Origin of the sequence: Streptomyces sp. NPDC051684, from assembly GCF_044453445.1 — a bacterium.
In the GTDB taxonomy this organism is placed as follows: Bacteria; Actinomycetota; Actinomycetes; order Streptomycetales; family Streptomycetaceae; genus Streptomyces.
On the sequence record NZ_JBITCS010000006.1, the window covers coordinates 187,927 to 245,597 of the forward strand.

The window sequence follows — 57,671 nt, forward strand, 5'->3', positions numbered from 1 at the left end:
CTTCCGCTGACGCCCCACCCGTTCCGCGAGCAGGGGTCGGGCCCCGAAGAGACGTCTCTTCGGGGCCCGACCCCTGCTCGCGTCGAAGGAACCGATTTCCGTCAAGGGCTTGACGGCGGAGACACCTTCAGCGGAGCTTGGAGTTCATAACTTGTACAAGGTCTGGTCACGTAGGGTGACGTGGGCCAAGGGACTAAGGGTGGGTCAATGGAGACTCCGGGGTCGCAGTCCTCGCTGCACCGGGCCAATCTCGAGCGGGTCGTGCGTGCCGTACGCCTCGCCGGGTCGCTCACGCAGGCGGAGATCGCGAGGGCGACGGGCCTGTCGGCCGCGACGGTCTCCAACATCGTCCGCGAACTGAAGGACGGCGGAACCGTCGAGGTCACGCCCACGTCGGCCGGTGGCCGCAGGGCCCGCAGCGTCTCGCTCAGCGGCGACGCCGGCATCGTGATCGGCGTCGACTTCGGCCACACCCACCTGCGCGTCGCCGTCGGCAACCTCGCCCACCAGGTGCTCGCCGAGGAGTCCGAGCCGCTCGACGTGGACGCCTCCGCCGCGCAGGGCTTCGACCGGGCCGAAGAGCTGGTCGAGCGCCTGATCGTGGCCACCGGCGTGGACCGGGCGAAGGTCGCGGGCGTCGGGCTCGGCGTGCCGGGCCCCATCGACGTGGAGAGCGGCACGCTCGGCTCCACCTCGATCCTGCCGGGCTGGTCGGGCACCAAGCCCGCCGAGGAGCTGGCCCGCCGCCTGGGCGTCCCCGTGCACGTCGACAACGACGCCAACCTCGGCGCGCTCGGCGAGCTGGTGTGGGGCAGCGGCCGGGGCGTGAAGGACCTCGCGTACATCAAGGTGGCCAGCGGTGTCGGCGCGGGCCTCGTGATCAGCGGGAAGATCTACCGCGGCCCGGGCGGCACGGCGGGGGAGATCGGGCACATCACGCTCGACGAGTCGGGGCCCGTGTGCCGCTGCGGCAACCGCGGCTGCCTGGAGACCTTCACCGCCGCCCGCTACGTGCTGCCGCTGCTCCAGTCCAGCCACGGCACCGACCTCACCATGGAGAAGGTCGTCCGGCTCGCGCGCGACGGGGACCCCGGCTGCCGCCGCGTCGTCGCGGACGTGGGCCGGCACATCGGCTCCGGCGTCGCGAACCTGTGCAACCTGCTCAACCCCAGCCGGGTCGTCCTCGGCGGCGATCTGGCGGAGGCCGGTGAGCTGGTCCTGGGGCCCATCAGGGAGTCCGTGGGGCGCTACGCGATCCCCAGCGCCGGACGCCAACTCTCGGTCCTCCCAGGGGCCTTGGGCGGCCGCGCCGAGGTGCTCGGGGCGCTGGCCCTCGCACTCAGCGAGATGGGCGATTCGATGCTTTTGGACGGGTCCGGTGCGGGGGCTGTGCCCGCAGCCACACCTGCCTTCACTTAGAGAACGCATGACACCGTTGCCAACCCGTTAAGGATTTACTCCTTGACGCTGCGGTTGCGGCCGAGTTGACTTCCAGCCACCTCGGCCGCAACGACGCGGCCTCGTCAGGGAGGTTTCTGAAGTGAACACGCGTATGCGTCGTGCCGCCGTTGCTGTCTGTGCCACCGCCATGGCCGTGTCCCTCGCCGCCTGTGGCAGCGCCAAGGAGTCCAAGGACGAGGGCGACAAGACCGCCGGGAAGAAGACCGACGCGCTGAAGATAGGGCTGCTCCTTCCGGAGAACCAGACGGCGCGTTACGAGAAGTTCGACAAGCCCATCATCGAGCAGCAGGTCAAGAAGCTGACGAATGGCAAGGGCAAGGTCCAGTACCTCAACGCCAAGCAGGACGCGTCCGTCCAGTCGCAGCAGATCGACACGATGATCACCAACAAGGTGGACGTGCTGATCCTCGACGCGGTCGACTCCAAGGCAGTCGCCAACGGCGTGAAGAAGGCCAAGGACGCGGACATCCCCGTCGTCGCCTACGACCGCCTGGCCGAGGGCCCGATCTCCGCCTACACCTCGTTCGACAACGAGGAGGTCGGCAAGGAGCAGGGCAAGGCGCTGCTGAAGGCCCTGGGCGACAAGGCCAAGCCGAGCAACGAGATCGTCATGATGAACGGGGCCGCCACGGACCCGAACGCCGGCGACTTCAAGAAGGGCGCCCACTCCGTCCTCGACGGCAAGGTGAAGGTCGGCAAGGAGTACGACACCAAGGAGTGGAAGCCGGAGAACGCCAACACCAACATGGAGGGCGCCATCTCCGCCCTCGGCAAGGACAAGATCGTCGGCGTCTACTCCGCCAACGACGGCCTCGCGGGCGGCATCATCACCGCGCTCAAGGGTGCGGGCGTCTCCAAGCTTCCCCCGGTCACCGGCCAGGACGCCGAACTCGCGGGCGTGCAGCGGATCGTGACCGGCGACCAGTACATGTCGGTCTTCAAGTCCTACCCGCAGGAGGCCGAGACCGTCGCCAAGATGGCCGTCTCCATCGCCAAGGACGGCAAGCTCGACAGCTCGCTGCAGACCACCAAGGTCGACAGCGGCACCGAGAAGGGCATCCCCTCCGTGATCGTCCCGATCGTCTCCCTGACGCAGGACAACATCAAGGACACGGTCATCAAGGAGGGTTACTACACGGTCAACGACATCTGCACGGCCAAGTACAAGAAGGCCTGCGACAAGATCGGCCTGAAGTAACCCGAGTGATCCGGGAGCGCGCTCAGCAGCCTCCCCCGCGGCCCTGACGGGCCCCTGATGCACGTCCGGCGCCCCGCCGCCAACAGCCCCGCAAGCTCAACGGCGCGGCGCCGGACGGAACACCAACACCCCCCTCATTCTTCTGAGTTCAACCTCCCGCCGGGCCAGACCCTTGGCGGTGAAGGAGATGGTTCACGTGTCCGCTACGCCCGTGCTGGCGTTGCGCGGGGTCTCCAAGCGATTCGGTGCCGTGCAGGCGCTCACCGACGTAGAGCTTGAAGTCCACGCCGGTGAGGTGGTCGCCCTGGTCGGCGACAACGGTGCCGGAAAGTCCACCCTGGTCAAGACGATCGCCGGCGTGCACCCCATCGATGACGGTGTCATCGAGTGGGACGGCAAGGCCGTCACGGTCAACCGGCCGCACGATGCCCAGGACCTGGGCATCGCGACCGTCTACCAGGACCTCTCGCTGTGCGACAACATCGATGTCGTCGGCAACCTGTTCCTGGGCCGCGAGATCAAGAAGCGCGGCATCCTCGACGAGGTCGAGATGGAGCGCCGCTCCCGCGAGCTCCTGGAGACCCTGTCGATCCGGATACCCAGCGTGCGGATCCCGATCGCCTCGCTCTCCGGCGGTCAGCGCCAGGTTGTGGCCATCGCTCGCTCCATGCTCGGCGAGCCCAAGCTGGTGATCCTCGACGAGCCGACCGCCGCCCTCGGCGTCGAGCAGACCGCGCAGGTCCTGGACCTCGTCGAGCGGCTGCGCGAGCGCGGTCACGCGGTCATCCTCATCAGCCACAACATGGCCGATGTGAAGGCCGTCGCCGACAAGGTCGCGGTCCTGCGGCTCGGCCGCAACAACGGCGTGTTCACGGTCAAGGACACGTCCCAGGAAGAGATCATCTCCGCCATCACCGGCGCCACGGACAACGCCGTGACCCGTCGTGCGGCTCGCGCGAATGGGGAGGCCCAGAAGTGAGCATCGACAAGACCCCAGAAGTGAGCGTCGAGAAGACCACGGCGCCCGTGGACGAGCCCGGCGTGGCGGCGGGCGCCGCCGTGACCGGCGTCGACCCCCGCCTCCTCGTGCGCGAGCAGGGCTTCGCGGGCTACCTCGGCGAGTTCAAGCGCAAGATCAAGGGCGGTGACCTGGGCGCCATCCCGGTCGTCATCGGCCTGATCATCATCGGCGCGATCTTCCAGAGCCTGAACTCCGCGTTCCTGGGCGCGGAGAACATCAACAACATCCTCGTGGCGATGGTCGCCACCGGCATGATGTCCGTCGGCATCGTCTTCGTGCTGATGCTCGGCGAGATCGACCTGTCGGTCGGCTCCGTCTCCGGCGTCTCATCGGCGATCACCGCGGTGCTCAGCGTCACGCACGGGATGAACGAGTGGCTCGCCGTCCTCATCTCGCTCGCCGCGGGCGCGCTCATCGGTGCCCTGCACGGCTTCTTCTTCGCCCGGCTCGGCGCCCCCGCGTTCGCCGTCACCCTGGCGGGCCTGCTGTTCTGGAACGGCTTCATGCTCCAGATCCTGGGCTCCAACGGCACCATCAACATCGACGGAGACGGCGTGGTGGGCAAGCTCACCACGTACTACTTCTCCGACGTCGCCGCCGCCTACGGGCTCGCCGTCATCGCGATCCTCGGCTACTTCGTGCCGACCTTCCTCGGCAACCGGCGCCGCGAGGCCGCGGGCATCCCGTCCCGGCCGCTCAGCGACATCGTGCTGCGCACGGTGCTGCTCGCGATCGCCCTCTTCGCCGTCGCGGTCATCTTCAACCAGTACAAGGGCCTGCCGCTCGCGGTGCTGCTGTTCGGCATCGTCCTCGTGGGCACCGACTTCCTGCTGCGCCGCACCTCGTACGGCCGCAAGGTCAACGCGCTCGGCGGCAGCGTCGAGGCCTCCCGGCGTGCCGGTATCAACGTCACGGCGATCCGGATCTCGGTCTTCTCCCTCGCGGGCCTGTTCGCGGCGGTCGGCGGCCTCTTCTGGGCCTCCAAGATCGCGGCGGCCAACCAGAGCGCCGGCGCCGGCGACCTCCTGATGAACGTCATCGCCGCGGCCGTCATCGGCGGCACCAGCCTCTTCGGCGGCCGGGGCCGCACCTGGAACGCGCTGCTCGGTGTGCTGGTGATCACGTCGATCCAGTACGGTCTCGCGCTCCAGGGCATCGCCACCCCGATCCAGTACATGATCACCGGTGGTGTGCTTCTCGCCACGGTCGTCATCGACTCGATCACCCGTAAGACCCAGAAGACGGCCGGCCGCGCCTGACGGCTGCCGACCCCTTCCGGCCAGGACCGACTGTGCCCGGCGTCAATGGTGACGCCGGGCACAGTCCTGCGTACGGGCCGTGCGGACGGTTCTGTTTCGTGACGAGGGCGTGACGAGGAACGCACAGCCCGCACGCCGCTTTCAGTGACGGAACATTAGACTCGACAGGCCCGACAAGCTCGACAGCTCAACCAGCTACTCACAGCTCTATCGCAAGGAGGCACGGGTGCCGCTGCTGACCCGCATCACGGGACCGCGCGATCTGGACCGGCTCAGCCTGGAGCAGCTGGACCAGCTGGCAGGCGAGATTCGGACCTTCCTCGTCGACGCGGTCTCCAAGACCGGCGGCCACCTCGGCCCGAACCTGGGCGTCGTCGAGCTGACGATCGCCCTGCACCGCGTCTTCGAGTCCCCCCAGGACAAGGTCCTGTGGGACACCGGCCACCAGTCCTACGTGCACAAGCTGCTCACCGGCCGCCAGGACTTCGCCAAGCTGAAGCAGAAGGGCGGCCTCTCCGGCTACCCCTCGCAGGCCGAGTCCGAGCACGACGTGATCGAGAACAGCCACGCCTCCACCGTCCTCGGCTGGGCCGACGGCCTGGCGAAGGCGAACGAGATCCAGGACCGCGGCGACCACGTGGTCGCGGTCATCGGCGACGGCGCGCTGACCGGCGGCATGGCCTGGGAGGCGCTGAACAACATCGCCGCGGCCAAGGACCGCCCGCTGGTGATCGTCGTGAACGACAACGAGCGCTCCTACGCGCCCACCATCGGCGGCCTCGCGAACCACCTCGCGACCCTGCGCACCACGGACGGCTACGAGCGCTTCCTGGCCCGCGGCAAGGACCTCCTGGAGCGCACCCCGGTCGTCGGCAAGCCCCTCTACGAGACGCTGCACGGCGCCAAGAAGGGCCTCAAGGACTTCATCGCCCCGCAGGGCATGTTCGAGGACCTCGGCCTGAAGTACGTCGGCCCGATCGACGGCCACGACATCGAGGCCCTGGAGTCCGCGCTCACCCGCGCCAAGCGCTTCGGCGGCCCGGTCATCGTGCACTGCCTCACCGAGAAGGGCCGCGGCTACAAGCCCGCCCTCCAGGACGAGGCCGACCGCTTCCACGGCATCGGCCCCATCCACCCCGACACCGGCCTGCCGATCAAGGCCTCCGGCGCCGACTGGACCTCCGTCTTCGGCGACGAGATGGTCAAGCTCGGCCGCGAGCGCGAGGACATCGTCGCGATCACCGCCGCGATGCTCCAGCCGGTCGGCCTGAAGAAGTTCGCCGACGAATTCCCCGAGCGGGTCTACGACGTCGGCATCGCCGAGCAGCACGCGGCGACCAGCGCGGCGGGCCTCGCCCAGGGCGGCCTGCACCCGGTCTTCGCGGTCTACGCGACGTTCCTCAACCGCGCCTTCGACCAGCTCCTCATGGACGTCGCCCTGCACAAGTGCGGGGTCACCTTCGTCCTGGACCGGGCCGGCATCACCGGCACCGACGGCGCCTCGCACAACGGCATGTGGGACATGTCCCTCCTCCAGGTCGTCCCCGGCGTCCGGATCGCCGCGCCGCGCGACGCCGACCAGGTCCGCGCCCAGCTGCGCGAGGCGGTCCAGGTCGAGGACGCCCCCACCGTCGTCCGCTACTCCAAGGGCGCGGTCGGCCCGGCCGTCGAGGCGGTCGGCAAGATCGGCGGCATGGACGTGCTGCGCGAGGCGGGGGCGGACAAGCCGGACGTCCTCCTGGTCTCGGTCGGCGCCCTCGCCCCGATGTGCCTGGAGATCGCCGGCCTCCTCGACAAGCAGGGCATCACGACGACCGTCGTCGACCCCCGCTGGGTCAAGCCGGTCGACGAGGCGATGGCCCCGCTCGCCGAGCGCCACCGCGTCGTCGTCACGGTCGAGGACAACTCCCGCGTGGGCGGCGTCGGTTCGTCCATCGCCCAGGCCCTGCGCGACGCGGGCGTCGACGTCCCGCTGCGCGACTTCGGCATCCCGCCGCGCTTCCTGGAGCACGCCTCCCGCAAGGAGATCATGGCGGAGATCGGCCTCACGGCCCCGGACATCGCCCGCCAGGTGACGGGTCTGGTCTCCAAGCTGGACGGCCGTCGCGAAGCCGCCGCGGTGGACGAGATGGAGCCCGCCCGCGACTGATCGCCTGCGACAGGTCGACCGGGGCCGGCCGATCCCCCATAAGGGGGCTCGACCGGCCCCATTCGCATGAATACGGTTGACTCACCCGCGCGCCGAAGCCAAGTCCTCTCGATCATGTCCGGGAGACGATGCCTACGGAGGTAGCCGGTGAGCACCACGCCAGACACGGGCCCGGAGCGGAGCCGCAACGGCCTGTTCCGGACCAAGTCCATCGAGCAGTCCATCCAGGACACCGAGGAACCCGAGCACAAGCTCAAGAAGACCCTCTCCGCCCTCGACCTCACCGTCTTCGGCGTCGGAGTCGTCATCGGCTCCGGCATCTTCGTCATCACCGGCACGGCCGCCACCGACTACGCGGGCCCCGCCGTGACCATCTCCTTCGTCGTCGCCGCCGTGGTCTGCGCCCTCGCCGCGCTCTGCTACGCGGAGTTCGCCTCGACGGTCCCGGTCGCCGGATCGGCGTACACCTTCGCCTTCGCCTCGCTCGGCGAGTTCCCCGCCTGGATCATCGGCTGGGACCTGATCCTCGAACTGGCCCTGGGCTGCGCGACGGTCGCGGTCGGCTGGTCGGGCTACGTACAGTCCCTCCTCGACAGCTGGGGCATCCCGCTCCCGACGGGGCTCCAGGGCCCCGGCTCGGGGCACGGCTTCAGCTTCAACATCGCCGCGTTCCTGCTGGTCGTCGCCGTGATGACGGTCGTCGTCGTCGGCATGAAGCTGTCGGCCTGGGTGACCTCGGTGGTCGTCGCCATCAAGGTCACGGTCGTCCTGATCGTGATCGCGGTCGGCGCCTTCTTCATCAAGTCCAGCAACTACACCCCGTACATCCCGCCGGCCCAGGACAACAAGAGCGGCTCGGGACTGAGCGCGACACTCCTCGAAGGCATCGCCGGCTTCACCCCGTCCAGCTTCGGCGTGATGGGCATCTTCACCGCCGCGGCCGTCGTCTTCTTCGCGTTCATCGGCTTCGACGTGGTGGCGACCGCGGCCGAGGAGACCCGCAACCCGCAGAAGGACGTCCCGCGCGGCATCCTCGGCTCCCTCGCCATCTGCACCGTCCTGTACGTGGCCGTGGCCGCGGTCGTCACCGGCATGCAGAACTACAAGGACCTGGACCCGGGCGCACCGCTCGCGGAGGCGTTCAAGTCGGTCGGCCACCCGTTCTGGGCGGGCCTGATCTCCTTCGGCGCGGTCATCGGCCTGACGACCGTCTGCATGATCCTGCTGCTCGGCCAGAGCCGCGTCTTCTTCGCGATGAGCCGTGACGGGCTGCTGCCCCCGGTGTTCAGCGCGGTCCACCCCAAGTTCCGCACGCCGTACCGATCGACGATCATCCTGGGCCTCCTGACGGCACTGGTGGCAGGCTTCATCTCCCTCGAAGAGCTCTCCAAGCTCGTCAACATCGGCACGCTCTTCGCCTTCGTCGTCGTGGCACTCGGCGTCCTCATCCTGCGCCGCACCCGCCCCGACCTGCCGCGCGCCTTCAAGGCCCCGTGGGTGCCGTTCCTGCCGATCGCCTCGGTGGCGTGCTCGGTGTGGCTGATGCTGAACCTGTCGGTGGAGACATGGCTGCGGTTCGCCGTGTGGATGGTGGTGGGCGTGGTGATCTACTTCGTGTACGGCCGCGGGCACAGCCGTGCGGCGCGGGGCGCCGCGGGGCGGAGCAACGCACAGTAACGGCGACTTGAACCCTCACCTCCATCTGCCCGCCCCCGTATGTCCCTCCTAAATGGGACATACGGGGGCGGATAGTTTGGCGCCCATGCTCACCGAGGCGCCTTCGTCCCGACCATCCGCATCCGAAGCCGACGAAGCCCCCTCACGACTCCCAAGACGCGCGAACTCCCGCCCCCGCCGCTACTGGCCCCGCCTGCTCCTCACCCTCATGGCCCTGGCCTGCGTGACCCGCGCCCCGTCCTTCACGCGCCCGCTGTGGAACCCGGACGAGGGCTATCTCGCGGTCCAGGCAAGGATGCTGGCGCACGGCGGCACGCTGTACGAAACCGTTGTCGACCGCAAACCCCCGCTGGTCCCCTGGCTCTACGAGGCGGTGTTCGCGCTCTTCGGCTCGGACTCGCTCACGCCGGTGCGGGTGTGCGCGGTGGCGGCGCACGTGGTGACGGCGGTGTTCCTGGCGTCCCTGGCGCGCGGCCGCTGGGGCGACACGGCGGGCTGGACGGCAGGCGTCCTGTACGTCGTGTTGTCCATCGGCCTCAACCCGGAGGACACGCAGGCCGCGACGTTCGAGGTGTTCATGCTGCCGTGGACGGCAGCGGCGCTGTGGTGCGCGGACCGCCGCAGGTGGGGCTGGTGCGGGGCGGCGCTCGCGGGGGCGTTCCTGGCGAAGCAGACCGGGGGAGCGGTGGTGGTGCCGGTGGTGTGGATGTTGTGGCGGGGGGCGGGGAGGCCGAGAGGTGGGTCGCGGCGGGGTGGGCTGTGGCGGTTTGGGCTGCTGCGGTGTGCCATTGGCCTCGCCGCACCGATCGCGGCCGCCGCACTGGCGACCAACCCCGCGGGCTTCCTCTTCTGGACGGTGACGGGGTCGGGCGCGTACGCCTCGATCACCGGCTCCGAACTCCACGTCCTGGTCCGGGGATTGACGAACGCGGCGATCCTTTCGGTGGCGTGCGCGGGCGTGCTGCCGCCGATCGCCCGGGTGCTGCGCATCGCGCGGACGGGCTGCGCAGACCTGTGGCTGTGGCTCGCGTCATCGTCGGTGGCGGTCGCGGCCGGCTTCCACTTCTTCGGCCACTACTACCTCCAACTGGTGCCACCCCTGGCCCTGTTGGGCACGCTGGCGCTGCACATTCTTCCCCGCGACAACCTGCGTCGCTCCTTGGTGGTCACGACATGCTGCGCCGCCCTGTTCCTGTCCTGGGGCCTGCTGGCCCCCCGCGCCGAACTGACCCACGCGGAACGGGTGGCCGCGGCTCTGCGCGACCACTCGTCCCCGGCCGACCGGGTCCTGATCTGGGGCATGCACCCGGAAACGTACTGGCTTGCCGACCGCACCCCGGCAAGCCGCTTCCTGACGGCGGGCCTCCTGACGAACTTCAGCGGGGGGCGGGACGGGGGGAAGGTGGGGGAGCGGCACGGGGTGGCGGGGGGTTGGGGGACGTTCCGGGCGGAACTGCGGAGGAGGCCGCCGGGGGTGGTCGTGGACGATTCGCGGGGGGAGGCGTACGGGCCGGGACGGGTGGGGGGCGGTGGGCCGGCTGCTGCGCGGGTATCGCGAAGTGGCCCGCGTGGACGGAGCCGTGGTGTACGAACGCGTCCAGGCGGGCGGGGAGGCCGCGGGCCGGAGCGGTTAGGAGCCGCCCTTCGCGGGCGACTTCTTCGCCGACTCGGGGATCTCCCGGTCGCTGCGGAGCGCCTTCCACAGGGTGTCGGCCTGCGGCTGCGCGGCCACGACCCGGTTGGGGTCCGCCTTGTCGTGCGCGACCGGCAGCATGATCGTCTCCATGCTCGCCGGGTCGACGCCCTGCATGCTGCGCCCGAACGTGGCGAGCTTCTTGAGCGAGGCGAGTCCGTCGTCGGTCGTGAGCGAAGCGGTCAGACTGTTCGCGATCTTGTACGTCTTGGTCGGGCTGTCCAGTAGATCCTGCTGCTTGATCTCGCTCAACAGGGCGATCATGAACTGCTGCTGGAGCCCGATGCGCCCGAGGTCGGAACCGTCCCCGACGCCGTGCCGGGTCCGCACGAAGGCCAACGACTGCGTGCCGTCCAGCTTGTGCGTGCCCGCGGCGAGGTCGAGCCCGCTGGACTTGTCGTGGATGGGCTTGTCGACGGTGACGCTCACTCCACCGATGGCGTCGACCAGGCCCTTGAACCCGGCGAAGTCGATCTCCACGAAGTGGTCCATGCGCACGCCGGACATCGCCTCGACGGTCTTCACGACACAGGCCGGACCGGCGAGCGAGTACACGGAGTTGAACATCACGCGGTCCGCCGACGGCGTCTTCGTACCGTCGTCCTTGGTGCACCCGGGGCGGGTCACGAGGGTGTCGCGGGGGATGCTCACGGCGGTCGCCCGTGACCGTCCCTCGGGAATGTGCAGCACCATCGCGGTGTCGGACCGGGCCCCGGCGGCCTTGCCGGTCCCGAGCGAGGCGTTCTTGCCCGACCGGGAGTCGGACCCGAGCACCAGGATGTTCTGCCCCGACGCGACGTCGGGAGCTTCTCGGGCCGGTCCCTGCCGATCGCCTTGTCGAGGTCGACGCCGTCGATGTTGCTGTTGAGATTGTTGTAGAGCCGGTAGCCGGTGCCGCCCGCGGCGAGGACGAGGACCAACAGGGTCCACAGAATGATCCGGCGCACGCGTCTGCCGCGGGTCTTCTGCTTGCGACGGCCACGCTGTGCGGAGGGGTCGAACGACGGCGCGAGGTGGTGGAGGTGTGGCTCATCGTGCCTGAGTCCTTGTGAGTCGTGCCCGTGGGGCGGGCGTTCGGTGTGAGGACTCGGGTGGGGGGGAGAGAGAGCCGGTCCGCGAGGTGCTGGGGGCTGCCGCGTACGGCACTCCCGACGTGGCGCTCGTCCGAGACGGCGCTCCTGATGCGCCCATCCACACCTGCGGCGAGACTCAGGAAGGTACGCCAAGCCATGCGGAGAAGGTCGCCAGAACTCCGGGATCCCGCCCGGCCATGGGTGGAGAGCGAGTGCGTGTCGCATCCGCCGCCGCGCACGGGCAGTGGCTCACGACCGGAAAGGGCGGGTCGGCTGAGCCTGTACGCCCCCGCCGAGGGTGGCCTGTTGAGGTGGACCGAGAGCGCCGTTGGTGGGAGGACCTGGGAGGGGCGGGGCTCCACGCGCGGTCGGTGCCGATCGCGCTGAGCGACGGCCGGATCGAGGTCGTCTCCGCCGCCGAGACCGGAGTGTTCGTCTGGGGGGCAGGTGCGGCCCGGTGAGGCCTTCACTGGGCCCCGCGGCTTCGGCCTCCACCCGGTGCCCGGAACGCTCGCGGTTGTCCAAAGCACCCGTGAGCGGGCGGAAGTTGCTCAACGGAATAGAGGCCTCGGGGTCCTGTCCCGTCGAGTACCGGTTCGCGCATGCCAAGAACGGCAACCGGCATCTGGTCGTCGTCTTCGCAAACTTCTCCGCGCCCGACGAATACGGCTGGTCGAACGGCGTCTTCGACAATCTGCGGGCGAACATCCTCTGGATCCGCGACAAGTTCGACGGCAAGAACACCTACTACTGGTGCAAGGGAATGGACTTCTCCCTGGAGCAGTCCGTCATCAGGCTGATCTCCAACGTCATGAAGTCCCTCGGTCTCACACCCGACCAGGTCACCATGTGGGGCGGATCCAAGGGCGGCAGCGCGGCCCTGTACTTCGGTCTGCGCTACGGATTCCGCAACATCGTCTCCATCGTGCCCCAGTTCCTCGTGGGCACGTACGTCGAGGGCAAGCACCCCACCGTGGCCCAGTACATGACGGGCGACGGCAACCGGCAGGAGAACGTAAGGGCCCTGGACGCGATCATCCCCGATCTGGTGCGGTCCGAGACGCACACCGACGCCAACATCTACCTGCTGTCGTCACCGCAGGACGAACAGTTCCCCGTCCAGGTCGAGCCGTTCCTGGGGCTGTTCCAGAGATACCGCAACTTCAACTTCGTCTTCAGCGAGTCCCCCTTCATCACCAACCACACCGACGTGACACGACGGAACGTGCCGGTGCTGATGGGGCTCATCAACTTCCTCATCGACGGAATGGCCCCGCACATCGGGTTCGTGCGCAATGGCAATGAGCAGCCGGAACCTCCACAGTGCTCGGCGTCCCGGTCGGCGTGCCGGCCAACGGCTACTACGGAGGTACCTACTGACCGTCCTGCGTCGGCCGGTCCCCCCGTTCCCGGCCGACGTCGCGGACCGCGCGCGGTCCCACCGTGCTCGCACCCAGTTCCGCCACCCGCCTCCGCAGCTCCCGGTCCGCCGTCACCACCACACACGCCCCCTCGGCCCTCGCCGCCACCGCCACGATGTGGTCGTCGCCCTCGCCGGAGGCGTTCTCCACCCGTACGCCGGGCACGGGCTCGACGCCGCGGGCCCGGCCCTCCAGGACCAGCACCACGTCCTCGTCGGGGTGCTCCCGCGCGTACTCGGCCAACCGGTCGCGCAGCCGCTCCGCCGCCGCGCGCCGATCCCGCCACCACCCGTCAGGCACGGATCCGACCACGTTCGCGCCGTCCACCACCAGGAGCGTCGTCATGGTCGCTCGCCCTTCTGCCACAGGTTCGTGACCCGGCCGAGCGCCGCGACGGCGTCTGCCGTGCGCTGTCCGTCCGTACGGATCCGGTTGCTGAACTCGATGTGCAGGAACGCTACGTGTTCCGCCGCCGCCTTGCGGCCCTGCACGTTCGTGCGGCCCTCCAGGGGGCAGGAGGCGGACCAGGCGCGGCACACGGGGAAGCCCCGGTCGTGCAGGGCGTCGGCGAGGAGCCGGCCCTCGGGGCGGGCGACCGTGCCGCGGCCCGTGGAGACGACTGCGTCGCGGCCCGGTGCGGAGGAGTCGGCGAAACCGTGGACCTGCACGGCGGGCAGACCGCGTTCGGCCAGCGCGGCGCAGACGGCGTCGAACACGGTGTCCTTGCGGTGTGCGACGTCCGCCGCGTCGCCCTCACCGGCCGCGCGGTGCGCGCCCGCAAGGACCATGAGGCCTCCGGGCGCACCACGCAGGACGCCGACACCGAGGCGTTCCGTGTTCCGGTCCGCGACCGGGTGCGGCACCTGGACCGTCCAGCGGTCGCTCGCGGGTGTGGCGTCCTGTGCGAGGTAGACCCGGCCCCAGCCGCGAGGCGCGGGTCCGGCGTCGCTGCGATCGGCGACTTCCGTATAACGGCGCCCCGTCGCGCTGTCGGTCAGCATGCGGACGGTGAAGTCGATGTCGGCGAGGGCGCGTCGAGCCGCGGTACGGTCCCCGTCGAGCAGCAGCCGCACGCCCCGCGCCACCGTGTCGCGGTCGCGGCGGGACGGTTCCTGGTACCCGGAGCCGGGTCGGAAGCGCGCCGTGTAGTCGTCGACGCGGGCCATCAGGTCGACGCCCGAGCGGCTGTCGGGTCGGGCGCGGGTGTCCGGCTCCCGGTCGCCGCCACAGGCCGTCAGCAGGCCGGTGGCGGTGGTGACAACGACAAGGATTGTTGCAATTGTGACCGTCTTCAGCTGGTTGGGCGTCATAGTTGTATAAAACTATCCCGGTGAACAGATGCCTCTCCCGTGTTCCCGGCCGGACCGGTTCGGCCCGCCGGACCCGCTCGCCCCGTCTCGTGATATCCGGTGCCTCCCTGTCCGTCCTTCTCGCGGGTGCCACCGCCTGCGGGCCGTTCGGACAGGATGACGACAAGGCCGCCCCCACCGGCCCCTCGTTCACCGTCGCCGCGGCCGGCGACATCCTCATCCACCCGGAACTCACCGATCAGGCCCGCAAGGACGCGAAGACCACGGGCAAGGGCGAGAAGGGCATCGACTTCGGTCCGATGCTGGCCGCGGTCGAACCGGTCATCGGCAAGGCCGACCTGGCCATCTGCCACTTCGAGCCGGTCGCGGGCAAGCCCGGCGGGCCCTTCGAGGGCTTCCCCGCCTTCCGGGTGCCGCCGCAGATCGCCACGACGATCAAGGATGTCGGCTACGACACCTGCTCCACCGCCTCCAACCACACCCTCGACCACGGCTCCGCCGGCGTCACCGACACGCTGAACGTGCTCGACAAGGCGGGCCTCAAGCACACGGGTTCGGCCCGCAGCGCCGCCGAGGCCGCCAAGCCGCTGATCATGGACGTCAACGGCGTCAAGGTCGCCCAGCTCTCCTACGCCTTCGGGTTCAACGGCAACGAGTTGCCCAAGAGCAAGCCCTGGCTGGCGAACGAGACCGATTTCGACGCCATCGCCGCCGCGGAGAAGCGGGCCCGTGAGGCCGGTGCCGACGTGGTGATCCTCTCCATCCACTGGGGCCGCGAGTATCACTCCGACCCGAGCCGCTCCCAGCTCGCCCTCGGCCGCAGAATCGCCGAGAAGACCGGCATCAACCTGGTGATCGGCCACCACGCGCATGTCGTGCAGCCGATGGAGAAGGTGGACGGCACCTGGATCGCGTACGGGCTCGGGAACCAGGTCGCACGGCACGAGGTGCCCACGGGGCTGACCGAGGAGGGTGTCGTCGGCTGGTTCGAGTTCAGCAAGCGGGGCGGTGACTGGGACGTGCGGGCCAAGTACGTGCCCACCCTCACCGAGATCCCGCCGGACCCCGACGCCTCGGGCGCGGTGCCGGACGGCGCGGTCAAGGACCACCGGCTCGTCGACGTGGCCGCGGCCCTCAAGGGAGGCGAGGTGGCCGGGCAGGAGCGCGCCCGCTACCGGCTGGCGTTCCGGCGCACCGAGGGTACGTTGCTCAATCGCGGCGCCACCGAGGACGGCCTGGAGGCGCTGGAGCCGCTGCCGAACTGAGCGCTCCCCGTGGCCTCTTCGAGGGGCCCGGTGGGACATCTGAGGCTCGTGTGAGGCATGGGTCACACTTCCCCCTCATTCGTACAACCATTTGAGTCCCGGTCGGGTCAGAAGCATCCGGATCGCCGGAATCTGCCCACGGTCCCGCGCCCATGCGCGCCCTGACCCGCCCGAGAGGAGCCCTCCCTTGGCCGCTTCGCGTACGAAGCGGCGGCACAAGGTCCGCCGACGATCCGACATGTCCCTTCTGGGAGGCATTCGCCCGCCCATCGCGGTGCTGTCGGTTCTGCTTCTCGTCCTCGCGGGGGTCACCGCCCTCACCCTCGGACGTCTCGACAACGCGGGCCTGCCGAAGGCGGTGATGACGTCACAGCAGCACTTCGCGGAGGACGGTGCGATCGCGCTGCGCGCCTCCGTCGACGAGGGCGTCACCGACCTGACGCGGACGGCCGCGCTGTTCAACGCCGGAGACCCGGTGCCCGCCGACGCCGTCCTCGACAAGATCGGCAACGTCTACCAGAAGTGGAACGGCAGCGCCGTCGTCGAGATCAAGACCGGCAAGCTGCTCGCCGCCCGCGGCGAGAACGTCCCGCTGACCGCGATCGACCGCAGCAAGCTCGGCGCCGAGGACGGACTCGCCCCGCGCATGGTGCGCCTGGAGAACGGCGAGAGCCGGCTGCTCTCTTTCGGGCTGCTCGCTTGGAAGGGGCGGCCGCAGCAACTGATCGTCACCTCGGCGAGCCTCAAGTTCCCCGGCATCAGCCTCGGAAAGTTCCGTTCCATCGCCGTCGTCGACTCCGCCGGCACCGTGCTCAGCAGCGACGGAGTCCCCGAGCCGGAGCAGGTCCGCACCGATACTCAGCGCGAAGAGGCCAAGGAGTCCGACCGCCGGCTCAAGGCGTTCGCCAAGACCGCCGCGCGCAAGGCCGAACAGAACCCCCTCCAGTCGAAGGAGCCCGGCTCCGGTGGCTTCACCGGCGTCAGCGGCAGTCTCACCGGCGACCGCTACCTGGGTGAGCGGCAGATCGCCGGATACGCCGCGCTGGCCGCGCCCGAGGCCGGCGAGACCACCGTCGCCACCTCGCTCGGCCTCAGCGTCGTCGCCATGACGAAGGTCGCCGAGGACCCGCTGACCACGAGCAGTCCCGTGTTCGGCCTGCTCGCCGCGGCCGCCCTCCTCGTCATCGGCGGCCTCACCGTCGCCTTCCTGCTCGGTACGGTGCAACGCCCGCTCATCCGGCTGTTCCTGGAGAGCCGCCGCCTCACTCGCGGCGACCTCGCCCGCCCGGTCGCCGTGCCGCGGCGCGGCGAGGCCGCCCGGATCGGCGTTGCCCTGGAGCGGCTGCGCCGACAGCTTCTCGACCAGAGCCCCGAGGACAGTGCGCACGACGCCCCGGCGGTACGCCGCCGCCGCGGAGCCCGCGCCCTCGTGGCGGTCGCGGCCGTGCTGCTGCTCGTGTGGTGCGCCCCGCTGTTGCTCCTGCTCAACCGGGCGGGTGACACCGTCGTCGTGCCGCAGCAGATGGTCAACGACCAGCGCGAACGCACCGACACCCTCAGCGACCGGGTGCGTCGCGCCCTCAACGAGGGGCAGGCGGACCTCGCCTCCGTCGCCTCGCTGATCGGCGACGGCACCAGCCCCGCGGACATGACCGAGGTGCTGGAACGCACCATGAGCGAGCACACCCGCTACCAGTCGATCTACGTCCTGGACGCCAAGGGCGGCGTCCTCGCCAAGGCAGGCGGCGACGTGCACAGCCCAAAGGGCGAGGCCCCTTCGACGAAGGCCGTCCGGGTCCTCGACGACGAGGGCAAGACACCCGTCATCCTCGGCACCGCCGAACTGCCCGGACGCGGCGGCGCCGCGGTGGTCGGCGAGATCCGCGTCGATTTCCTCAACTCCGTGCTGAAGCGGCCCGGACTCGGTGACGTCAGGGTCGTCGACGCGAAGCACCGCATCATCGGCGGCAACACCGGCTACCTCGCCTTCCACGGCCTGCCCGGCAGCCGCCTCGACGAACTGGTCGACGGCAGCAACCAGAAGGTGGGCCTGGCGCCGCGCCCCAGCGGCGTGATGTTCCGCGACGGCGGCGACATCCGGATCGCGGCGGCGGCGCCCTTCGTGGGCGGCGGAGCCGCGAAGTCCCTCGGCTGGACCGTGGTGAGCTGGCAGCCCGCGTCCGGCCTCGCCATCCCCGCGTACACGTACCAGGACCGCACCGTGCTCGCGGGCCTGCTCGGTGCCACGGCAGCCGCCGCGTGCCTGGGCTGGCTGCACATCGTCGTCGTGCGGCCGCTGCGCGAACTGGCCCGCCAGGCCGAGCGCCTGGCGGACGGCGACCGCAAGACGGTGCTCTTCCCGCGCCACCACGACGAGGTCGGCGCCGTCGCCCGCAGCCTCGAACTCGTACGCCAGCAGTTGCAGGGACAGCGGCAACAGCAGCGACGGCAGGGCGCGCACCCGCGCACGCCTGCCGGAGCCCGTAGGAACTAGGAATCATCGTGCTCTTCCTCTACACCGTGCTCGTGGTGTGCGGAGCCGTCCTGCTGATCGCCGGTGTGATCGAACAGCGACGACACTTCGTCAACCTCGAACACATACCGACCCGCGTGCTCGTCAACGGCATCCGCGGCAAGTCGTCCATCACCCGCCTGTGCGCGGGCGCCCTGCGCGGCGGCGACCTGACCACGGTCGCCAAGACCACCGGCACCGCCGCCCGCTTCATCCACCCGGACGCCACCGAGGAGCCGGTCTATCGCAAGTTCGGCATCGCCAACGTCGTCGAGCAGATCGGCATCGTGCGCCGCGCCGCCGCGTACCACCCGGACGCCCTGGTCATCGAGTGCATGGCCGTCATGCCCGCACTTCAGGAGATCAACCAGTCCAAGCTGATCCGCTCCACGATCGGCGTGCTCTGCAACGTCCGCGAGGACCACCTCGCAGAGATGGGCCCCACCCTCGACGACGTCGCCCGGTCGCTGTGCCGCTCCATGCCCGAGAACGGCATCTGCGTCACCGCCGAGGTGGACCGCTTCCACATCCTCCAGGAGGAGGCGGACGCCCGGAACTGCGAGCTGGTCTACGCCGACCCCGAGATGGTCACCGACGAGGAACTGCGCGGCTTCAGCTGGTTCACGTTCAAGGAGAACGTGGCCATCGCCCTCGTCGTCGCCGGCCTCCTCGGCGTCGAGCGGCAGACCGCGCTCCAGGGCATGTACGACGCGCCGCCGGACCCGGGCGTCCTGTCCGTCGAGCGCTACATCGCTCCCGAGGACAAAAAGCTCCGCTTCGCCAATGTCTTCGCGGCGAACGACCCCGAGTCAACGCTGATGAACATCAACCAGCTGCTCGACCTGGGCGCCATCCACCGCCCCCTCAACGTCGTCATCAACTGCCGCCCCGACCGCGTCGAACGCAACGGGCAGATGGGCGAGATCATCCCCGACCTCGACCCCGAGCACGTCTTCGTCATCGGCCACCCCGCCAAGTCCGCGATCGATGCGATCCCCGCGGCCTACCGCGACCGCGCCGTCGACCTCGGGGGCGACCGCCGCGACCCCGGCGAGTTCATGGGCCGGTTGCTGGACCGTCTCGGCCGCGACTCCTCGCTCGTGGCGATCGGCAACATCCACGGCCAGGGCGAGCACCTCCTGGATTACCTCGCCGAACTCCCGGCGGACGAGACCCCGGACGAGGCCGACCTGGACATCGCGGCCGAGATGCCGCAGCACGTCGAGACGGTCCAGCTGTACGCGCCGCGCATCGATCCGTACCAGCAGTACTCGCCCGCGTACGAGGAGCGGTACGCCGCGCCGCCCGCCGTGCCCGTGCAACGGACCGACAGCCAGTACCAGTACCCCGTACCGCAGCTCGAACCGGTTCGCCCGCGCGGCATGTTCGACCCCGTCGTACCCCCCGCCCCGCCCGCCGACGACTTCGAGCAGTGGCACAACTCAGCAGGAGAGCAGCACCGTTGATTCCCTCCGTCCTCACGCCCGAGATCGCCGCGGTCGGCATCGCCATCGGGCTGCTGTTCTCCCTGATCTGCTACCTGACCACGAACCTGTCGCCCGGCGGCATGATCACGCCCGGCTGGCTGGCCCTCACGCTCGTCGAGGACCTCCAGCGCGCGGCGATGGTGCTCGGTGTCACCGTCCTGACGTACGTCGGCACCCTGCTGATGCAGAAGTTCGTGATCCTCTACGGCAAGCGGCTGTTCGCGGCCGTCGTGCTGCTCGGCGTCACGCTCCAGGCGACGGTCATGATCGTCCTCTCCCTGGAATTCCCTCTGATGTACGCGAACCAGACTCTCGGCTTCATCGTGCCCGGCCTGATCGCCTACCAGCTGGTCCGCCAGCCCAAGGGCCCCACTCTCCTCGCGACCGGCTCGGTGACGCTGATGGCCTACGTCGTCCTGACCGCGGGCATCCTCCTCGGCTTCATGCCGTCCGCCTGACCCCACCTGTTCCCAGACCGGAGCCGAACTCCCATGCCCCCCAAGAAGAAGCGCCCCGTCCTGCACACCGTCACCGTCCTCGCCCTGCTTGGCGCGAGCGGCTACCTCACGGTCGAACTGAAGAAGGACACGGACGCCAAGGCCCCCACGGTGCAGGCGGTCACCGACTCCCCGCTCCTGGAGACCAGCGGTGGTGAGAAGGGTGGCAAGCAGACCTGGGAGCGCCTGAAGAACCCCGAGCGCTCCGTGCTGCGCGGCGAGGGCGGCCAGGTACTCGCCACGTTCACCGACGGCGCCCGTACCGCGACTCTCAAGGGCCCCTCCCGCACCTTCAGTGAGCCCACGAACACCAAGTCCAAGGTCGTGACCGAGGACTGGGTACGGCTCATGCCGGAGGCCTGGCGCAAGGGCGCCGAGAAGCAGCAATGGTTCAAGGACTGGTTCAAGCAGTACTACGGCAGCGAAGAGGGCGACCTTTTCTCCTACGCCTTCCAGTACGTGGAAGGAGCACCCGTCAAGAAGGACGACGAGGGACTTCAGTACGCGGGCGACGCCTTCTTCGGCCCGTTCAAGAAGGACGGCGTGGACCGCCTCGAACAGAACGATTTCTACGACTACTTGGGCATCCCCTACACCTTCCGCAATGGAACGACCCTGCAGCCGCACGCGGACCGCCTGCATTCCCTGGACTGCTCCGGATTCATGCGCATGGTGTTCGGTTACCGGGCCCGCTTCCCGCTGGCGGCCACCAACAAGGTGGGCGACGGCCTGCCACGCACCGCGGACGGCATGGCCCGCTCCAAGGTGGGCGTCGACATCGTCAAGCTTCGGGGCCCGGCGCCCTGGTACACCCGCCCCACCAACATCGACGTGCTCCAACCCGGCGACCTGCTCTTCTTCAAGATGGACCACCGTACGAGCAACCACATGGACCACGTCGCCCTCTACCTCGGCCTGGACACCAATGGCCACCGCGTCTTCGTCTCCAGCCGCAAGGAGGTCAACGGACCGACCATGGGCGACCAGGGCGGCACCTCACGGGTCGACGGCAACGGCTTCTACGCAGGGCTGTTCCGCAGTGCCAAGCGCCTGTGACGCCCGGGCCGCCGAGGGCCCGAGCGCCCCGCCTAGGGCCTGTCGTTTGGATCAGGCCGGATCAGGGAGCGGGGCCTGGTGCGTGCGATCGCAAGGCGGAGGAGGGAGGCGACGCGGAGCGTCGTCGACCGACGACAACGCCGCGAGCGTGCGTGCCAGGCCCCGCGAGCCCGGCCTGATCCAAACGACAAGCCCTAAGCTGGGCCCTGTGAACGGCGACTGGCTGATCGTTGGGCGCGACGGCGCCCTCTGTGCGTACGCGTACGCCCCCGAAGACAACGCGGTCGTCTGCCGCGTCGAGCAGCACCCCGAAGCCCCCTGGTCACCACCCCGCACGGTGGGCGGTGACCAGCGCGTGCGCCCGGACCTCGCCGTCGCCCGCAGCGCCGAGGGATACGCCCACCTCGCCACCTGGCGCCCCACCCTCCCCGGCGAGTCCGGACTCGTGCACTCGACGCACTTCCAGTCGCACCTCGCCGCGCTCGACTGGAACCCCATCGGTCACCCGAACAAGAAGGGCGACCGCACCGGGCCGCCCGCCGTCGCCGTCGACGCGCAGGGGCGCGCCCACGTGTTCGTGGGCAACAAGGGTGGTGGCGTCAGCATGCGCGCGCAGTTGGAGAAGGGCGGCTGGGGGCCGTGGACCGACCTCAAGGGGACGGACGTCCGCGGTGAACTCGCCGCCGTGGCAGGGGAGTCGGGGCTGATCACGCTGTACGCTGCGACCTTGGACGGGATCCTGCGCTGGCGTCAGGAGAAGCCGGGCGCGACACCGGTCCAGGACGAGAAGCCGCAACCGGCGTCGCCCCGCCCGCACACCCTGCGGGCGCTGGCCACGTCCTCGGCACACACCACCCTCTTCTACGCAGACGACGACGGCGGGTTGTACGCCTGGCGCGGCGAGAGCGACCCGGTCCGTCTGGTGGCGGCCGCCGGGGACGGGCCATTGACGGCGATGCGCTGCCAACTGGACGACGTCGACTGCACGTTGCTGGCCCAGCGTGCGAGTGGCGGGCGGGTCGAGTTCGCCGCGTACCCCACGGAGCTGGAGAGCGCGGGCGCCTGGTGGACGGAGTCCGGGGACCCGGTTCCGTCCGACGCCCGCATCGCCCTGGCCGACGACGCCGGCCGTGTCGTCGCGGCGGTGTACGTTCCCGGCAGCCCGGACCGCATGCTCCTCACACGCCGGAAGGACGAGCCCGGCCTGGCCCTCGAGGCGTGGCGGCAGGTGGTCTGACCGCGCCGCACACGCGGACGGCCGCCCCCGCACAGCGGGAGCGGCCGTCGCGAAACGGGGTCGGGCTACGCGGGGACCGAAGCCACCCCGGCCGCCAGGAACTTCTTCCCGGTGACCCGCTCGGAGACGCCCGCCCGGTCCAGGTACGGCGTGATGCCGCCCAGGTGGAAGGGCCAGCCCGCGCCGGTGATCAGGCAGAGGTCGATGTCCTGGGCCTCGGCGACGACGTTCTCGTCGAGCATCAGGCCGATCTCCTGGGCCACCGCGTCGAGGACGCGGTCGCGGGTCTGCTCCTCGGAGAGGACCACGTCGCCCTGCTTCAGCAGCGCCGCGACCTCCGGGTCCAGCTCCGGCTTGCCGGAGTCGTAGACGTAGAAGCCGCGCTTGCCGGCCTTGACCACGGCCGCCAGGTTCGGGGACACCGTGAAGCGGTCCGGGAAGGCGCGGTTCAGGGTCTCCGAGACGTGCAGGCCGATGGCCGGGCCGACCAGCTCCAGGAGGACCAGCGGGGACATCGGGAGGCCGAGCGGCTCGACGGCCTTCTCGGCGACCGCGACCGGCGTGCCCTCGTCGATGACGTTCTGGATCTCGCCCATGAAGCGGGTCAGGATGCGGTTGACCACGAACGCCGGGGCGTCCTTGACCAGTACCGCGGTCTTCTTCAGCTTCTTGGCGACGCCGAACGCCGTCGCCAGCGCCGCGTCGTCCGTCTGCTCGCCGCGGACGATCTCCAGGAGCGGGAGGATCGCGACCGGATTGAAGAAGTGGAAGCCGACCACGCGCTCGGGGTGCTTCAGCTTCGACGCCATCTCCGAGATGGAGAGGGACGAGGTGTTGGTCGCCAGGATGGCGTGGGCCGGGGCGACCGCCTCGACCTCCGCGAACACCTGCTGCTTGACGCCGATCTCCTCGAAGACGGCCTCGATGATGAAGTCGGCGTCCGCGAAGCCCTCGGCCTTGTCGAGGACGCCCGACACCAGGCCCTTGAGGCGGTTCGCCTTGTCCTGGTTGATGCGGCCCTTGCCGAGCAGCTTCTCGATCTCGGCGTGGACGTAGCCCACACCCTTGTCCACGCGCTCCTGGTCGATGTCCGTGAGGACGACCGGGACCTCCAGGCGACGCAGGAAGAGGAGGGCCAGCTGCGAAGCCATCAGGCCCGCGCCGACCACGCCGACCTTCGTCACCGGGCGCGCCAGGTTCTTGTCCGGGGCGCCGGCGGGACGCTTGGCGCGCTTCTGGACGAGGTTGAACGCGTAGATGCCGGAGCGGAGTTCGCCGCCCATGATCAGGTCCGCGAGGGCCTGGTCCTCGGCGTCGAAACCGGCCTGGAGATCGCCGGACTTCGCGTTCGCGATGATGTCGAGCGCGCGGTACGCGGCCGGGGCGGCGCCGTGCACCTTGGAGTCGGCGATGAACTTGCCGCGCGCCACGGCCTGGTCCCAGGCCTCGCCGCGGTCGACGTCCGGGCGCTCGACCTTGACGTCGCCCTTGAGGACCTGAGCGGTCCAGATGAGGGACTGCTCCAGGAAGTCCGCGCCCTCGAACAGCGCGTCGGCGATGCCCAGCTCGTAGACCTGCACGCCCTTGAGCTGCTTGTTCTGGTTGAGGCTGTTCTCGATGATGACCGAGACGGCCCTGTCCGCGCCGATCAGGTTCGGGAGCAGGGCGCAGCCGCCCCAGCCCGGAACCAGGCCGAGGAAGACCTCGGGCAGCGAGAAGGCCGGGAGGGCCTTCGAGACGGTGCGGTAGCTGCAGTGCAGGCCGACCTCGACGCCGCCGCCCATCGCCGCGCCGTTGTAGTACGCGAACGTGGGGACCGCGAGGGCGGACAGGCGCTTGAAGACCTCGTGGCCGCCCTTGCCGATGGCGAGCGCGTCGTCGTGCTTCTTCAGCAGCTCGACGCCCTTGAGGTCGGCCCCGACCGCGAAGATGAACGGCTTGCCGGTGACGCCGACACCGACGATGTCGCCCTCGGCGGCCTCCTTCTCGACCTGGTCGATCGCCGCGTTCAGGTTGGCGAGGGACGCCGGGCCGAACGTGGTCGGCTTGGTGTGGTCCAGGCCGTTGTCCAGCGTGATGAGGGCGAACTTGCCCGCGCCGTACGGGAGGTCGAGGTGGCGTACGTGCGCCGACGTGACGACCTCGTCCTCGAAGAGGGCGGATGCGCCCTTCAGGAGCTCAGCGGTGGTGGTGCTCACTTGTCGCCTCCGGCGTCCTTGTGGTGCGGGTTCTCCCAGATGACCGTGGCGCCCATGCCGAAGCCGACGCACATGGTCGTGAGGCCGTAACGGACCTCCGGCTGCTCCTCGAACTGGCGGGCCAGCTGCGTCATCAGGCGGACGCCGGAGGAGGCGAGCGGGTGGCCGTACGCGATGGCGCCGCCGTACTGGTTGACGCGCGCGTCGTCGTCGGCGATGCCGTAGTGGTCGAGGAAGGCCAGGACCTGGACGGCGAAGGCCTCGTTGATCTCGAAGAGGTTGATGTCCTCGATGCCGAGGCCCGCCTTGGCGAGGGCCTTCTCCGTGGCCGGGATCGGGCCGTAGCCCATGACCTCCGGCTCCACGCCCGCGAAGGCGTAGGAGACGAGGCGCATCTTGACCGGGAGGTTGTTCTCGCGGGCGAAGTCCTCGGAGGCGATGATCGAGGCCGTCGCGCCGTCGTTGAGACCGGCCGCGTTGCCGGCCGTGACACGGCCGTGCGTACGGAACGGGGTCTTGAGGCCCGAGAGGCTCTCCAGGGTGGTGCCCGGGCGCATCGGCTCGTCGGCCGTGACCAGGCCCCAGCCGGTCTCGCCGACCTCGGCGTTGGTGTTGCGCACGGAGATCGGGACGAGGTCCTGCTGGATCTTGCCGTTCGCGTACGCCTTCGCCGCCTTCTCCTGCGAGCGCACGGCGTATTCGTCGGAGCGCTGCTTGGTGATGTGCGGGTAGCGGTCGTGCAGGTTCTCGGCGGTCATGCCCATGAACAGGGCCGACTCGTCCACGAGCTTCTCGCTCACGAACCGCGGGTTCGGGTCGACGCCCTCGCCCATGGGGTGGCGGCCCATGTGCTCGACGCCGCCCGCGATGACGGCGTCGTACGCGCCGAAGGCGATGGAGCCGGCCGTCGTCGTCACGGCGGTGAGCGCGCCCGCGCACATGCGGTCGATGGAGTAGCCGGGGACCGACTGCGGCAGGCCCGCGAGGATGCCCGCGGTGCGGCCGATGGTCAGGCCCTGGTCACCGATCTGCGTGGTCGCGGCGACGGCGACCTCGTCGATCTGGGCGGGGTCCAGGTTCGGGTTGCGGCGCAGCAGCTCCCGGATGGACTTGACGACCAGGTCGTCGGCGCGGGTCTCGTGGTAGATGCCCTTCGGGCCCGCCTTGCCGAACGGGGTGCGGACGCCGTCGACGAAGACGACGTCCCTGACGGTACGAGGCACGATGGCTCTCCTCCAGGTGCGGGAATGCGCTGCCGCGCGGCGCGGTCGTCCCGTACGGATCCGTTTCCGGGTACGCGGACGGCGCGCTGCGAATACCGTCATGCTACTTGCGAGTAACCAAGTCTTGAAGCCCCCTCGGCCGGAGCGGCGAAGGTCACATTTGCGGCGGGGCTTGCGCGGCACCGGGCGCCGCCTTGCCCACCCTGCCGCCCAAGGCTCGGTCGGCATGAGCAAGCCCCGCCGGCGATCGAGGCGCGGGGTCCGGGGCGGAGCCCCGTGGCATAGGGGCGGGTGGGCGGTGCGGACGCACGAACGCCCCCCGGCCCAAGGCCGAGGGGCGTACACGGGGGCCCGGTCAGACGCGGGACGCGAGCGCCGGGAGGAGGACCGGGGTGACCTGCTCGACCTGCCAGTGCCGGGCACCGTGGGAGGTCAGAGCGGCCGACACGGACTCCGCGTCCAGCTCCGCCGGAGGCTCCCAGCACACCCGCCGCACGGTGTCCGGCGTGATCAGGTTCTCCTGCGGCATGGAGAGCGTCTCGGCGAGGGCCGTGACCGCCGCCCGCGCCGCGGAGAGGCGGGCCGCAGCGGCGGGGTCCTTGTCGGCCCAGGCGCGCGGCGGGGGCGGCCCCGTCGTGGGCTGGCCCGGCTGTGGCAGCTCGGACTCCGCCAGCCCCCGCGCCCGGTCGACCGCGGCCTGCCACTGCTCCAGCTGCCGCCGGCCCATGCGGTGGCCGAAGCCGGGCAGCGCGGACAGCGCGTGCACGTTCACCGGCACCGCGAGTGCCGCCTCGACGATCGCCGAGTCACCGAGCACCTTGCCCGGCGAGACGTCCCGCCGCTGCGCGACCTGATCGCGCGCCGTCCACAGCTCGCGGACGATCGCCATCTGACGCCGGCGCCGCACCTTGTGCATGCCGGACGTCCGCCGCCACGGATCCTTGCGCGGCGGCGCGGGCGGGGCCGAGGCGATGGCGTCGAACTCCTCGCGGGCCCACTCCAGCTTGCCCTGCCGGTCGAGCTCCTTCTCCAGCGCGTCACGCAGGTCGACGAGGAGTTCCACGTCGAGCGCGGCATAGCGCAGCCAGGGCTCGGGCAGCGGGCGCGTCGACCAGTCGACGGCGGAGTGGCCCTTCTCCAGTACGTAGCCGAGCACGTTCTCGACCATCGCGCCGAGGCCGACCCGCGGGAACCCGGCGAGCCGTCCGGCCAGCTCGGTGTCGAAGAGCTGCGTGGGTCGCATGCCTATGTCGCGCAGGCACGGCAGGTCCTGCGTCGCGGCGTGCAGGTCCCACTCGGCGTCGCCGATGGCGGTGCCGAGCGAGGAGAGGTCGGGGCAGGCGACCGGATCGATGAGCGCGGTGCCCGCGCCCTCGCGGCGCAGCTGCACCAGATAGGCGCGCTGCCCGTACCGGTAGCCGGACGCGCGCTCGGCGTCGACGGCGACGGGCCCGGTGCCGGCGGCGAAGGCCGCGACGACATCGGCGAGCGAGGCCTCGTCGGCGATCACCGGCGGGATGCCCTCGCGGGGTTCGAGGAGGGGGGTGGGCGCACCGTCGACTGAACCAACAGATCCTTCAGCAGAAGATCCGCCGTCGTCCAGAGGGGCGCCTCCGGTGGTGCGCAGTGAACTGTCTGCTGCGGTCTCTTGGGCGTCGGTCACCTGTCAAGAGTATCTGTGAACGCACGACGCCCGTCGACGGAACGTTACGTCGACGGGCGCGGTGGTGCAGTAAACCGGACGAATCCGGCCACGGGTCGATCAGTGGATGATGCCGGTGCGCAGCGCCACGGCCACCATCCCGGCCCGGTCACCCGTGCCGAGCTTGCGCGCGATGCGGGCGAGGTGGCTCTTGACGGTCAGCGCGGACAGGCCCATGGAGACCCCGATGGCCTTGTTCGACTGGCCCTCGGCGACGAGCCGGAGCACCTCCACTTCGCGTCCGGACAGTTCGCGGTAGCCGCCCGGGTGGCTCGGGGCACCCGGGGGGCGACGGTGCATACGGGCGGCCGCGGCGCCGATGGGGGCGGCGCCTGGCCGGGTGGGCAGGCCGATGTTCGTACGGGTGCCGGTGACGACATAGCCCTTGACGCCGCCCGCGAGGGCGTTGCGCACGGCACCGATGTCGTCGGCGGCGGAGAGGGCGAGGCCGTTGGGCCAGCCCGCGGCTCGGGTTTCGGAGAGGAGCGTCAGGCCGGATCCATCGGGGAGGTGGACGTCGGCGACGCAGATGTCGCGAGGGTTGCCGATGCGGGGACGAGCCTCCGCGACGGACGAGGCCTCGATCACGTCACGAACACCGAGCGCCCACAGGTGGCGGGTCACGGTGGAACGGACGCGGGGGTCGGCCACGACCACCATCGCGGTCGGCTTGTTCGGGCGGTAGGCGACCAGGCTTGAGGGCTGCTCGAGGAGAACGGACACCAGGCCTCCTGGGGTGCGGGACGGAGCCGGCTCGGGGATGAAGCCGGGGGATGAACCGTGCTTTCAAGGTCACAGCAACCTTCGGCAGCAAACCCGCCCGCCTTTAGACAATGATCACGATTTGGTGAGTAACAATGCGAGCAATTCGGACACAGTAGCGATCATTCGAAAGGGTGGCGAATAGTCACGAGTCGCAACCAATCGAACCAAATCAGACCGCCCGGGGCCATTTCGAAAGGACCCGAAACATGAGTCGGCCGCGTCGGAGCTGCTCCGACGCGGCCGAAAAGTGACCCCTGCGAATCGGGGTCAGGAAGGTCGCGGCCCCCGCCGCTGCGGCAGCGTCACCACCGCGCCGTCCGGGCCCTGCGGGCCCGCCGCCACCGGCGGAAGCCCCGCGATCTGGCACAGCACCTCGCACCACGCCGCGAGATGCGCCGCCGTGTCCGGTACGCCGCCCGGGCCCTCGCGCGGCGTCCACGACGCCCGGATCTCGATCTGTGAGGCGGGCGCCCGGTCGCCGAGCCCGCCGAAGTAGTGCGAACTCGCACGGGTGACCGTGCCCGAGGGCTCCCCGTACGACAGCCCGCGGGCCTGCAGCGCGCCCGTCAGCCAGGACCAGGAGACGTCGGGCAGGAGCGGGTCGGCAGCCATCTCGGGTTCGAGTTCGGCCCGGACCAGGGTCACGAGCCGGAAGGTGCCGTGCCAGGCGTCGTGCCCCGCCGGATCGTGCAGCAGGACGAGCCGGCCGTCGGCCAGGTCCTCCTCGCCGTCGACGACCGCGGCCTCGAGCGCGTACGAAAAGGGGGCCAGGCGCTGCGGCGGCCGCGTCGGATCGATCTCGATCTCCGGGCGGAGCCGCGCGGACCGCAGGGCGTCGACCGCCGTACGGAAGGCGGGCGGGGTGGGGTCGTGCTCCTGTGCAGCGTTCATGTCCCGAGCGTTCTGCCCCTCCCGCACCGATTCACTCATCCCGCCTGTCCCGTTGTGGTCGTCGCGCTCGTCGTCCGACCGTCGTCCCTGAGCCGAAGCCATGCCGGGAAGGTTAAGGGGAGCGGGCCCCGCGCGCGGGGAGGGACACCCCTGTGCGAGCCCCCTTCCCCATGTCCTTCACAGGCTGCTGCGCGGGCGTGCGAAACTTTCGGGTGTGAGTGCCAATACCGAGGCCACGGGCCAGCAGCCGTCAGCGACGTACGAACCCACGAAGGCCACCCAGAACTCGGCCTTCCTCAAGGCGTGCAGGCGCGAGCCCGTGCCGCACACGCCGGTGTGGTTCATGCGCCAGGCCGGCCGATCGCTGCCCGAGTACCACAAGGTGCGCGAGGGCATCGCGATGCTGGACTCCTGCATGCGGCCCGACCTGGTCGCCGAGATCACGATGCAGCCGGTGCGCCGGCACGACGTCGACGCGGCGATCTACTTCAGCGACATCGTCGTGCCGCTCAAGGCCATCGGCATCGACCTCGACATTAAGCCCGGCGTCGGCCCGGTCATCGCCAACCCGATCCGCTCGCGCGCCGACCTGGCCCAGCTGCGGGACCTCACCCCCGAGGACGTCTGGTACGTCACCGAGGCCATGGGGCTGCTCACCGCCGAGCTCGGCGAGAAGCCGCTGATCGGCTTCGCGGGCGCCCCGTTCACGCTCGCCAGCTACCTCGTGGAGGGCGGCCCGTCCCGCAACCACGAGCACACCAAGGCGCTCATGTACGGCGACCCGCAGCTCTGGGCCGACCTGGTCGACCGGCTCGCCGAGATCACCTCCGCGTTCCTGAAGGTGCAGATCGAGGCCGGCGCCAGCGCCGTGCAGCTCTTCGACTCGTGGGTGGGCGCACTGGCCCCCGCCGACTACCGGCGCTCCGTGCTGCCCGCGTCGGCCAAGGTCTTCGACGCCGTCGCCTCCTACGGCGTGCCGCGCATCCACTTCGGCGTCGGCACCGGTGAGCTGCTCGGGCTCATGGGCGAGGCCGGCGCGGACGTCGTCGGTGTCGACTGGCGCGTCCCGCTCGACGAGGCCGCGCGCCGCGTCGGCCCCGGCAAGGCGCTCCAGGGCAACTTCGACCCGGCCATCCTGTTCTCCACCCGCGAGGCCGTCGAGACCAGGGCCGACGAGGTCCTCGACGCCGCCGCGGGCCTGGAGGGCCACGTGTTCAACCTCGGCCACGGCGTGCCGCCGAACACCGACCCGGACGCGCTGACCCGGCTCGTCGAGTACGTGCACACGCAGACCGCCAAGTAGTTCCCGCCGTCCGCAGGTCCCTTCGGAATTGCCGAAGGGCCCCTGCGGGGAACGGCCATTGTTCGCGCCCGTCACCTCCGATTGCCTGTGCGGTGCGCCACCCCTCCGGTGGCGCGGGACCGTGGAGGTGGACGTGACCGCGCATGCAGCGTCGCAGGCGGCGGCCGGGCCGGCGAAGGCGCCCGGGGTTCGTCGAGGGGTGTCCTCGAGGGACTGGTGGATCATCGGCCTGCTGCTGGCCTTCTTCACCCTGAACTTCGCCGACAAGGCCGCCGTCGGGCTCGCCGCGCCCGACCTGGAGAAGGACCTCGGGCTCACCGCCGCTCAGTACGGCCTGATGTCGAGCGCCTTCTTCTGGCTGTTCGCGGCGGGCGCCGTCGTCCTCGCGTTGTTCTTCCGGCGGATCGGCTGGCGCTGGTCCGCGGCCGGGCTGATGATCGCGTGGGTGGCGAGCATGGCGCCGCTGACCGTGCCCACGACGGTCGGCGTCGTGATCGCCTCGCGGATGGTGCTCGGCTTCTTCGAGGGCCCGGCGCACGCGCTGTGCCAGTCCGTCGTCGCGGACCGCTTCCCGTCCGAGCGGCGGGCGTTCGCGGGCGCGGTCGTCAACGCGGGCTCCTCCGTCGGGCCGTTGGTCGCCACGCCGCTGCTCACGTGGGTCATCATCACCTGGACCTGGCACGCGGCGTTCATCGTGCTCGTCGTGATCGGGGCGGTGTGGGCGGTGCTGTGGTTGCTCGTGACGCGGAGGGAGCCGGGGATGGGGCCGCGGGGCTCCGCCCCGGCCCCCGCGCCTCAGACGCCGGCGGGGCTTGAGGACGGTGACATCGACGTACCGCTGACCTCGCTGCTGCGCACCGGCAGCTTCTGGGGACTCGCCCTGCTCTCCTTCGCCGGGTACCTCATCTCCTCGCTCAAGGTGTCCTGGCTGCCCTCCTTCCTGCACGACGGGATGGGCTACTCGCGCGGCACGGTGGGGCTGCTCGCCACCCTCCCGTACGGGCTCGCGATCGTCGTGCTGCTCACCGCCGGGCTGATCTCGGGGCGGATGCTGAAGGCCGGGCGTTCGGCGCGGGCCGCGCGCGGGTTCCTGACCATGGGCTATCTCTGCTTCGCGGGCGTCGCCATGATCGCCTTCACGCAGGTGCCGCCGGGCGGGCTCCAACTGGCCCTGGTGGTCGCCGCGTTCTCCATCAACAGCGTGGCGTTCTCGGTGGCCTTCGCGGGCGCCGCCGACTTCCTGCCCCGCAGGCACCGGCCCGGCTTCTTCGGCTGCATCATCGCCGCCTACAGCGTCGCGGGGATCGTCGCGCCGTGGCTGCTCGGCGTCATCGTGGACGCCGCCGACACCGTTTCGCAGGGATACGCCGACGGGTTCCTCGTCGTCGGCATCACCATCTGCGTCTTCGCCGTCGCCGGCGGACTGCTGCTGAACCCGGAGCGCTCGCGCGAGATCCTGCTCGCCGAGACGGCGCGGCGCAGGGCCACGGCGGGTGAGGCCCGATGAACCGGCCCCTGGACGGGCTCCGGGTCCTCGACTTCGGGCAGTACATCGCCGCCCCCGGAGCCGGGCAGAACCTCGCCGACCTCGGCGCCGACGTCATCAAGGTGGAACCCCTCGCGGGCGACCAGGCGCGCGGCATCGGCCCCTTCGGCACCGCCATGGTCCGCGCCAACAACCGCGGCAAGCGCAGCATCGCCGTCGACCTACGAGCGCCCGAGGGCGAGGCAGTGGTCCGCGAGCTGCTCGCCACGGCGGACGTGCTGCTGCACAACTTCCGGCACGGCGTCAGCGAGCGGCTCGGTCTCGGCCCGGACGCGCTGCTCGCCCGCCACCCACGGCTCGTCTACGGCTTCGTCACCGGATTCGGCACGCGCGGCCCGTCCGCGTACCGGGTCGGCCTCGACATCGCGGCGCAGGCCGAGTTCGCCGTCATGGACCTCACCGGGGCGGCGGACGGGGATCCGCAGCGGGTGGGCTTCGCGGTGGCGGACGTGCTGGCGGCGCAGGCCCTTACGTCGGGTGTCCTCGCCGCGTTGTTGCAGCGCGCGGGCACGGGCCGGGGCGACGTCGTGGAGACCTCGCTCATGGAGGCCGTCGTGCACGCGCAGGCGTCCACCTGGGCCGAGCACGAGCTGAGCGGCAACGTGCCGACGCGGCGCGGGAACGGGCAGGCGCTCGCGGCGCCCGCCGCGGACCTCGTGCGGACCCGGGACGGCGGGGCGCTGGTCCTCTCCGCGTACACGGGGGAGAAGTTCGCGGCGTTGTGCGAGGTGATCGGGCGGCCGGAACTGGCCGGCGATGCCCGGTTCGCCTCGAACCCCGCGCGGGTCGAGCACCGGCCGGAGCTTCTCGATCTGCTGCACGACACGCTCGGGCGGCTCGGCCGGGACGAGGCCCTGGAGCGGCTGCGCGGTGCCGGGATCGTGTGCGGGGCCGTGCGGCGCTTCGACGAGCTCGCCGACGACCCCGATGTACGGGCCTCCGGGCTGATCGCGGACATCGGTGACGGGTGCACGGCGCCGACGACCGCGTTCTCGGTGGGCGGGCGGCGTCCTGCGGGTACGCCGCCGGCGCCGCGGGTCGGTGAGCACACGCGGCGGATCCTCGCCGAACTCGGGCTCGGCGAACGGGAGATCGGGGCGCTGGTCGACGGCGGTGTCGTGGTGGCGGCGCCGGACCTCGCGCCCGCCACGCCGGGGCCGGGCCCCTCGTAACCGGTGCGCCGCACCGGGCGCCGCCTTGCCCACCCTGCCTTCCCCAAGCTCTCCTACAAGCTCCGAGCAGGGGAGACCCCATGAGGCGGCAGATTGCCCAAGTCGGGGAGCCCCCCCGGTCACCATCACCCTAGGAGGAATCCGCATGATCGACCCCGATGTGCTCGCGCTCGACTTCGAGGCGCACTTGGAGCGCGTCGCCCGGCTCACCGACGACGTTCTCATCCCCGCCGAGCAGGAGATGGTGGAGGTGGGATCCGTCCCCGCGCACGTCGTCGACACACTCGCCCGGAACGGGCTGTTCGGGGTGTCGATACCGCGGCGGCTCGGCGGGCTCGACTGGTCCATGAGCCAACAGGTGCGGCTGACCATGGAGTTCACCCGCGCGTCGTGCGTGTACCGCTCGCGGTTCTCCACCGTCATCGGCCTGTGCTCGCAGGCGATCCTCGACCACGGCACCGAAGCGCAGCGCGAGACCATGCTGCCGAAGATGGCGGCAGGCGAGCACATCACGGCGTTCGCGCTCACCGAACCCGACGCCGGTTCGGACGCGGGGTCGCTCACCACGACCGCCCGCCGCGTCGACGGCGGCTGGGTCGTCGACGGGCACAAGCGGTACATCACCAACGCCCACTGGGCGGACGAACTCGTGGTGTTCGCCCGCACGGGAGAGCCCGGGGAGGGGGCCGCGGGCGTCTCCGCGTTCCTCGTGCCGCGCGACGCAGAAGGCGTCACGACCCGGCTGCCCACCCGTATGAACGGGCACGCCGAGGCGCCGGTCGCCGAGATCGACCTCGTCGGGGTGCGGGTCGACGACTCCGCGCTGCTCGGCGGCGAACTCGGCGCCGGGTTCAAGGCCGCGCTGCGCGGCATCAACCACGCCCGGCTGCACGTCGCCGCCACCTGCGTGGGCCAGGCCACCCGGATGCTGGAGGAGACCTCCCGGCACCTGTCGGGGCGCGAGCAGTTCGGGGCGCCGCTCGCGGACCTCGGTGCCGTCCAGGCCGACCTCGGCCGCTGCTTCGCCGACCTGGAGGCCGCCCGCGCGCTGACCATGGAGGCGGCGTACGCCTTCGACTCCGGCAGCGTGCCGCGCCACCGCATCGCCGCCGCCAAGCTGTTCGCCTCCGAGATGGCGAGCCGCGTCGCGGACCGCTGCGTCCAGCTCCTCGGCGGCGAGGGCATCGTCGGCGACCACCCGGTGCCGCGGATGTGGCGCGACGTACGGGCGCTGCGGATCTACGAGGGGTCGTCGCCGGTGCACGAGCGCAACCTCGGCCGCGCCGTGACCAGGCAGGTCGGCGTGGACGGGACGCTTCCGGACACTTACCGTGTCACCCGCGGAGCGCCCCTGGGGGCCTAGGACATCGAGGAGGCCCGGTGGAGCTGAGGCAGTTGGAGCAGTTTCTGGCCGTGGTGGACCACGGCGGCCTCGGGCGCGCGGCCGAGCGCCTGTACCTGTCGCAGCCCACCGTGTCCGGGTCCATCCGGGCCCTGGAGCGCGAGCTGAAGGTCGAGCTGTTCCACCGCACCGCGCGCCGCCTCGTGCCCACCTCCGCGGGCCGGCAGCTGGTGCCGCTGGCCCGGCGCGTGCTCGACGACGTGGTCGCCGTCCAGGACGCGATGCGCAGCGCCCGCGAGGTCGGCGGGGGCGTCCTCACGGTGATGTGCACGCCCGACATGTCCGGGGAGGCGGTGGCGTCCTGGGCGGGCGGGTTCACGCGCGCGTACCCTGCGGTCCGGCTCGACATCAGCGAGGTCGGTTCCCGGCACGAACTCGTGGCGGCGGTCGCCGACGGGCGGGCCGAACTGGGCTTCACGCTCGCCCCCGAAGAACTCCGCGGCGATCTCGACTTCATCGAGCTGGGGGTGCAGCGGCTGCTGCTGGTGCGCCCCGAGGGGCATGCGCCCGCGACGCGTGCCGGGAGGGTGCCCCTCGCCGAGCTCGGCGACCTGCCGCTCGCCCGCCGCCAGATCACCCGCAACGAGGAGGACGCCGTGCAGGCCGCGCTGGCCGCACACGGCGTCGCCCCGACCACCGGCGCGACCGTGACCAGCAGGAACGCGCAGCTGACCTTCGTGCTCCGGTCCGGGTTCCAGGCGTTCCTGCCGCTGCGGATGTGTGCGACGGCGCTCGACGCCGGAGCCGAGGTCGTCGAGACCGACCCGCTCATCGAATCGCCGTTCGGCGTCGTGCACCGTGCCGGTGAACTCGCCCCCGCGGCGCAGCAGTTCGTAGCCGACGTCCAGTCGGCGCTGCGGGCCTGGTTCGATGCCATCACGGCCGGGCGCGAGGCGGGGCTCGGCCTCGTGGACGCGGTGGTGGCGGCCCGGGAAGCGGCGCTCTGAGCCGGCGTCAGCCTGCCCGTACCGCCGCCACCGCCTTGCGCGCCGCCACCAGGACCGGGTCCCACACCGGTGAGAACGGTGGCGCGTAGCCCAGGTCGAGCGCCGTCATCTGCTCCACCGTCATGCCCGCGGTCAGCGCGACCGCCGCCACGTCGACCCGCTTGGCCGCGCCCTCGCGGCCCACGATCTGCACGCCGAGCAGCCGGCCCGTGCGCCGCTCGGCCAGCATCTTCACCGTCATCAGCGCCGCGCCGGGGTAGTAGCCCGCCCTGCTCGTCGACTCGATGGTGACGGTCACGTACTGGAGGCCCGCGCGATGTGCGTCCTTCTCACGCAGGCCCGTGCGGGCGATCTCCAGGTCGCACACCTTGCTGACGGCCGTGCCGACGACGCCGGGGAACGTCGCGTAGTCCCCGCCGACGTTGGCGCCGATGACCTGGCCGTGCTTGTTGGCGTGGGTGCCGAGCGCGATGTGGCGTTCGCTGCCCGACACGAGGTCGAGGACCTCCACGCAGTCGCCGCCCGCCCAGATGTCCTCGTGGCCGCACACCCGCATCGCCCGGTCCGTGAGCAGCCCGCCGTGCGCCCCGAGCGGCAGCCCGGCCTCCCGGGCGAGGCCCGTCTCCGGGCGCACGCCGATCCCCAGCACGACCACGTCCGCCGGGTATTCGGCGTCGTCCGTGGCCACCGCGCGGGCCCGTCCGCCGTCCCCGGTGAGGATCTTCGTCACCTCGGCGTCGTCGACCATGGTGATGCCCATGCCGGTCATCGCCTCGTGCACGAGCCTGCCCATGTCCGCGTCGAGCGTCGACATCGGTTCGGCGCCGCGGTTCACCACGGTCACCTCGTACCCGCGGTGGATCAGCGCCTCCGCCATCTCCACGCCGATGTACCCGGCGCCGACGACCACGGCGTGCCGGCCCTCGGTCGCCCGCAGCGTGTCGAGCAGCGCCTGACCGTCGTCGAGCGTCTGCACGCCGTGCACGCCGGGCGCGTCGATGCCGGGCAGGTCGGGGCGGACGGGCCGGGCCCCCGTCGCGATCACGAGCTTGTCGTACGAGGTCCAGGTCTCGGCCCCGCCGTCGAGTTCGCGGGAGCGTACCCGGCGGCCCGCCACGTCGATCTCCGTCACCTCCGTGCGGGTGCGCAGGTCGATGTCGCGGGCCCGGTGCTCCTCGGGCGACCGGGCGATCAACTCGTCCCGTTCGGAGACCTGGCCGCCCACCCAGTACGGGATGCCGCAGGCGGAGTACGAGGTGAAGTGGCCGCGTTCGAAGGCCACGATCTCCAGTTCGGCGGGGGCCTTGAGGCGGCGGGCCTGGGACGCGGCGGACATGCCGGTGGCGTCGCCGCCGATGACCACGAGGCGCTCGCGCGCGGGTTCGGTGCTCATCTGTTTACGCTAACCCGGGGTTGCGGTCGCGGGGCGCTGCCCCGGGCCCCGCGCCTCAATCGCCGGCGGGGCTTGAGTTGTGCCGCCTGAACCGTAGGAACAGGAATGCCACCGTGCCCAGCACCGCTGCGAACGGGAGGATCGCCGCCAGCGCTATTCCGATCCATTTCATGCCGGTGGTGAAGGCGTTCCAACCGCCGGACAGGGCGTCCAGGAGGGTGGGGTCCTTGTCCTCCGCGGGGGCGGCCGGAGGGGCCTCCGTCAGGCGCAGGGTGATTGTTGCGAGGCTCGTGCGGTCCTTGAGGGAGTCCTGCTGCGCCAACAGTGCCTCCAGTTCCGACTGGCGCGAGCCCAGCTCGCCCTCCAGGGTCACCACGTCGCTCAACTTCTCCGCCCGGTCCATGAGTTCCCGGACCCGCGCCACGCTCGCCCGCTGCGACTTGATCCGGCTCTCGACGTCCACGACCTGGTCCGTGACGTCCTTCGCCGTCACGTTCCGCTCCAACAGGCGCCCGCTGCCCGCGAGTTCGTCGAGCACCTCCTCGTACGACTCCTGCGGTACGCGCAGGGTCACGCGGGAGCGCTCGCGGCCGTGGCCGTCGCGGTCGGTCGTCTCGTCGCCGATCATGCCGCCCGCGTTCTCGGCGGCGGTACGGGCCCGGTCGAGCGCGTCCGGGACGTCCTTGACGCGTACCGAGAGGTGGGCGGTGCGGATGATGTGGACGCCGGTGAGCTTCGCCGGTTTCTTGGTCTGTTGGCCGCCGGCGGAGCCGGACTTGCCGCCGGGCGCGCTGACGTCGCCGCGGGACCCGCCGCCCGCGTCGTCCGCGGCGCTCTTCGCGCTCGCGTCGTCGCCCGACCCCGAACAACCGGTCAGCGCGAGCGCCAGCGCGAACAGTGTCGCGGCGAGCAGTGCCAGATACGGGCGCCTGGTCTCTGTCTTCCTGCTGGAAAGGTGCATGGACCTTCGACGCGCGAGTCCCCCGAACGGTGGTTGCCGGGCGGTCCCGAACCGGTCACGGTCGGGACACGTCCGCACGCCGTCAATCTGGCGCTGACGTTCTGAGAAAGTGGGGGCATGCGTGAAGCGGACACTGTGACGAAGACGGGTCGGAACCGGCGGGGCAGGAAAGTCCTCGTCGTCGGTGGTGGGATCGCGGGCCTCGCGGCCGCCCACCGGCTGCTCGACGGGGGCGAGCGGGGCGGGCCCGTGCACGTCACCGTCCTGGAGGCCGGGGACCGGCTCGGCGGCAAGCTGCGCACGGGCGAGATCGCCGGCGCGCGCGTCGACCTGGGCGCCGAGTCGATGCTGGCCCGCCGCCCCGAAGCGGTCGGCCTCGCCCGCGAGGTGGGCCTCGACGACCGGTTGCAGCCACCGTCCACGGCGACCGCCTCGATCTGGACCCGCGGCGCCCTGCGCCCCATGCCGAAGGGGCACGTCATGGGCGTGCCCGGCGCCGCCGACGCGCTCGCGGGGGTGCTGTCCGACGAGGGCCTGCGCCGCATCCGCCGCGACGACCACCTGCCGCCCACCCACCTCGGCGAGGACGTCTCCGTCGGCAGGTACGTCGCCGCGCGCCTGGGCCGCGAGGTCGTCGACCGGCTCGTCGAACCGCTGCTCGGCGGCGTCTACGCGGGCGACGCCGACCTGATCTCGATGCGCAGCGCCGTGCCGCAGCTGTTCGAGGAGGCGGGCCGCCATGTGTCGCTGACGGAGGCGGTCCGCGCCATCCAGGAGCGCGCCGCCGCCAACCAGCAGACCGGGCCCGTGTTCATGGGCATCGACGGCGGCATCGGTACGTTGCCGGGGGCGGTGGCCGACGCCGTGCGCGCGAAGGGCGGCGAGATCCTGCTCGGCGAGCGCGCCACGTCCCTCACCACCCGCGACGGGCTCTGGCGACTCGGCACCGAGTCCGGCCGCGCCTTCGAGGCCGACCAGGTGGTCGTGGCGCTGCCCGCCCCCGCGGCGGCGAGCCTGCTGCGCACCGCGTCCCCCATGGCCTCCCAGGAGCTGCGGCGCATCGAGTACGCCTCCATGGCGCTGATCACGATGGCGTTCCGGACGTCCGAGGCGGACCTCCCGGAGGGCAGCGGCTTCCTCGTCCCGCCGGTCGACGGCCACACCATCAAGGCCGCCACCTTCGCCTCCCGCAAGTGGGGCTGGATCGCCGAGCAGAACCCGGAGCTGATGGTCGTCCGTACTTCCGTCGGCCGGTACGGCGACGAGAAGGACCTCGCCCGCGACGACACCGACCTCGTCGACCTGTCCCGCCAGGACCTGCGTGAGGCCACGGGCCTGAACGTCGCCCCCGTCGACGCGCACGTCACGCGCTGGAAGGACGGGCTGCCCCAGTACCCCGTCGGGCACGCCGCCCGCGTCGACCGGATCCGCGAGCACATCGCCGCCGTGCCGGGCCTCGCCGTGTGCGGGGCCGCGTACGACGGCGTCGGCATCCCGGCGTGCATCGCGAGCGCCTACGCCGCCGTGGACATGCTCGGCGGCGACACCACAGCCCTCGACGAGCTGAAGGCCGACCCGGTGCAGAGCATGCACGGCGGAGCAGGAGAATGAGGACATGAGCGACGACACCCCCAACACCGACGCCGCGCGCGTACCGAACAAGGGCAAGCTGGCGAAGGACCTCAACGAGGTCATCCGCTACACCCTGTGGTCCGTCTTCAAGCTGAAGGACGTGCTGCCGGAAGACCGCGCCGGCTACGCCGACGAGGTCCAGGAGCTGTTCGACCAGCTCGAGGCGAAGGACGTGACGATCCGCGGCACGTACGACGTGTCCGGCCTGCGCGCCGACGCCGACCTCATGATCTGGTGGCACGCCGAGACGGCCGACCAGCTGCAGGAGGCGTACAACCTGTTCCGCCGCACCAAGCTGGGCCGCGCCATGGAGCCGGTGTGGTCGAACATGGCGCTGCACCGCCCCGCCGAGTTCAACCGCTCGCACATCCCCGCGTTCCTCGCCGACGAGAACGCGCGCGACTACATCTCGGTGTACCCGTTCGTGCGCTCCTACGACTGGTACCTGCTGCCCGACGACGAGCGCCGCAAGATGCTCGCCGACCACGGCAAGATGGCGCGCGGCTACCCGGATGTGCGGGCCAACACGGTCGCGTCCTTCTCGCTCGGCGACTACGAGTGGATTTTGGCGTTCGAGGCGGACGAGCTGCATCGGATTGTTGACCTGATGCGGTTGTTGCGGGCGTCCGAGGCGCGGAGGCACGTCCGTGAGGAGGTTCCGTTCTTCACGGGGCGCCGGAAGTCGGTTGCGGATCTGGTGGCTGGGCTCGCGTAACTGGTGCGCCCAACCGGGGCCGGGGTCGCGGGGCTCTGCCCCGGGCCCCGCGCCTCAATCGCCGGCGGGGCTTGAATGGGGCTTACTTGCCGCCGAGTGGCTTCGGCTCCTTGTGCGGCGCGCAGGACGCCGCACCGGTCTCCGGAAGGTCGCCGTCCAGGAGGTAGGAGTCCAGGCGGCCGTTCACGCATTTGTTCGGGCCCCCGCCGATGCCGTGGGTGCCCGCCTCGCGTTCGGTCACCAGAGCGGAGCCCGCGAGGCGGCGGTTCAGTTCCTGGGCGCCCTTGTACGGGGTCGCGGCGTCCCGCTCGGCCGCGAGGATGAGCGTCGGCGGGAGTTCGCCGGGGGCGGTGCGCACGTCCAGCGGCTGCTGGCGGGGAGTGGACCAGTACGCGCACGGCAGGTTCATCCACGCGTTGTCCCACGTCTCGAACGGGGCGCGCTTCGCGAGGGCCGTGTTGTCGCGGTCCCAGGTGCGGAAGTCCGTCGGCCAGGACGCGTCGTTGCACTGCACGGCCGTGTAGACGGCGTTGCTGTTCTCGTCCTCCTTCGCGGACTCCTTGATCGGCGCGGCCTGGTCGACGAGCGGCTTCGGGTCGCCCTTCACGTAGGCGGAGAGCGCGTAGGCCCGCAGCGGCCAGTAGTCGTCGTAGTACCCGGCCTGCAGGAACGCGGACTGCAACTGGGCGGGTCCGACCTTGCCGCCGGCCGGCTCGCGGGACACCTCCGCGCGCACCTTGTCGTACGCGGCCTGCACCTTCTCGGTCGTGCTGCCCAGGTGGTACGTCCTGTCGTTGCGGGCGACCCACGCCTTGAAGTCGGACCAGCGGCGCTCGAAGGCGGCCGACTGTTCGAGGTTGTTGGCGTACCAGATGCCCTTCGGGGACGGGTCGACCGCCGAGTCGAAGACCATCCGCCGCACGTGCGAGGGGAACAGCTCCGCGTACACGGCCCCGATGTACGTCCCGTACGAGGCGCCCAGGAACGTCAGCTTCTTCTCGCCGAGCGCGGCCCGCAGCACATCCAGGTCGCGGGCGTTGTTGAGCGTCGTGTAGTGCTCGATGTCCGGATTGCGCTCGGCGCACCCGCGCGCGTACGCCTTCGCCCGCGCGACGCGCTTCTTCTTGTACGCCTCCGAGGGGTGCACCGGCGACTCGGACGGGCCGCCGAGGTGCTTCTTCGGGTCCTCACAGGACAGCGGCGCCGACCGGCCCACGCCCCGCGGGGCGTAGCCGATCAGGTCGTACGCGGCGCCGATGCGCCGCCACTCCGGCTGCGTTCCGGCGATCGGGAAGTACATGCCGTTGCCGCCGGGACCGCCGGGGTTGAAGACGAGCGATCCCTGCCGGGCGACCTTCTCTTCCTTGGCCTCGGCCCTGTCCTTGTCCTCGCCGGCGTTCTCGCCGGTGGCCTTCGCGCGGCTGACGGTCAGCTTGATCTGCTTGCCCATCGGGTGCGCGTAGTCGAGCGGGACGGTGACGGTGCCGCACTGGACCGGCTTCGGCAGATCCTCCACCTTGGGGCAGGCGCCCCAGTGGATCCCCGCGTCCTCGGCGCGCAGCGCGGCGAGAGTGCTGCCCGCCGTCTCGGCGGCGGGGCGGGGAGGCAGGGGCGCGGCGGCGCTCGCGTCGGCCGCGGGGGCGGTGACCAGGGCCGAGAGGATCAGGGATCCCGCGGTGGCGCAGAGGGCTGGGGCTGCTCGCATCGCTTGATCCTTGGGGCGCCGGTCGGCGAAGTAAAGGACCAGGTCGTGGGTGTCGGAACCAATGACCCTGATGCGTGGTGACTGCCGTCTTCGGCGTGCGGGACGGCTCAGCCGGTGGTATGCCGACCCGTACCGGTCAGCGCCGCGCGCAGCTGCGGGTCGTCGACCGCCCGCACCCCGCGCACCGCGACGGCCAGCAGACTGCCCGCGCCCAGGGACCGGCCCGCCAGCAGCCGTTGCCCGGTCGGCGAGGCCCAGCGCGTGTACGGGTGGATCTCGACGCGGGCGAGCGTCAGACAGCTCAGCGTGAGCAGCAGCGGAAGCCCGAACCACAGCGCCACCGGGCCTCCTTGCCGTGCGCTCTCGCCCGGCAGCAGGACCGCGAGCGCGCCGAGCGCCAGCACGGCGCCCGTCGCCTGCCGCACCTGGCGCACCGCGCCCGCGAGCGTCGTCCGTTCCTGGTCCGGCACCGCGAGCCCGGCCGCGACGAGGCGTTCGGCGAGCACCCGCACCGTGTCCCCGGCCGCGGCCGCCGCCCGCAGCGGCGCGATCCGGGCCTGCCCCCCGGGGCCGATGGCGCGGAGCACCGAACGCTCCATGGCGTCCTCGCCGACCGGGTCGACGACGGTCGCCCAGCCGGTGTGCGCGAGCAGCAGGCGGCGGCCGCGGGCCATCGACACGAGCGTCACCTCGGCGACGCGCTCGGGACCGCCGGACAGGAAGGCGGTCTCGTACAGGGACAGTTCGTGGCCCTGGCGCGCGACGACGTATGTGTCACGGCCCGTCGCGCGTTCGGTCTCGGCGGCGCGCACGGCCGCGAGACACAGTCGTCCGCAGGAGACTCCCGCGACGGCGCAGGCGACGAGGAGGAACAGCAGCCACAACATGCGCAGTTTCTACGACAGTTGCCCGGATACCGCTACGCCTCGCCCACGATGTGGACGGTCTGCTGTCGCGTCGTGACGTTCGGGTTCGGTGAGATGAGCCTTGGTCTTGGGTTTGTCCTTGGGCTTGGACTTGGGGTCGTCCTTGGGTTTGGACCTGGGTTTGGTCTCCGGTTTCGGGCTGGACACCGCGGGCGGCAGGGAGAACGACGGGGTGGGTGAGGGGGAGACCGGGGTCGCGGAGTCCGGTGCGGAGGTGGGGCCCGGTGGGGCGGGGGAGCGGGTTGCCGGTGGCGGGCTCGCGGTCGCGGCGTCGCGGGCGAGCGCGTCGAAGTCGACCAGGCCCGTCGCCTCCAGGACCTTGATGTGGTCGAGGACGGTCGTGTTGGCGTCGTCCGCGAGTTCCCGCACGAGTGCGTTGCGGGTCGAGGCGCGGACCTGGGCGACCAGGGAGAAGACCTGTCCGTGGGCGCGGCGGAGAATGTTGGCGAACTTCTGCTCGTAGTCCGGCCCTTTCGCGGCGGTCAACTCTCTTAGCCAACCCTGCTGTTGCGCGTTCGGCTGGCTGGGCAGTTCCAGGTTCATGCGGGCCGCGGCCTCGCGCACCCGGGCGTCCAGGAACGTGTGACCCTCGACTAGGTGCCTGCCCGCCGTCTCGACCGCCTTGCTCGGCGCCCGCTCCTCGGCCTGCTGTCCGGCGGGCAGTTCCCACAGCCCGGCGAGCCGCACCTTGGTGATGAAGATGCGGTCCGTGGCGGACAGCGGCCCGAATCTGGTGGACACGGACCGGGCGTTGAGCTCGTCGAGCCCGGTGCCGGAACGGTCCGCGTACGACCACAGGGGGAAGACGAGCGCGGCCAGCGTCGCCACGAGGGCGGTGATGATGAGGGCGGTGCCGGTGCGGATGGCGCGGGGCGGGGTCGGGCGCATGGTGCCTCCTGGTGCGACATCGCACGCTAGCGGGGCGCCTACGCGGGGTGGCGGGGATCGCTCAGGAGTACGTCAGGTGTGGTAGCCGTCAGGCTGCGACGGGGTTGCGGTCGCGGGGCTCCGCCCCGGACCCCGCTGCTCAATCGCCGCAGGGGCTTGATTTGCTGAGCTGCACCGCAGGGGCTTGAAGGCTTAGTTGCAGGGGGGCTCTCTAGTGGCCCCTGCGCAGGGCGAAGGCCGCTGAGCGCAGGGCGCGGGTCACCGGGCGGCCCGTGAGGGGTTTGGGGCCCGAGCGGTCCAGCCACCAGGTTGTCAGTGCCCGGCGCGCGGCCGGGTCGTGGACGCGTTGGCCGAGCAGCAAGTCCTCGGCGAAGTGGAGCGCGTCGCGCCGGTAGCCGTCCGTCATGGGGCGCCGTCGCGCATGGTCGAGGAAGAGGGAGCGGTACTCCGACGTGCCCAGGATGCGGGGCAGTTCGGGCGCCACCTTCGCGACGACGTCGGCCCGCTTGGCGGCGAGTGCGCGGCTCTGCACGGCGAGGCGTGCGCGGTCGAAGCCCTCGGGGGCGGGGGTGCCGGCGACGAGGGCGGACAGCAACGCCGCCTGGCTGAGGGCGAGTCGCTGGCGCGCCACGTCGTCCACGGGTGGCACGGCGGGCGCCGTCGCTGTCGCCGAGGGGGCCGGCGCCGCCTGTGCGCGGGGGCCGGTGCCGGCCGCGACGGTCTCGCGGATCGTCTGCACCTCGCGGCCCAACTCGCCAAGGTCCTCTGGGAAGTTGTCGTCGCGCTCCAGCAGCACACCGGGCGGGGTCACCCGCGAGGCCAGTTCGGCCAGTACGTCGAGGACGGCCGGCGGCACCGGGTGGGCGTGGCTGTCGTGCCAGACGCCGTCCCGTTCGAAGCCGCCCGCGACATGCACGTACGCGATGGCCTCGACCGGCAGTTCGGCCAGCGCCTTCGCCGGGTCCTCGCCGCGGTTGACGTGGTTGGTGTGGAGGTTGGCCACGTCGATGAGGAGGCGTACGCCGGTCCGCTCCACCAGCTCGTACAGGAACTGGCCCTCCGTCAGCTCCTCGCCGGGCCAGCCGAACAGTGCCGCGATGTTCTCCACGGCGAGCGGCACCGGCAGGGCGTCCTGGGCGATCCGCACGTTCTCGCACAGCACGTCGAGCGCGTCGCGGGTGCGCGGCACCGGCAGCAGGTGCCCGGCCTCCAGCGGCCGCGACGCCGTGCGCTCGCCACCGGCCCGTACGAACGCGATGTGCTCGGTGACCAGCGGGGACGCGAGCGCGTCGGCGCAGGCCGCGAGGTCGGCGAGCCGGCCCTCGTCGGGGCGGTCGGCGCCGCCGAGGCCGAGCGAGACGCCGTGCGGCACGACGGTGACGCCGCGCTCGCGCAGCCGCCGCAGGGAGTCCGGCAGATGCCCCGGACACAGATTCTCGGCGACGGCCTCGACCCAGTCGATGTCCGGCATGGCCTCGACCGTCTCCGCGATCTCGGGCCGCCAGCCGATTCCGGTACCCAGCTCCATGGAACTCCCCCTCCTGTGCCCCGGCTTCCTGGAGTCCTGACCGCGACGGGGTGCCCCGAACCTCTGAACGGGCACGTTCAGAGCAATATTTGAGGTTTCACCGGCGGGCCCCGGCTGCCACGCTGCTGCCATGGATCACGCGGAGGCACTGCTCATCGGGGGACGCACCGGCGTCGGGAAGACATCGGTGGCGTGGGAGGTCTCGGCGCTCCTGCGCGCCGCGGAGGTCCCGCACTGCGTCCTGGAAGGCGACTACTTGGGCCAGGTGCACCCGGCGCCGCCCGACGACCCGCGCCGCAGCGCCGTCACGGAGCGCAACCTCGCCGCGCTCTGGTCGAACTTCGCGGACCTCGGCCACCGCCGCCTCGTCTGCACCAACACCGTCAGCGTGCTGACCGGCAGCGAGGGCATGTTCCGGCGCGCGATGGGCGAGGACGTGCGGCTCGTACGGGTGTTGCTCACCGCGTCGGACACCACCGCGGGGGAGCGGCCCGCGGGCCGTGAACGGGGCTCGGAACTGGAGTCCGAACTGCGCGGCAGCCTCCGCAAGGCCCGTCTCCTGGACGAACAGGCCCCGCCGGACACCGTGCGCGTGGTGACGGACGGGCGGGGCGTGGCCGAGATCGCGCGGGAGGTGGTGACGGTCGTGGGATGGGACGCCGGTGCGGTGCGGGGGGACCGCCCGGGAAGTCACGGAGTGGGGTAGCCTTCCGAGTGGCCCCGGCCGTCCGTCATCCCCCGTGCGGACGGGCGGGGTCTCTTACGTTCCAGGGGTGGGCCCGAAGGTCAGAGGCGGGGCAGGCCGGGCAGGAAGTCGCCCGTCCTGGGGCCCTCGGACACGACGGTGTCGCTGGGCGGGATCTCCGTGAATCCGGCGTCCCGTACGACGGGCAGGCCGCCCGTGGTCAGCGCGGGCCAGCGGTCCGGGTCCGCGGTCCGCACCGACAGCGGGAAACCAGCCTCGCGCCACTCCTTGCGCTCCGCGTCGGACAGTTCCCACCAGGCGAGCTGGGCCCCGTGTCCCGCCTGCGCCATGGTCTTGCCCGCGGTCATGTCCAGATCGGGGTTGAGCCACATGACCGGGGCCGACGGGTCGGCGGCGGGCGGCGCCTCCGGGTCGTCGAGGTCCGTGCCGGAGACCTGGAGGCGGGCCAGGTCCTTGGGCCAGCCGTCGAGGGGGACCGGTGGGAAGACCCGTACCTCGGCTGTCCCAGTGGTGACCGTGATGCCGTCGAGGGCCTCCGCGCGCCGCCACTCCGCGCCCCTGGCCCGCCGCACCACCTTGCGGATCCGGGCGTCCTGCCAGTCGCGCATCGCCTGAGCCCACTCGCCGTCGCCGACGGACCGCTCGTCCGAGAGGATCACCAACACGGCGCGCGCCGCGGCCTCCAGGGCGTCCGTGCGGGTCGGGGGCGCGGCCCGCTCGATGCGGACGACGAGCGGCAGCACGAACTGCGGCGCCTCGTCGCGTGCGCTGGGCTCGGAGCGGAAGGGGGTGTCGGTACGGGGGGCGTCGCTGGTCACGGGTCCAGTCTGCCAGGCGGTCGGCCGCCCTCCACGTCACGGGGCTCCGCCTCGGGCCCCGCCGGCTCTCGTCCGACGGCGGGGCTCGAATGCCTCAGCCGCCGCCCGGGGCTGAAAGACCGCCTGGGCCCCGAGCGCAGGGGCCCTGGCGTGCGTACGGGAACATGACCGCATGCACGTCACGCTCCGCGGCGCGGGCCGCCGCTACGGACTCGGTGGGCCCTGGGTGCTGCGCGGGGTCGACCTGGACGTGCCCGAGGGGGCCGTGTTCCGGGTGCGGGGGCCCAACGGCGCGGGGAAGTCCACGCTGTTGCGCCTCGTCGCCGGGATCGACGCCCCCTCCGAGGGCCGGGTCATCGGCCGCCCGCGCACCGCCTACGTCCCCGAACGCTTCCCGCCCGCCCTGCCGTTCACCGCCCGCGCCTACCTCACGCACATGGGCCGCATCCACGGCCTCTCCCGTCCGACGGCCGCGCGCCGGGCGGGGGAGTGGCTGGAGCGGTTCGGCGCCGCTGAGTATCTGGGGGCGTCCCTCGCCGAGCTGTCCAAGGGCAGCAGTCAGAAGGTGGCGGTGGCCGCCGCCCTGCTCGCCGAACCGGAGCTGCTCGTCCTCGACGAGGCGTGGACCGGGCTCGACACCGCGGCCCGCGACACCCTCGACGGCGCCGTCGCCGCACGCGCCGCGGCCGGCGCCGCCGTGCTCTTCGTCGACCACGACCCGCGCCGCCTCGCCGCCACCGCCGACGCGACGTACGAGGTGGAGGGTGCGACGGTGCTGCGGAGCACGGGAGGCGGCGGCGCCACCGTGGTCGTCGACGCCGCCGGGCCCGCCGGGCACGAGCCCGCCCTGCCGCACCCGCACACCCGCGTCCGCCTCGACCCCCGCACCGTACGGATCACCACGGACGCCGCGCACTCCGACGCCGTGCTGCGCACGCTGCTCGCCGCCGAACCGCCCTGGCACATCGTCGCCGTCCGCACACCCGAGCCCACGGAACACCTCCGCACACCTGAGCCCACGGAGCACAACGGATGACCACGGCCCTGCTCGCGTACCAGTCGGCGCTGCTGCTGCGCTCGCAGCGCTGGCTCGCGCCGGTCGTCCTCTACGCCGCGTTCGCCGCCGTCGGTGTGCAGGCGGGGCAGCCGGTGCTCGACTCCCTGGCGTACACCGCCGCCGCGCTGCTCCCGGTGGGGGCCTGGCTGGCGCGGATCTGTGTCACCAACGAGCCGCCCGCGGCCCGCAGTTGCACCGCCGCGGCGACCGCGCCGTGGCGCGCCCACCTGGCGAGCCTGGCCACCGCCTTCCTCGCCACGGTGACCGTCGGCTTCGTGGCGACCGCGGTCGTGGCGCTGATCAGCGACGGGGTCAGCACCGACCGGCTGGTGCGGGTCGCCAGGTGGCCGGCCGCCGGGGCCGGGCTGCTCGCGGTGCTGGTGTGCGCGCTGGCCGGCGTCGCCGTCGGTGCCGTCACGACCTGGCCCGTGGTGCGCGGCAGGGGGCTCGGCGTGGCCGGCCTGGTGCTGTGCGCGCTCGTCGCGCTGATCGCCCCCGGTTCACCGGCGAAGTCGGTGGTGAGCGCCCTGGTGACCGGGTCGCAGGACGGGGCGGTGCCCGTCCTGCTGCTGCCGCTCGCGGGGGCTGTGGCCGTGGCGGCGATCTGCGCGACGGCGGCCTGCGCCCTCGCGGCGCGCCGCTGACCCGGCCCGACCGCTGTCCGGAGCAGGCCCCGCGCCGCGCTCAACGGTTCGTCCGTCGGCGCGGCGGGTGCCGGGCGCTGCTCGGGCCCGCCGGCGCAGCCGTCGCTCCTGCCTCCAGGTTGCGTACCCGTGCTCACGCCCCGCGCGCGGCCCCCACCAGGTCCGACACCCGCACGAACCGGTAGCCCTTCGCCCGCAGCCTCGGCACCACCGCCCGCACCACCCGCTCCGTCGTCGGCGCCGCGCTGCGCGTGCAGTGCATGACGACGACCGAACCGGGCCGTACCCCGTCGAGCACCTGCTGGGTCACCGCGCCCGCGTCCGTGGCGAACGCGTCACCGCTCACCACGTCCCACTGCACGGCCGTGACGCCGGTCGGCGTCAGCGCCCGCAGCGCCGCCCGGTCGTAGCAACCGCCGGGGAACCGGAAGTACGGCACGACATGCTCGACCCCCGCCTTCCGGAACGCGCTGAACGCCCGGTCGACATCGGCCCGCATGCCGCGCTCCGGCACCCGCGGCAGCCCGTAGCAGTCCCCGGTGAAGGCGTAGTGGCTGTACGAGTGGTTGGCGACCTCGAACAGCCGGTCCCGGCCGATGTCCTTGGCCTCCGCGGGGTACTCCTCGGCCCAGCGCCCGGTCATGAAGACGGTGGCCGGGACCTTCAACTTCCGGAGTGTGTTCACCAGTTGAGGGTTGTCGAAGCGCTCCCCGGCCCGTGCCCGCGCCCCCTGGTCGGCCGTCATGTCGGCGTCGAAGGTGAGCGCGACGGTCCGTTCCTTCGTCGCCGCGCCGCGCTCGAAGACGGGGGTGGTGCCGCCCGGTCCGGGCGCGAGGGTGGGCTTGGGGGTCGCCTTCGGCTTCGGGGAGGCGTGCGGGGAGGCCTTCGGGGAGTCGGCGGGCCGTGTCGCGCCCGGGACTCCCGACGAGGTGGCCCCGCCGCATCCGGCGAGGCCGAGAGCGAGCGCGCCCAGGGCGCAGGCCGCCGTCGCGCGGCGTACATGTCTGTTCACCCGGCGAAGATAACGTCAGGTTTAACGTAAATCGTGCAAATCGGACCGATGGGGCGTGATCCCGTGCTGCGGGGTACCCGGCCCGCATGACGACACCAATGGCTTTCCCCGACCTCTCGACCTCGGTCGTCCCGTTCGTCGCGGGCCTGGTGGTCGCGCTGGCGCTGATCTGGGCGGTCTGGATGGGCATCAGGTTCCGCCGCCGGGAGCCGGGCCCGCCCGACCCCGCCGACCAGCCGAAACTCCCCCGTACGGGCCCGGTCCAGGAGGTCCGCGAGGTGCGGGAGCCCGACGAGATCCCGCGCGCGGAGGACGGCGGCTCCCGGCTGACCCCGCACGAGCTGCACGGCCACGGCGGCCCGAGCAGCAGGCGCAGCGAGGACCAGCGGCCGCGCCGCTGGGGCCGGGGCGGCGGCGCGTTCGGCGGCGGAGGCCCGGGGAGCACGTGAGCGTGCGGGGCGTCAGGCGCTCCCGTCGGCCCGGCGGCACGCCCTCAGTGTGTGGCCCGGGCCCGGGTGTGTCGGCGTACGGCCCGCAGCAGGCCGGCCCGCTCGCTCTCCGAGGCGCCGCCCCACACCCCCGTCGTCTGCCCGGTGGCGACGGCCCACCGAAGACACTCCATGATGACCGGACAGTGCCGGCTTCTCTGAGGGCTAGTCCAGTGTGGTGGGACGTTGCGTGGGGAGGCTATGTTGATCTTCTGAAGATCGTTGTCAGGGGGTGCGGCTCTGTAGCGGGTTGTTGCATCAACCGCTAGATCGTGGAGTCGCATTGCGTTCCTTTCCTGTCAAATTGCCCTCTGGTGTGCGGTATTGGACCGTCGTCGATGACGACTACGAGGTCGTGTTCATCGCGGATCAGTGGCTGAGGTTCTTGCGGTTCGGCCGGAGCCGGGCCGAGTTGACGACGAAGGCGTACGCCGGTGCCGTGGCGTTGTACCTGCGGTGGTGTCGGGGGACGGGTCGTGAATGGCCGGTCGCGGCCCGGGACATGGGCCTGTTCATGGTCTGGCTGAAGTACACGCCGTCCGCGCCGGACGGGGATGCGGCACCGGTGTTGCTGGGTCCGGGAGCTGACCCGGCGCGCAAGGAGCGCAGGATCAACGGCGTCCTGGCGGCGGTGCGGGGGCTGCTGTCCTACGCGGTGTCGGTCGGTGAGGCGCCGCGGTCGGTGCTCGGGCAGATCTACGAGCTCGCCGACAGCCGGGACTTGCCGGTGGAGGCGCAGGGCGAGGACGGAGGTCTGTCGGCCCGGCTGCGCGCCGTGCACCGGGTGCAGGAGCCGCAGGCGGATGTGGATCGCGCTACCGACGAGGAGTTGGTGGCGATGTTCCTGGAGTGCCGAAGCGCCCGGGATCGTCTGATCGTGCTTCTGCTGGGCCGGGTCGGGCTGCGGCGGGGGCAGGCGGCGGGCTTGCATCGCAGCGACTGTCATCTGCTGCCTGATTCGCGGGCGCTGGGCTGCGACTACGAGGGCGCTCACCTGCACGTTCGTCGCCGCGACAACAGCAACCGGGCGTGGTCGAAGTCCAAGGCGTCGTGGACGCAGCCGCTGGACTTTCTGGTGGTCCAGGCCTTCGACCAGTACATCGACGAACGCCACGAGCTCTTGGGTGCGGGCGGCAGCGACCACCTGCTGGTGAACGTGTTCCGTGAACCGCTGGGTGCGCCGATGCCTCCGGATGCGCTGGGCGAGCTGTTCGCGCGGTTGAGCAAGCGTGCCGGACTGTCGCGGAAGGTCGGTCCCCATATGGCCCGCCGCGCGTTTGGCAGCAACGTCTCGGACGCCGGCGGGTCGGTGGACGAAGTGCAGTCTCTGCTCGGCCAGATGCACCCGGGGTCCGTGCGGCCCTACTTGATTCCGGATCGGACACGACTGCGGGAAGCGGTCGAGCGTGTGCCGTCCCCCAGGACCGTGCACGGGGCGGGTGATCTTCGATGACGACGCCGCTTCCGCTGCCCCAGGAGCTGCAGGACCTGCGGACCGCCGAGATAATCGGCGCGCTGGACGCCGGCTTTCTGAGCCTGGTGAGCTGGGACTGGGACGTCCGCGTCCTTCGCTATCCGAAGAGTCACGCGGTGCTGGGCATGCCGGACTGTGTGGTAGCCGGCTGCACGACGGGCGCCCCGGCCGGCGAGGTGGCCTGCGCCGGCTGCACGCAGCGCTGGCGGCAGTCCGGGCTGGCGTTCGAGGACTTCGCCGCGACTCCGACACCCAGGACGTATCACCGGTCCGGCGGACAGATGCTGTGCCGGGTCGCGTCCTGCGAACGGCCGCTCCGGCTGGTAACGCACGGGCTCTGCACCGCCCACGAATATGGCTGGCACAGGTCGTCCGAGGTGACCGTCGAGGGCTTTCTGCGCAACGTACCGGTGCGGGGGCTGCCCGGGTTCGGGTCCTGCGAGGTCGCCTCCTGCTATCGGCTTCGCGGCTCGGCCCGGACCATCTACTGCGAGGTCCATCGCGCGCGGCGCACCCGCGAGAAGCGACTGGGGACCTTCACCGGCGACGAGGAGAAGTGGCGCCTGACGACGCCGTCCGTGGTCGTCAATCGAGAGGTGAGCCTGCGCGGGCTGCCGGACCGGGTGGTCGCCGAACTCCTCTACTGTCTGCAGGTCCGCACCGTCCGCGAGGTGAAGACGCGCGATCACCGGATCCGGCACCTCAGCGATCAGTTGCGGCTCCTTCAAGTCCCCAGCCTGGAAGTGCTGGAGGACGCCGACCTGGTCCGCGCGGGAATGGTCGACGAACTGCGCATGATCATCAGGGGTGCCCAGACAGCCCTGCGGCGCCTGGGATCGACCCCGGAGACCGAACGGCTCAAGGACATCTGGGATCTGGTGATCTTCGGCCACACCCGCACCCTCAACTTCACCAAGATTCGTCAGCTGCCGTTCCGTGAGGCGGTCAAGATCTGGGCCTATGACGAGCTCCCAAGACGGCGCGGCCGCAACGTCGCCAGCTCCATGCAGAACATGATTCGCGGCATGGAACAGCTCTCGGAGAGCCTGCGCCTGCAGCGAGATGACGAAGGACATCAACTTCGGCTCCTGAGCCGCACGGACATGGTCGGCTTCTGCAACCGGGTCGCGTTTCTCACCGAGAGCGGCGTGTTCGGGGCCCACCACCGCATCAACGTGATCCGCTACGTCCGCAAGATCACGAACCGGGTGCGGGTGATGGGGCTCACCGGCCACGGCCAGGTGCTGGAGGGCCTGCCCGCCGATTTCGCGCTGTCGGTGGAGGACATCCCGGATGAGCCGGAGGACACCGAGGCCGGCCGCGACCTGCCGGACGAGGTGATGCGCGAGCTCTGCGACAACCTCGATCTCCTGGAGAAGATCAGCAACCGCGAGTTCCGTGTCGCGACCGAGCTGCTGATCGACACCGGCCGGCGGCCCGACGAGATCTGCACGCTGCCCCTGGAGTGCCTGCAGAAAGATCCGGACGGGACTCTCGTGCTGGTCTACGACAACTCGAAGAACTACCGGCTGGGCCGCCGGCTGCCGATATCGAAGGTGACCGCTGCGGTGATCTCAGACCAGCAGGAACGAGTACGCGAACGCTTCCCCAACACCCCTGTGCGCAAGCTCAGGTTGCTGCCGAGCCGGGTGGCCAACCCGGAGGGGAGCAAGCCGATCGGCACGATCGGCGACGCGCACCGCACGTGGGTCGACGCGCTGCCCGACATCATGATGCCGGTCGTCGTCGAGGTCGACGGTCAGCCGGCGACGAAGATGCTGCCGTTCGACAAGGCGAAGATCTTCCCCTACGCCTACCGGCACTCCTTCGCCCAGCGGCACGCGGACGCCAACGTCCCGCCCGATGTACTCATGGATCTGATGGACCATCGTGAACTCTCCACCACCCAGGGCTACTACAAGGTCAGCCAAGAACGGCGACGCGAAGCCGTCGACCGGGTCACCGCCCTGCAGTTCGACCGCCGCGGCAACCGCGTCTGGCGCAAGGCACAGGCCATGCTCGACTCGGAACACGTACGCCGGGCCATCGGCGAAGTCGCCACGGCCTACGGCATCTGCCAGGAGCCGCACAACGTCGCGGCCGGCGGACAGAGTTGCCCGATCCGATTCCGCTGCGTCGGCTGCGATCACTTCCGCACCGACGTCTCCTACCTCCCCGACTTGGAACGCTACCTCTCGGATCTGCTCCGCAGCCGCGAGCGGCTCATGTCCGCTTTCGAGGCCGACGACTGGGCCCGCAGCGAGGCCATGCCCTCCGAGGATGAGATCCGGCGAGTCCGCCGTCTGATCGACCGGGTCAAGGCGGACCTGGACGACCTCACCGACGAGGACCGAGCACAGATCGACGAGGCCGTCGCCGTGGTCCGTCGCGGACGCACGGTGATGCTGGGCATGCCCCGCGTCGGCCAGCCACTTCCCGATGTCAGGCCCTGGAGGCTGTCATGATCCCCGCCATGCGTGACGGCCGTCGGGCCGACACCGAGCGCCGCCGCCAGCGAGTGGCCACCGCAGTGAACAACGCCGCGAAGAACGGCGCCCCGCTCAGCGTCTCGGCGATCGCCCGGCACGCCGGAGTGGACCGGAGCTTCCTCTATCGCCACCGCGACCTGCTCGAGCTCGTTCACACCGCCGAGCTCGAGCCGGCGACGCAGGATCCGGCAGGCGGCTCACCGGTGAGCCGGGCCTCGCTCCAAGCGGATCTCGCCAACGCCCAAGCCCGCAACACCCGCCTGACCGCCCGCCTCCAACAGCTGGAGAAGCGGCTCTCGCAAGTGCTGGGCGGCCGGGCATGGCAGGAATCCGGCCTCGGAGCCCCGGCGGACATCGACGAACTCCAGCGAAAACAAACGAGATTGGAGCAGCAGAACGTGCAACTGACCTCCGCGCTGGAGGAGGCCAGATCCGACCTCGATGCCGCGAGAGAGGCCAACCGTGATCTCACCCGGGCCCTGAACCAGCGCGGGTGACCTCGTCCCCGCCTGCGAGTCGAAGTCACCCTGGCTCAGTGGCTATGGAGGGCTGAGCGGGAGTCGTTTCGAGATGTATGAGGGAGCCACTGAGGCTTTGCCAACCTCAGATGGAGCAGGTCAGGGGAAGTGCGCGGGTTTGGACACTGCCCGCTGCCGAGACGCCCCCTCGGATGGTCCGTCAGCCATCTCGAGCCTGTGAGTACGGACTTGCTCAGCGTGCTGCGACATGCACGGTGAAGCGGACTTCGGTGGAGCCAAGGCTTTCGGTCACCTGCCAGCAGCCGGGCCCGGGGAAGCTGATGACCGTCGGCCACCACTGCCGGTCGCCGTTGGCGGTGGCGAATCCACCCGTGCTGCCGCGCGCGGAGCCGGATCGGTCCAGCCGTTCGACTTCGATGTGTGGGGCGCCCCTCTGGTCAGTCACCCGCCCCTGGGCGTCGAGAGTTATCGACGCGTACTTCGTGCGGTATCCCTCTTCGTGTTCGTCCATGTGATCCAGAAGGCGGGGTTGGGCCACCCATAGGCCATCGGCTCCGTACCAGTTGCTCTTCTTGTCGAAGTCATGCACGGCGGCTGGTACGGAACCGGAGGAGACCGGCGCGGTATCGGGGCAGGCCGCATTCGTCGCGCTGGAAGCATCGGGCCGACTTGCCGAGGAGGATGGCGGATCCGGCTGGGACGACGTCGGCGTCGAGCAGCCGACAGCCAGCAGCACCAACGGGCCCACCCAGGATGCTGCCCCTCTTGCCCTCCGTCCTCGCATACGTCTCAGTCTTCCACGGCTGTTAGCTCCTGCGGGGCCGCCTTCAACCTATGTTTGAGCTGGTGTGGCGGGGCCTTGACCAGCATCTTTCACCAGGAGCATCAGGATGCTCCCGAGGCAGAACATCTAGCGCCACAGGTGTTGCACGCGATAATGTCGATCACACCGGTGCTGAGCTGCGGAAACTGGTCTCGACTCGCCTCGCACCACACGGTTACCCCCAGAGAAGGCGGCAGACCTCCTTGGCCGCCTCGACGTCGTCCACGGCGGGTCCGGTCGTGCCGACGGGGAAGAAGAGTTCGGGATCCTCCTCGACACACGCCGCCCTGTCCAGCGGCTCCATCTCCGTCTTCCTCGCTGGCAACGGCATGCCGCGGCGGGTGCCCACAACACCCGTACGGAAACGCGGAGTTTGGGCACCGCGGGCAAGGGGACCCGGGCCGCGGCCGCGAGGCCAGGGGAGCGAAGGGAAGTCGGGGCCGGGGGTACACAGCACCCCGGCCCCGGCGTCGCCCTGCGACATGCAGCGGGAGGGGATACAACGGAAGGGAAGGGAGTGAGCCGCCATGCCGAGCGGATCCAACGCCAAGCGGGAACGCCAGTACGAGAAGATCAAGAAGAGTGCCCAGGACCGGGGCGAGAGCACGGCGCGGGCCAAGGAGATCGCCGCCCGCACCGTGAACAAGGAGCGCGCGCGGAGCGGTGAGTCCAAGGAGGCGAGCCGTACGTCGACGCGGGACATCTCCTCCGGCAGGCGCGGCGGCCTGCGTTCCCACCAGGGCGCCGGAGGTCCGACCAAGGACCAGCTCTACGAGGAGGCCAGGGACCGGGGCGTCGAGGGCCGCTCGAAGATGAACAAGTCCCAGCTCGCCAAGGCGCTGGGGCACTGATGGCCACGGAGAGGGAACCGGACGCCGTCCCGCGGGACCCGCCGGACCAGCAGGCGTACCCCGACGAGACCGGGACCGCGGAGCCCGGCACGGACCACGAGGCGGAGGGCGGGGCCGACCGGGCCCCGGAGCCCGAGGCCGAACCCGACGCCACCGTCCCCGACTCGGACGTGGCGGGCACCGGCCGCGCCGGGGCCCCGCACGCCCCGGGCATCCACCCCGACCAGCCCGTCCCCGACGAGCCCGCCGACTGACCGGCTAACGCGCCCGCAGCGTCCCCGCCACCTCGTCGAAGAGCGCGGCGTGGGCGCGGGCGCTGGCCGGGACCTCCGGGTTCCACGCCAGCACCGACGCCCGGGCGGCGACGGCCGACCAGTGCGGGTCGGACGCGTACTGCTCGCGCGGCGCGGCGTTGGCGCGCGCGTCCGACAGGATCACGTCCGGAGCCAGTTCGGCCACGTCCTGCCACGTCCCCGTGTACCAGTTGGCGCCGGGGCCGTCCGGCGGCGCGACCATGCCCACGCCGAGCCGGCCGAGCGCGCTCAGGTCGGGCCATTTGGTGGGGCGGGCCAGGTGCACCGCGTCCGGCCCCGCGGCCGACAGGGCCAGCACCCTGACACCGCGCGCCCCGCGCGCCGCGACCCCCAACTCGCGCTCGGCCCGCGCGAGTCCGTCCGCGTTCCGCGCGGGTTCCGAGGCCCCGAGCGAGCGCCCGAGCTCCGCGAAGCGCTCCCGCACCCCGCCCAACGTACGACCCTGCCCCACGTCGATCACGACGACGGGGACGTGCTCCTCCAGATGCTTCGCCATGTCGGGCTCGACGCCGTACACCTGCCCGCCGCCGTACGTGAGCGCCACGACCAGGTCGGGGTCCGCCGCGAGCACGTCGTCGAGGCCGAGGTCCGACCCGGCGCCCAGGTAGGCGAGTTCGGTCAGCGGCAGCGCGCCGGACTTGGCCCGGTCGGGGGCGTCGCCGTCGTGGAACGAGCCGAAGATCCCCGCGGGGCGTATGCCCAGATCCCACAGGCTCGCCCCCGCCTGTATGTACGCGACGACCCGCGAGGGGACTTCGGGCGCGGTCGCCCGCTGCCCCCGGTCGTCGGTGAACTCCCATGACGGTGCGGAAGGTTGAGTCATAAGGCCACCCTGCCCACCGGCGCCGACGGACATGTCCGGGGCCGCGGCACGAGGGGCGCACGGGGGCTCAGCGCGGTGCCGTGCGGTCCAGCGCGTACCGCCGCTGGCACACCATCGCGATCCCCATGAGCACCGCGGGCAGCGCCGTGAAGCCCCACAGCAGGGCCCCCAGCGCCGTGCCGGTCTGGGCGACGGCGTCCCCGTCGGTCGTGGAGACGAAGCCGGCCGCCGCGAGGACCGCCGCGAACACGTACGGGCCGACGGCGGTACCGGTCGCCTCGGTCGCCGTCCAGACACCGGTGTACGCGCCCGCGTCGGCGGCGCCCCGCGCCTCGGCCGCCGCGATCACGTCGGGCAGCATCGAGAACGCGAAGAGCTGGAGTCCCGCGAAGGCCGCGCCCATGACGACGACCACCGCGACGGTCGCCGCGGTGCCGAGCGCCCGGCCGGGCAGCAGAGCGAGGGCGCCCACCAGGAACA

The 57,671-nt window shown here is 71.3% G+C and carries 48 protein-coding genes and 4 pseudogenes (1 of these 52 running past the window's edge); 30 read left to right on the forward strand and 22 right to left on the reverse strand.

The features are described 5' to 3' along the window. Positions 1-207 precede the first annotated feature (207 nt). The 7 genes and pseudogenes from ACIA8D_RS09915 to ACIA8D_RS09945 form a co-directional block, all read left to right on the forward strand. A complete protein-coding gene (locus ACIA8D_RS09915) occupies positions 208-1,419 on the forward strand; it encodes an ROK family protein (protein ID WP_399230461.1) in 1,212 nt (403 codons plus the stop codon). Positions 1,420-1,540: 121 nt separating this feature from the next. Then, entirely contained in the window at positions 1,541-2,659 is a 1,119-nt protein-coding gene (locus ACIA8D_RS09920; protein ID WP_399230463.1) for a sugar ABC transporter substrate-binding protein, read from the forward strand. Positions 2,660-2,846: 187 nt separating this feature from the next. Beyond that, a complete protein-coding gene (locus tag ACIA8D_RS09925; protein WP_399230465.1) occupies positions 2,847-3,638 on the forward strand; it encodes an ATP-binding cassette domain-containing protein in 792 nt (263 codons plus the stop codon). After that, complete coding sequence (locus ACIA8D_RS09930) at positions 3,635-4,939, forward strand: sugar ABC transporter permease (RefSeq protein ID WP_399230466.1); 1,305 nt, start codon at positions 3,635-3,637, stop codon at positions 4,937-4,939. The genes ACIA8D_RS09925 and ACIA8D_RS09930 overlap by 4 nt, the downstream gene beginning before the upstream one ends. Positions 4,940-5,165: 226 nt before the next feature. Continuing rightward, positions 5,166-7,088 carry a 1-deoxy-D-xylulose-5-phosphate synthase gene (gene dxs / locus ACIA8D_RS09935; protein WP_399230469.1) on the forward strand — a complete coding sequence of 641 codons (1,923 nt, stop codon included), beginning with the start codon at positions 5,166-5,168 and terminating at the stop codon, positions 7,086-7,088. A 147-nt stretch (positions 7,089-7,235) separates the two neighbouring features. Next, positions 7,236-8,765 carry an amino acid permease gene (locus ACIA8D_RS09940; protein ID WP_399230471.1) on the forward strand — a complete coding sequence of 510 codons (1,530 nt, stop codon included), beginning with the start codon at positions 7,236-7,238 and terminating at the stop codon, positions 8,763-8,765. Positions 8,766-9,060: 295 nt separating this feature from the next. Then, positions 9,061-9,426 (forward strand): annotated as a pseudogene (locus ACIA8D_RS09945) (glycosyltransferase family 39 protein); the annotation flags it as partial. Between the two features lie 969 nt (positions 9,427-10,395). On the opposite strand, the pseudogene ACIA8D_RS09950 reads toward ACIA8D_RS09945, so the two are convergent. Next, positions 10,396-11,491 (reverse strand): annotated as a pseudogene (locus ACIA8D_RS09950) (LCP family protein). Positions 11,492-11,842: 351 nt separating this feature from the next. Between ACIA8D_RS09950 and ACIA8D_RS09955 the strand changes: the two are divergent. Then, the gene (locus ACIA8D_RS09955) at positions 11,843-11,992 is read left to right on the forward strand and encodes a hypothetical protein (RefSeq protein ID WP_399230474.1); all 150 of its coding nucleotides are present in this window, start codon (positions 11,843-11,845) and stop codon (positions 11,990-11,992) included. Between the two features lie 619 nt (positions 11,993-12,611). Here ACIA8D_RS09955 and ACIA8D_RS09960 read toward each other — a convergent pair. The 3 genes from ACIA8D_RS09960 to ACIA8D_RS09970 form a co-directional block, all read right to left on the reverse strand. After that, positions 12,612-12,779, reverse strand: coding sequence for a hypothetical protein (locus ACIA8D_RS09960; protein ID WP_399230476.1), 168 nt, complete (start codon positions 12,777-12,779; stop codon positions 12,612-12,614). A 125-nt stretch (positions 12,780-12,904) separates the two neighbouring features. Beyond that, entirely contained in the window at positions 12,905-13,297 is a 393-nt protein-coding gene (locus ACIA8D_RS09965; protein WP_399230477.1) for an NTP pyrophosphohydrolase, read from the reverse strand. After that, positions 13,294-14,262, reverse strand: a complete 969-nt coding sequence (locus ACIA8D_RS09970) for a hypothetical protein (RefSeq protein ID WP_399230479.1) — start codon at positions 14,260-14,262, stop codon at positions 13,294-13,296. Before ACIA8D_RS09970 ends, ACIA8D_RS09965 begins: the two co-directional genes overlap by 4 nt. An 89-nt stretch (positions 14,263-14,351) precedes the next feature. Here ACIA8D_RS09970 and ACIA8D_RS09975 point away from each other — a divergent pair, with 89 nt between their 5' ends. The 6 genes from ACIA8D_RS09975 (at position 14,352) to ACIA8D_RS10000 (ending at position 22,316) form a co-directional block, all read left to right on the forward strand. Beyond that, positions 14,352-15,527: a CapA family protein gene (locus ACIA8D_RS09975; protein WP_399230679.1), complete on the forward strand. Its 1,176-nt coding sequence runs from the start codon at positions 14,352-14,354 to the stop codon at positions 15,525-15,527. A gap of 238 nt (positions 15,528-15,765) precedes the next feature. Beyond that, positions 15,766-18,021: a HAMP domain-containing protein gene (locus ACIA8D_RS09980; RefSeq protein ID WP_399230481.1), complete on the forward strand. Its 2,256-nt coding sequence runs from the start codon at positions 15,766-15,768 to the stop codon at positions 18,019-18,021. 8 nt (positions 18,022-18,029) lie between these two features. Beyond that, positions 18,030-19,505, forward strand: coding sequence for a poly-gamma-glutamate synthase PgsB (gene pgsB / locus ACIA8D_RS09985; protein WP_399230482.1), 1,476 nt, complete (start codon positions 18,030-18,032; stop codon positions 19,503-19,505). Further along, positions 19,502-19,984 carry a poly-gamma-glutamate biosynthesis protein PgsC/CapC gene (locus ACIA8D_RS09990; RefSeq protein ID WP_399230483.1) on the forward strand — a complete coding sequence of 161 codons (483 nt, stop codon included), beginning with the start codon at positions 19,502-19,504 and terminating at the stop codon, positions 19,982-19,984. The genes pgsB and ACIA8D_RS09990 overlap by 4 nt, the downstream gene beginning before the upstream one ends. A gap of 33 nt (positions 19,985-20,017) precedes the next feature. Beyond that, a complete protein-coding gene (locus ACIA8D_RS09995; protein WP_399230484.1) occupies positions 20,018-21,079 on the forward strand; it encodes a C40 family peptidase in 1,062 nt (353 codons plus the stop codon). Between the two features lie 208 nt (positions 21,080-21,287). Beyond that, positions 21,288-22,316 (forward strand): hypothetical protein, encoded by a 1,029-nt coding sequence (locus ACIA8D_RS10000; protein ID WP_399230485.1) that lies wholly within the window; start codon positions 21,288-21,290, stop codon positions 22,314-22,316. A 65-nt stretch (positions 22,317-22,381) separates the two neighbouring features. On the opposite strand, the gene ACIA8D_RS10005 is transcribed toward ACIA8D_RS10000, so the two are convergent. The 5 genes from ACIA8D_RS10005 to ACIA8D_RS10025 form a co-directional block, all read right to left on the reverse strand. Next, the gene (locus ACIA8D_RS10005) at positions 22,382-24,514 is read right to left on the reverse strand and encodes a 3-hydroxyacyl-CoA dehydrogenase NAD-binding domain-containing protein (RefSeq protein WP_399230486.1); all 2,133 of its coding nucleotides are present in this window, start codon (positions 24,512-24,514) and stop codon (positions 22,382-22,384) included. After that, a complete protein-coding gene (locus tag ACIA8D_RS10010) occupies positions 24,511-25,737 on the reverse strand; it encodes a thiolase family protein (RefSeq protein WP_399230488.1) in 1,227 nt (408 codons plus the stop codon). Before ACIA8D_RS10010 ends, ACIA8D_RS10005 begins: the two co-directional genes overlap by 4 nt. Before the next feature lie 355 nt (positions 25,738-26,092). Then, entirely contained in the window at positions 26,093-27,400 is a 1,308-nt protein-coding gene (locus ACIA8D_RS10015; protein ID WP_399230490.1) for an HRDC domain-containing protein, read from the reverse strand. 99 nt (positions 27,401-27,499) lie between these two features. Further along, a complete protein-coding gene (locus tag ACIA8D_RS10020) occupies positions 27,500-28,162 on the reverse strand; it encodes a response regulator transcription factor (RefSeq protein WP_266602921.1) in 663 nt (220 codons plus the stop codon). Positions 28,163-28,471: 309 nt separating this feature from the next. Next, positions 28,472-29,095, reverse strand: coding sequence for a DUF3000 domain-containing protein (locus ACIA8D_RS10025; protein ID WP_399230492.1), 624 nt, complete (start codon positions 29,093-29,095; stop codon positions 28,472-28,474). Between the two features lie 214 nt (positions 29,096-29,309). Here ACIA8D_RS10025 and hemE point away from each other — a divergent pair, with 214 nt between their 5' ends. The 5 genes from hemE (at position 29,310) to ACIA8D_RS10050 (ending at position 35,465) form a co-directional block, all read left to right on the forward strand. Continuing rightward, a complete protein-coding gene (hemE, locus tag ACIA8D_RS10030; protein WP_399230494.1) occupies positions 29,310-30,398 on the forward strand; it encodes a uroporphyrinogen decarboxylase in 1,089 nt (362 codons plus the stop codon). Between the two features lie 133 nt (positions 30,399-30,531). Next, on the forward strand, positions 30,532-31,905 hold the full coding sequence (locus ACIA8D_RS10035) for an MFS transporter (protein ID WP_399230496.1): 1,374 nt from the start codon (positions 30,532-30,534) through the stop codon (positions 31,903-31,905). After that, positions 31,902-33,116: a CaiB/BaiF CoA transferase family protein gene (locus tag ACIA8D_RS10040; RefSeq protein WP_399230499.1), complete on the forward strand. Its 1,215-nt coding sequence runs from the start codon at positions 31,902-31,904 to the stop codon at positions 33,114-33,116. The genes ACIA8D_RS10035 and ACIA8D_RS10040 overlap by 4 nt, the downstream gene beginning before the upstream one ends. Positions 33,117-33,261: 145 nt before the next feature. Next, positions 33,262-34,479: an acyl-CoA dehydrogenase family protein gene (locus tag ACIA8D_RS10045; RefSeq protein WP_399230500.1), complete on the forward strand. Its 1,218-nt coding sequence runs from the start codon at positions 33,262-33,264 to the stop codon at positions 34,477-34,479. A 17-nt stretch (positions 34,480-34,496) separates the two neighbouring features. After that, the gene (locus ACIA8D_RS10050) at positions 34,497-35,465 is read left to right on the forward strand and encodes a LysR family transcriptional regulator (protein ID WP_399230503.1); all 969 of its coding nucleotides are present in this window, start codon (positions 34,497-34,499) and stop codon (positions 35,463-35,465) included. Between the two features lie 7 nt (positions 35,466-35,472). Here the strand turns inward: ACIA8D_RS10050 and ACIA8D_RS10055 are convergent, their stop codons facing one another. Beyond that, on the reverse strand, positions 35,473-36,858 hold the full coding sequence (locus ACIA8D_RS10055; RefSeq protein ID WP_399230504.1) for an FAD-dependent oxidoreductase: 1,386 nt from the start codon (positions 36,856-36,858) through the stop codon (positions 35,473-35,475). 55 nt (positions 36,859-36,913) lie between these two features. Further along, the gene (locus ACIA8D_RS10060) at positions 36,914-37,819 is read right to left on the reverse strand and encodes a DUF4349 domain-containing protein (protein ID WP_399230506.1); all 906 of its coding nucleotides are present in this window, start codon (positions 37,817-37,819) and stop codon (positions 36,914-36,916) included. 117 nt (positions 37,820-37,936) lie between these two features. Here ACIA8D_RS10060 and hemG point away from each other — a divergent pair, with 117 nt between their 5' ends. Together hemG and hemQ are read left to right on the forward strand one after the other, a co-directional pair. Further along, a complete protein-coding gene (gene hemG, locus ACIA8D_RS10065) occupies positions 37,937-39,430 on the forward strand; it encodes a protoporphyrinogen oxidase (RefSeq protein WP_399230508.1) in 1,494 nt (497 codons plus the stop codon). 4 nt (positions 39,431-39,434) lie between these two features. Further along, positions 39,435-40,166, forward strand: coding sequence for a hydrogen peroxide-dependent heme synthase (gene hemQ, locus ACIA8D_RS10070; protein WP_399230510.1), 732 nt, complete (start codon positions 39,435-39,437; stop codon positions 40,164-40,166). 82 nt (positions 40,167-40,248) lie between these two features. On the opposite strand, the gene ACIA8D_RS10075 is transcribed toward hemQ, so the two are convergent. The 4 genes and pseudogenes from ACIA8D_RS10075 to ACIA8D_RS10090 all read right to left on the reverse strand — a co-directional run bounded on the left by ACIA8D_RS10075 (position 40,249) and on the right by ACIA8D_RS10090 (position 45,213). Beyond that, entirely contained in the window at positions 40,249-41,871 is a 1,623-nt protein-coding gene (locus ACIA8D_RS10075) for an alpha/beta hydrolase (protein ID WP_399230512.1), read from the reverse strand. Positions 41,872-41,978: 107 nt separating this feature from the next. Continuing rightward, positions 41,979-42,758 carry a TIGR04222 domain-containing membrane protein gene (locus ACIA8D_RS10080; protein ID WP_399230513.1) on the reverse strand — a complete coding sequence of 260 codons (780 nt, stop codon included), beginning with the start codon at positions 42,756-42,758 and terminating at the stop codon, positions 41,979-41,981. A 165-nt stretch (positions 42,759-42,923) separates the two neighbouring features. Next, positions 42,924-43,685: pseudogene (locus ACIA8D_RS10085) on the reverse strand (DUF4142 domain-containing protein); the annotation flags it as partial. A gap of 211 nt (positions 43,686-43,896) precedes the next feature. After that, on the reverse strand, positions 43,897-45,213 hold the full coding sequence (locus tag ACIA8D_RS10090; protein ID WP_399230516.1) for a DUF692 domain-containing protein: 1,317 nt from the start codon (positions 45,211-45,213) through the stop codon (positions 43,897-43,899). Between the two features lie 130 nt (positions 45,214-45,343). On the opposite strand from ACIA8D_RS10090, the gene ACIA8D_RS10095 reads away from it, so the two are divergent. After that, on the forward strand, positions 45,344-45,919 hold the full coding sequence (locus ACIA8D_RS10095; RefSeq protein WP_399230517.1) for a hypothetical protein: 576 nt from the start codon (positions 45,344-45,346) through the stop codon (positions 45,917-45,919). A gap of 80 nt (positions 45,920-45,999) precedes the next feature. On the opposite strand, the gene ACIA8D_RS10100 is transcribed toward ACIA8D_RS10095, so the two are convergent. After that, positions 46,000-46,737 (reverse strand): peptidyl-tRNA hydrolase, encoded by a 738-nt coding sequence (locus ACIA8D_RS10100; RefSeq protein WP_399230519.1) that lies wholly within the window; start codon positions 46,735-46,737, stop codon positions 46,000-46,002. Between the two features lie 172 nt (positions 46,738-46,909). On the opposite strand from ACIA8D_RS10100, the gene ACIA8D_RS10105 reads away from it, so the two are divergent. Both ACIA8D_RS10105 and ACIA8D_RS10110 read left to right on the forward strand, forming a co-directional pair. Next, positions 46,910-47,773, forward strand: coding sequence for an ATP-binding cassette domain-containing protein (locus tag ACIA8D_RS10105; protein ID WP_399230520.1), 864 nt, complete (start codon positions 46,910-46,912; stop codon positions 47,771-47,773). Beyond that, positions 47,770-48,438 (forward strand): ABC transporter, encoded by a 669-nt coding sequence (locus ACIA8D_RS10110; protein WP_399230522.1) that lies wholly within the window; start codon positions 47,770-47,772, stop codon positions 48,436-48,438. The genes ACIA8D_RS10105 and ACIA8D_RS10110 overlap by 4 nt, the downstream gene beginning before the upstream one ends. Before the next feature lie 133 nt (positions 48,439-48,571). On the opposite strand, the gene ACIA8D_RS10115 is transcribed toward ACIA8D_RS10110, so the two are convergent. After that, the gene (locus ACIA8D_RS10115) at positions 48,572-49,450 is read right to left on the reverse strand and encodes a polysaccharide deacetylase family protein (RefSeq protein ID WP_399230524.1); all 879 of its coding nucleotides are present in this window, start codon (positions 49,448-49,450) and stop codon (positions 48,572-48,574) included. Between the two features lie 86 nt (positions 49,451-49,536). Between ACIA8D_RS10115 and ACIA8D_RS10120 the strand changes: the two genes are divergently transcribed. Beyond that, positions 49,537-49,899 (forward strand): DUF6479 family protein, encoded by a 363-nt coding sequence (locus ACIA8D_RS10120; RefSeq protein ID WP_399230525.1) that lies wholly within the window; start codon positions 49,537-49,539, stop codon positions 49,897-49,899. Between the two features lie 44 nt (positions 49,900-49,943). On the opposite strand, the gene ACIA8D_RS10125 is transcribed toward ACIA8D_RS10120, so the two are convergent. After that, positions 49,944-50,222, reverse strand: coding sequence for a WhiB family transcriptional regulator (locus tag ACIA8D_RS10125; protein WP_399230526.1), 279 nt, complete (start codon positions 50,220-50,222; stop codon positions 49,944-49,946). A gap of 20 nt (positions 50,223-50,242) precedes the next feature. Between ACIA8D_RS10125 and ACIA8D_RS10130 the strand changes: the two genes are divergently transcribed. From ACIA8D_RS10130 to ACIA8D_RS10140, 3 genes are read left to right on the forward strand one after another with little or no spacing between them, the layout of a single operon-like run. After that, the gene (locus tag ACIA8D_RS10130) at positions 50,243-51,391 is read left to right on the forward strand and encodes a tyrosine-type recombinase/integrase (RefSeq protein WP_399230527.1); all 1,149 of its coding nucleotides are present in this window, start codon (positions 50,243-50,245) and stop codon (positions 51,389-51,391) included. Continuing rightward, entirely contained in the window at positions 51,388-53,877 is a 2,490-nt protein-coding gene (locus ACIA8D_RS10135) for a tyrosine-type recombinase/integrase (RefSeq protein WP_399230529.1), read from the forward strand. The genes ACIA8D_RS10130 and ACIA8D_RS10135 overlap by 4 nt, the downstream gene beginning before the upstream one ends. After that, entirely contained in the window at positions 53,874-54,398 is a 525-nt protein-coding gene (locus tag ACIA8D_RS10140) for a DUF6262 family protein (protein WP_399230530.1), read from the forward strand. Before ACIA8D_RS10135 ends, ACIA8D_RS10140 begins: the two co-directional genes overlap by 4 nt. 214 nt (positions 54,399-54,612) lie before the next feature. On the opposite strand, the gene ACIA8D_RS10145 is transcribed toward ACIA8D_RS10140, so the two are convergent. Next, positions 54,613-55,119, reverse strand: a complete 507-nt coding sequence (locus ACIA8D_RS10145; RefSeq protein WP_399230532.1) for a hypothetical protein — start codon at positions 55,117-55,119, stop codon at positions 54,613-54,615. Between the two features lie 277 nt (positions 55,120-55,396). Then, a pseudogene (locus ACIA8D_RS10150) lies at positions 55,397-55,507 on the reverse strand (WhiB family transcriptional regulator); the annotation flags it as partial. Positions 55,508-55,730: 223 nt separating this feature from the next. On the opposite strand from ACIA8D_RS10150, the gene ACIA8D_RS10155 reads away from it, so the two are divergent. Then, positions 55,731-56,054, forward strand: a complete 324-nt coding sequence (locus ACIA8D_RS10155; protein ID WP_399230534.1) for a plasmid stabilization protein — start codon at positions 55,731-55,733, stop codon at positions 56,052-56,054. Continuing rightward, the gene (locus ACIA8D_RS10160; protein WP_399230536.1) at positions 56,054-56,308 is read left to right on the forward strand and encodes a hypothetical protein; all 255 of its coding nucleotides are present in this window, start codon (positions 56,054-56,056) and stop codon (positions 56,306-56,308) included. Before ACIA8D_RS10155 ends, ACIA8D_RS10160 begins: the two co-directional genes overlap by 1 nt. Positions 56,309-56,312: 4 nt before the next feature. Here the strand turns inward: ACIA8D_RS10160 and ACIA8D_RS10165 are convergent, their stop codons facing one another. Further along, positions 56,313-57,191 (reverse strand): ABC transporter substrate-binding protein, encoded by an 879-nt coding sequence (locus ACIA8D_RS10165; protein ID WP_399230538.1) that lies wholly within the window; start codon positions 57,189-57,191, stop codon positions 56,313-56,315. A gap of 67 nt (positions 57,192-57,258) precedes the next feature. Beyond that, positions 57,259-57,671 carry the 3' portion of an MFS transporter gene (locus ACIA8D_RS10170; RefSeq protein WP_399230540.1) on the reverse strand. The gene runs 931 nt beyond the window's last position, so 413 of the gene's 1,344 nt are visible here — the last part of the coding sequence; its start codon lies beyond the right edge, outside the window; its stop codon occupies positions 57,259-57,261.

Coding starts and splice junctions, on each gene's coding strand:
- ACIA8D_RS09915 (WP_399230461.1), top strand. CDS start 208: ATGGAGACTCCGGGGTCGCAGTCCTCGCTGCACCGGGCCAATCTCGAG.
- ACIA8D_RS09925 (WP_399230465.1), top strand. CDS start 2,847: ATGGTTCACGTGTCCGCTACGCCCGTGCTGGCGTTGCGCGGGGTCTCC.
- ACIA8D_RS09960 (WP_399230476.1), bottom strand. CDS start 12,779: ATGAGCCCCATCAGCACCGGCACGTTCCGTCGTGTCACGTCGGTGTGG.
- ACIA8D_RS09965 (WP_399230477.1), bottom strand. CDS start 13,297: ATGACGACGCTCCTGGTGGTGGACGGCGCGAACGTGGTCGGATCCGTG.
- ACIA8D_RS09970 (WP_399230479.1), bottom strand. CDS start 14,262: ATGACGCCCAACCAGCTGAAGACGGTCACAATTGCAACAATCCTTGTC.
- ACIA8D_RS09980 (WP_399230481.1), top strand. CDS start 15,766: ATGTCCCTTCTGGGAGGCATTCGCCCGCCCATCGCGGTGCTGTCGGTT.
- ACIA8D_RS09995 (WP_399230484.1), top strand. CDS start 20,018: ATGCCCCCCAAGAAGAAGCGCCCCGTCCTGCACACCGTCACCGTCCTC.
- ACIA8D_RS10025 (WP_399230492.1), bottom strand. CDS start 29,095: ATGAACGCTGCACAGGAGCACGACCCCACCCCGCCCGCCTTCCGTACG.
- ACIA8D_RS10040 (WP_399230499.1), top strand. CDS start 31,902: ATGAACCGGCCCCTGGACGGGCTCCGGGTCCTCGACTTCGGGCAGTAC.
- ACIA8D_RS10045 (WP_399230500.1), top strand. CDS start 33,262: ATGATCGACCCCGATGTGCTCGCGCTCGACTTCGAGGCGCACTTGGAG.
- ACIA8D_RS10055 (WP_399230504.1), bottom strand. CDS start 36,858: ATGAGCACCGAACCCGCGCGCGAGCGCCTCGTGGTCATCGGCGGCGAC.
- ACIA8D_RS10060 (WP_399230506.1), bottom strand. CDS start 37,819: ATGCACCTTTCCAGCAGGAAGACAGAGACCAGGCGCCCGTATCTGGCA.
- hemG (WP_399230508.1), top strand. CDS start 37,937: ATGCGTGAAGCGGACACTGTGACGAAGACGGGTCGGAACCGGCGGGGC.
- hemQ (WP_399230510.1), top strand. CDS start 39,435: ATGAGCGACGACACCCCCAACACCGACGCCGCGCGCGTACCGAACAAG.
- ACIA8D_RS10075 (WP_399230512.1), bottom strand. CDS start 41,871: ATGCGAGCAGCCCCAGCCCTCTGCGCCACCGCGGGATCCCTGATCCTC.
- ACIA8D_RS10080 (WP_399230513.1), bottom strand. CDS start 42,758: ATGTTGTGGCTGCTGTTCCTCCTCGTCGCCTGCGCCGTCGCGGGAGTC.
- ACIA8D_RS10090 (WP_399230516.1), bottom strand. CDS start 45,213: ATGGAGCTGGGTACCGGAATCGGCTGGCGGCCCGAGATCGCGGAGACG.
- ACIA8D_RS10095 (WP_399230517.1), top strand. CDS start 45,344: ATGGATCACGCGGAGGCACTGCTCATCGGGGGACGCACCGGCGTCGGG.
- ACIA8D_RS10105 (WP_399230520.1), top strand. CDS start 46,910: ATGCACGTCACGCTCCGCGGCGCGGGCCGCCGCTACGGACTCGGTGGG.
- ACIA8D_RS10110 (WP_399230522.1), top strand. CDS start 47,770: ATGACCACGGCCCTGCTCGCGTACCAGTCGGCGCTGCTGCTGCGCTCG.
- ACIA8D_RS10120 (WP_399230525.1), top strand. CDS start 49,537: ATGACGACACCAATGGCTTTCCCCGACCTCTCGACCTCGGTCGTCCCG.
- ACIA8D_RS10125 (WP_399230526.1), bottom strand. CDS start 50,222: ATGCGACTCCACGATCTAGCGGTTGATGCAACAACCCGCTACAGAGCC.
- ACIA8D_RS10135 (WP_399230529.1), top strand. CDS start 51,388: ATGACGACGCCGCTTCCGCTGCCCCAGGAGCTGCAGGACCTGCGGACC.
- ACIA8D_RS10140 (WP_399230530.1), top strand. CDS start 53,874: ATGATCCCCGCCATGCGTGACGGCCGTCGGGCCGACACCGAGCGCCGC.
- ACIA8D_RS10155 (WP_399230534.1), top strand. CDS start 55,731: ATGCCGAGCGGATCCAACGCCAAGCGGGAACGCCAGTACGAGAAGATC.
- ACIA8D_RS10160 (WP_399230536.1), top strand. CDS start 56,054: ATGGCCACGGAGAGGGAACCGGACGCCGTCCCGCGGGACCCGCCGGAC.
- ACIA8D_RS10165 (WP_399230538.1), bottom strand. CDS start 57,191: ATGACTCAACCTTCCGCACCGTCATGGGAGTTCACCGACGACCGGGGG.